54 protein-coding genes (2 of these 54 running past the window's edge) are annotated in these 56,187 nt (G+C 65.1%); 21 read left to right on the top strand and 33 right to left on the bottom strand.

Features of this window, described 5'->3' with window-relative positions:
* Positions 1 to 175, top strand: partial view of a TetR/AcrR family transcriptional regulator gene (locus NDK18_RS08365; protein WP_250624742.1) — the end only. 476 nt of this gene lie to the left of the window's left edge; 175 of the gene's 651 nt are visible here — the last part of the coding sequence; its start codon lies off the left edge, out of view; it ends in the stop codon at positions 173 to 175.
* Positions 176 to 244: 69 nt separating this feature from the next.
* Positions 245 to 1,273: a DUF2333 family protein gene (locus NDK18_RS08360; RefSeq protein ID WP_250624743.1), complete on the top strand. Its 1,029-nt coding sequence runs from the start codon at positions 245 to 247 to the stop codon at positions 1,271 to 1,273.
* A 69-nt stretch (positions 1,274 to 1,342) separates the two neighbouring features.
* On the opposite strand, the gene ppa is transcribed toward NDK18_RS08360, so the two are convergent.
* The 9 genes from ppa to NDK18_RS08315 form a co-directional block, all read right to left on the bottom strand.
* Complete coding sequence (ppa, locus tag NDK18_RS08355; protein ID WP_250624744.1) at positions 1,343 to 1,891, bottom strand: inorganic diphosphatase; 549 nt, start codon at positions 1,889 to 1,891, stop codon at positions 1,343 to 1,345.
* A 34-nt stretch (positions 1,892 to 1,925) separates the two neighbouring features.
* Positions 1,926 to 2,237, bottom strand: coding sequence for a hypothetical protein (locus NDK18_RS08350; RefSeq protein ID WP_250627518.1), 312 nt, complete (start codon positions 2,235 to 2,237; stop codon positions 1,926 to 1,928).
* The gene (locus NDK18_RS08345; protein WP_250627517.1) at positions 2,234 to 3,427 is read right to left on the bottom strand and encodes a molybdopterin-dependent oxidoreductase; all 1,194 of its coding nucleotides are present in this window, start codon (positions 3,425 to 3,427) and stop codon (positions 2,234 to 2,236) included. Before NDK18_RS08345 ends, NDK18_RS08350 begins: the two co-directional genes overlap by 4 nt.
* 123 nt (positions 3,428 to 3,550) lie before the next feature.
* Positions 3,551 to 5,635, bottom strand: a complete 2,085-nt coding sequence (locus NDK18_RS08340; RefSeq protein WP_250627662.1) for a prolyl oligopeptidase family serine peptidase — start codon at positions 5,633 to 5,635, stop codon at positions 3,551 to 3,553.
* Positions 5,636 to 5,790: 155 nt separating this feature from the next.
* Positions 5,791 to 7,377, bottom strand: coding sequence for a DUF389 domain-containing protein (locus NDK18_RS08335; RefSeq protein ID WP_250627516.1), 1,587 nt, complete (start codon positions 7,375 to 7,377; stop codon positions 5,791 to 5,793).
* 243 nt (positions 7,378 to 7,620) lie between these two features.
* Positions 7,621 to 8,394 (bottom strand): SDR family oxidoreductase, encoded by a 774-nt coding sequence (locus NDK18_RS08330; protein ID WP_250624748.1) that lies wholly within the window; start codon positions 8,392 to 8,394, stop codon positions 7,621 to 7,623.
* Positions 8,391 to 9,251 (bottom strand): alpha/beta fold hydrolase, encoded by an 861-nt coding sequence (locus tag NDK18_RS08325; protein ID WP_250627515.1) that lies wholly within the window; start codon positions 9,249 to 9,251, stop codon positions 8,391 to 8,393. Before NDK18_RS08325 ends, NDK18_RS08330 begins: the two co-directional genes overlap by 4 nt.
* Positions 9,252 to 9,295: 44 nt before the next feature.
* Positions 9,296 to 10,000, bottom strand: a complete 705-nt coding sequence (locus tag NDK18_RS08320) for an alpha/beta fold hydrolase (RefSeq protein WP_250627514.1) — start codon at positions 9,998 to 10,000, stop codon at positions 9,296 to 9,298.
* A gap of 88 nt (positions 10,001 to 10,088) precedes the next feature.
* Positions 10,089 to 10,700: a TMEM175 family protein gene (locus NDK18_RS08315; RefSeq protein ID WP_250627513.1), complete on the bottom strand. Its 612-nt coding sequence runs from the start codon at positions 10,698 to 10,700 to the stop codon at positions 10,089 to 10,091.
* A gap of 183 nt (positions 10,701 to 10,883) precedes the next feature.
* Here NDK18_RS08315 and NDK18_RS08310 point away from each other — a divergent pair, with 183 nt between their 5' ends.
* Positions 10,884 to 11,543 (top strand): CGNR zinc finger domain-containing protein, encoded by a 660-nt coding sequence (locus NDK18_RS08310; RefSeq protein ID WP_250627512.1) that lies wholly within the window; start codon positions 10,884 to 10,886, stop codon positions 11,541 to 11,543.
* Positions 11,544 to 11,700: 157 nt separating this feature from the next.
* On the opposite strand, the gene NDK18_RS08305 is transcribed toward NDK18_RS08310, so the two are convergent.
* From NDK18_RS08305 to NDK18_RS08290, 4 genes are all read right to left on the bottom strand, one after another.
* On the bottom strand, positions 11,701 to 13,749 hold the full coding sequence (locus NDK18_RS08305; protein ID WP_250627511.1) for a sodium-translocating pyrophosphatase: 2,049 nt from the start codon (positions 13,747 to 13,749) through the stop codon (positions 11,701 to 11,703).
* A 146-nt stretch (positions 13,750 to 13,895) separates the two neighbouring features.
* The gene (locus tag NDK18_RS08300; protein ID WP_250624754.1) at positions 13,896 to 14,258 is read right to left on the bottom strand and encodes an RcnB family protein; all 363 of its coding nucleotides are present in this window, start codon (positions 14,256 to 14,258) and stop codon (positions 13,896 to 13,898) included.
* A gap of 61 nt (positions 14,259 to 14,319) precedes the next feature.
* A complete protein-coding gene (locus NDK18_RS08295; protein ID WP_250624755.1) occupies positions 14,320 to 14,757 on the bottom strand; it encodes an RcnB family protein in 438 nt (145 codons plus the stop codon).
* A 123-nt stretch (positions 14,758 to 14,880) separates the two neighbouring features.
* Complete coding sequence (locus tag NDK18_RS08290; RefSeq protein ID WP_250624756.1) at positions 14,881 to 16,161, bottom strand: amidohydrolase family protein; 1,281 nt, start codon at positions 16,159 to 16,161, stop codon at positions 14,881 to 14,883.
* Positions 16,162 to 16,290: 129 nt separating this feature from the next.
* Here NDK18_RS08290 and NDK18_RS08285 point away from each other — a divergent pair, with 129 nt between their 5' ends.
* Positions 16,291 to 17,676, top strand: coding sequence for a serine hydrolase (locus NDK18_RS08285; protein ID WP_250627510.1), 1,386 nt, complete (start codon positions 16,291 to 16,293; stop codon positions 17,674 to 17,676).
* Between the two features lie 60 nt (positions 17,677 to 17,736).
* Here the strand turns inward: NDK18_RS08285 and NDK18_RS08280 are convergent, their stop codons facing one another.
* Genes NDK18_RS08280 through NDK18_RS08265 form a run of 4 tightly spaced genes read right to left on the bottom strand, consistent with a single transcriptional unit; the run spans position 17,737 to position 20,780 of the window.
* Positions 17,737 to 18,903, bottom strand: coding sequence for a class I SAM-dependent rRNA methyltransferase (locus tag NDK18_RS08280; RefSeq protein WP_250627509.1), 1,167 nt, complete (start codon positions 18,901 to 18,903; stop codon positions 17,737 to 17,739).
* A 21-nt stretch (positions 18,904 to 18,924) separates the two neighbouring features.
* Positions 18,925 to 19,362, bottom strand: a complete 438-nt coding sequence (locus tag NDK18_RS08275; protein WP_250624759.1) for a hypothetical protein — start codon at positions 19,360 to 19,362, stop codon at positions 18,925 to 18,927.
* A 21-nt stretch (positions 19,363 to 19,383) separates the two neighbouring features.
* On the bottom strand, positions 19,384 to 20,331 hold the full coding sequence (locus tag NDK18_RS08270) for a serine/threonine protein kinase (RefSeq protein ID WP_250624760.1): 948 nt from the start codon (positions 20,329 to 20,331) through the stop codon (positions 19,384 to 19,386).
* Complete coding sequence (locus NDK18_RS08265) at positions 20,328 to 20,780, bottom strand: hotdog fold thioesterase (RefSeq protein WP_250624761.1); 453 nt, start codon at positions 20,778 to 20,780, stop codon at positions 20,328 to 20,330. The genes NDK18_RS08270 and NDK18_RS08265 overlap by 4 nt, the downstream gene beginning before the upstream one ends.
* Before the next feature lie 63 nt (positions 20,781 to 20,843).
* Here NDK18_RS08265 and NDK18_RS08260 point away from each other — a divergent pair, with 63 nt between their 5' ends.
* A complete protein-coding gene (locus NDK18_RS08260; RefSeq protein WP_250624762.1) occupies positions 20,844 to 21,899 on the top strand; it encodes a 2Fe-2S iron-sulfur cluster-binding protein in 1,056 nt (351 codons plus the stop codon).
* 3 nt (positions 21,900 to 21,902) lie between these two features.
* Here the strand turns inward: NDK18_RS08260 and NDK18_RS08255 are convergent, their stop codons facing one another.
* Genes NDK18_RS08255 through NDK18_RS08245 form a run of 3 tightly spaced genes read right to left on the bottom strand, consistent with a single transcriptional unit; the run spans position 21,903 to position 23,329 of the window.
* Positions 21,903 to 22,346, bottom strand: a complete 444-nt coding sequence (locus tag NDK18_RS08255) for a rhodanese-like domain-containing protein (protein WP_250624763.1) — start codon at positions 22,344 to 22,346, stop codon at positions 21,903 to 21,905.
* Between the two features lie 49 nt (positions 22,347 to 22,395).
* Entirely contained in the window at positions 22,396 to 22,812 is a 417-nt protein-coding gene (locus tag NDK18_RS08250; RefSeq protein ID WP_250624764.1) for a hypothetical protein, read from the bottom strand.
* A 55-nt stretch (positions 22,813 to 22,867) separates the two neighbouring features.
* Complete coding sequence (locus tag NDK18_RS08245) at positions 22,868 to 23,329, bottom strand: YiiD C-terminal domain-containing protein (protein ID WP_250627508.1); 462 nt, start codon at positions 23,327 to 23,329, stop codon at positions 22,868 to 22,870.
* A gap of 99 nt (positions 23,330 to 23,428) precedes the next feature.
* Between NDK18_RS08245 and NDK18_RS08240 the strand changes: the two genes are divergently transcribed.
* Genes NDK18_RS08240 through NDK18_RS08230 form a run of 3 tightly spaced genes read left to right on the top strand, consistent with a single transcriptional unit; the run spans position 23,429 to position 26,573 of the window.
* Entirely contained in the window at positions 23,429 to 24,154 is a 726-nt protein-coding gene (locus tag NDK18_RS08240; RefSeq protein ID WP_250627507.1) for a uroporphyrinogen-III synthase, read from the top strand.
* 35 nt (positions 24,155 to 24,189) lie between these two features.
* Complete coding sequence (locus NDK18_RS08235; RefSeq protein WP_250624767.1) at positions 24,190 to 25,323, top strand: uroporphyrinogen-III C-methyltransferase; 1,134 nt, start codon at positions 24,190 to 24,192, stop codon at positions 25,321 to 25,323.
* Positions 25,320 to 26,573, top strand: a complete 1,254-nt coding sequence (locus tag NDK18_RS08230) for a heme biosynthesis HemY N-terminal domain-containing protein (protein ID WP_250627506.1) — start codon at positions 25,320 to 25,322, stop codon at positions 26,571 to 26,573. The genes NDK18_RS08235 and NDK18_RS08230 overlap by 4 nt, the downstream gene beginning before the upstream one ends.
* On the opposite strand, the gene uvrD is transcribed toward NDK18_RS08230, so the two are convergent.
* The 4 genes from uvrD to NDK18_RS08210 form a co-directional block, all read right to left on the bottom strand.
* Positions 26,574 to 28,778 carry a DNA helicase II gene (gene uvrD, locus NDK18_RS08225; RefSeq protein WP_250627505.1) on the bottom strand — a complete coding sequence of 735 codons (2,205 nt, stop codon included), beginning with the start codon at positions 28,776 to 28,778 and terminating at the stop codon, positions 26,574 to 26,576.
* Positions 28,779 to 29,176: 398 nt separating this feature from the next.
* The gene (locus tag NDK18_RS08220) at positions 29,177 to 29,395 is read right to left on the bottom strand and encodes a hypothetical protein (protein ID WP_250624770.1); all 219 of its coding nucleotides are present in this window, start codon (positions 29,393 to 29,395) and stop codon (positions 29,177 to 29,179) included.
* Positions 29,396 to 29,458: 63 nt separating this feature from the next.
* The gene (locus NDK18_RS08215; RefSeq protein WP_250624771.1) at positions 29,459 to 30,319 is read right to left on the bottom strand and encodes a UDP-2,3-diacylglucosamine diphosphatase; all 861 of its coding nucleotides are present in this window, start codon (positions 30,317 to 30,319) and stop codon (positions 29,459 to 29,461) included.
* An 86-nt stretch (positions 30,320 to 30,405) separates the two neighbouring features.
* Positions 30,406 to 31,656 (bottom strand): aminotransferase class I/II-fold pyridoxal phosphate-dependent enzyme, encoded by a 1,251-nt coding sequence (locus tag NDK18_RS08210; RefSeq protein WP_250627504.1) that lies wholly within the window; start codon positions 31,654 to 31,656, stop codon positions 30,406 to 30,408.
* Between the two features lie 92 nt (positions 31,657 to 31,748).
* Between NDK18_RS08210 and rsgA the strand changes: the two genes are divergently transcribed.
* From rsgA to NDK18_RS08180, 6 genes are all read left to right on the top strand, one after another.
* Positions 31,749 to 32,789: a ribosome small subunit-dependent GTPase A gene (rsgA, locus tag NDK18_RS08205; RefSeq protein WP_250624773.1), complete on the top strand. Its 1,041-nt coding sequence runs from the start codon at positions 31,749 to 31,751 to the stop codon at positions 32,787 to 32,789.
* An 11-nt stretch (positions 32,790 to 32,800) separates the two neighbouring features.
* Positions 32,801 to 34,078 (top strand): peptidase MATCAP family protein, encoded by a 1,278-nt coding sequence (locus NDK18_RS08200; RefSeq protein WP_250627503.1) that lies wholly within the window; start codon positions 32,801 to 32,803, stop codon positions 34,076 to 34,078.
* A gap of 117 nt (positions 34,079 to 34,195) precedes the next feature.
* On the top strand, positions 34,196 to 36,484 hold the full coding sequence (locus NDK18_RS08195; protein ID WP_284691491.1) for an NADP-dependent malic enzyme: 2,289 nt from the start codon (positions 34,196 to 34,198) through the stop codon (positions 36,482 to 36,484).
* 401 nt (positions 36,485 to 36,885) lie between these two features.
* Complete coding sequence (aceE, locus tag NDK18_RS08190; protein WP_250627502.1) at positions 36,886 to 39,579, top strand: pyruvate dehydrogenase (acetyl-transferring), homodimeric type; 2,694 nt, start codon at positions 36,886 to 36,888, stop codon at positions 39,577 to 39,579.
* A 150-nt stretch (positions 39,580 to 39,729) separates the two neighbouring features.
* Positions 39,730 to 41,124: a C40 family peptidase gene (locus NDK18_RS08185; protein WP_250627501.1), complete on the top strand. Its 1,395-nt coding sequence runs from the start codon at positions 39,730 to 39,732 to the stop codon at positions 41,122 to 41,124.
* Between the two features lie 99 nt (positions 41,125 to 41,223).
* Positions 41,224 to 42,171, top strand: a complete 948-nt coding sequence (locus NDK18_RS08180; RefSeq protein ID WP_250624777.1) for a LysR family transcriptional regulator — start codon at positions 41,224 to 41,226, stop codon at positions 42,169 to 42,171.
* A 65-nt stretch (positions 42,172 to 42,236) separates the two neighbouring features.
* Here the strand turns inward: NDK18_RS08180 and NDK18_RS08175 are convergent, their stop codons facing one another.
* The 4 genes from NDK18_RS08175 to NDK18_RS08160 all read right to left on the bottom strand — a co-directional run bounded on the left by NDK18_RS08175 (position 42,237) and on the right by NDK18_RS08160 (position 46,035).
* On the bottom strand, positions 42,237 to 42,587 hold the full coding sequence (locus NDK18_RS08175) for a hypothetical protein (protein ID WP_250624778.1): 351 nt from the start codon (positions 42,585 to 42,587) through the stop codon (positions 42,237 to 42,239).
* Positions 42,588 to 42,683: 96 nt separating this feature from the next.
* Positions 42,684 to 43,355: a glutathione S-transferase gene (locus NDK18_RS08170; protein WP_250627500.1), complete on the bottom strand. Its 672-nt coding sequence runs from the start codon at positions 43,353 to 43,355 to the stop codon at positions 42,684 to 42,686.
* Positions 43,356 to 43,400: 45 nt separating this feature from the next.
* Entirely contained in the window at positions 43,401 to 44,708 is a 1,308-nt protein-coding gene (locus tag NDK18_RS08165; protein ID WP_250627499.1) for a thioredoxin family protein, read from the bottom strand.
* Between the two features lie 64 nt (positions 44,709 to 44,772).
* Positions 44,773 to 46,035, bottom strand: a complete 1,263-nt coding sequence (locus NDK18_RS08160; protein ID WP_250624781.1) for an MFS transporter — start codon at positions 46,033 to 46,035, stop codon at positions 44,773 to 44,775.
* Between the two features lie 103 nt (positions 46,036 to 46,138).
* Here NDK18_RS08160 and NDK18_RS08155 point away from each other — a divergent pair, with 103 nt between their 5' ends.
* Complete coding sequence (locus NDK18_RS08155; RefSeq protein ID WP_250624782.1) at positions 46,139 to 46,843, top strand: hypothetical protein; 705 nt, start codon at positions 46,139 to 46,141, stop codon at positions 46,841 to 46,843.
* Between the two features lie 16 nt (positions 46,844 to 46,859).
* On the opposite strand, the gene NDK18_RS08150 is transcribed toward NDK18_RS08155, so the two are convergent.
* Positions 46,860 to 47,678: a ferritin-like domain-containing protein gene (locus NDK18_RS08150; RefSeq protein WP_250627498.1), complete on the bottom strand. Its 819-nt coding sequence runs from the start codon at positions 47,676 to 47,678 to the stop codon at positions 46,860 to 46,862.
* A 128-nt stretch (positions 47,679 to 47,806) separates the two neighbouring features.
* On the opposite strand from NDK18_RS08150, the gene NDK18_RS08145 reads away from it, so the two are divergent.
* On the top strand, positions 47,807 to 48,865 hold the full coding sequence (locus NDK18_RS08145) for an NAD(P)-dependent alcohol dehydrogenase (RefSeq protein WP_250624784.1): 1,059 nt from the start codon (positions 47,807 to 47,809) through the stop codon (positions 48,863 to 48,865).
* On the opposite strand, the gene NDK18_RS08140 is transcribed toward NDK18_RS08145, so the two are convergent.
* From NDK18_RS08140 to NDK18_RS08130, 3 genes are read right to left on the bottom strand one after another with little or no spacing between them, the layout of a single operon-like run.
* Positions 48,862 to 49,278, bottom strand: coding sequence for a universal stress protein (locus NDK18_RS08140; RefSeq protein ID WP_250624785.1), 417 nt, complete (start codon positions 49,276 to 49,278; stop codon positions 48,862 to 48,864). The genes NDK18_RS08145 and NDK18_RS08140 overlap by 4 nt on opposite strands.
* Positions 49,279 to 49,318: 40 nt before the next feature.
* Positions 49,319 to 49,630 carry a glycine zipper 2TM domain-containing protein gene (locus NDK18_RS08135; protein WP_250624786.1) on the bottom strand — a complete coding sequence of 104 codons (312 nt, stop codon included), beginning with the start codon at positions 49,628 to 49,630 and terminating at the stop codon, positions 49,319 to 49,321.
* Between the two features lie 59 nt (positions 49,631 to 49,689).
* Positions 49,690 to 50,583 (bottom strand): YihY/virulence factor BrkB family protein, encoded by an 894-nt coding sequence (locus tag NDK18_RS08130; protein WP_250627497.1) that lies wholly within the window; start codon positions 50,581 to 50,583, stop codon positions 49,690 to 49,692.
* A gap of 211 nt (positions 50,584 to 50,794) precedes the next feature.
* On the opposite strand from NDK18_RS08130, the gene NDK18_RS08125 reads away from it, so the two are divergent.
* From NDK18_RS08125 to NDK18_RS08105, 5 genes are all read left to right on the top strand, one after another.
* Complete coding sequence (locus NDK18_RS08125; RefSeq protein WP_250624788.1) at positions 50,795 to 51,247, top strand: hypothetical protein; 453 nt, start codon at positions 50,795 to 50,797, stop codon at positions 51,245 to 51,247.
* 117 nt (positions 51,248 to 51,364) lie between these two features.
* Entirely contained in the window at positions 51,365 to 51,910 is a 546-nt protein-coding gene (locus NDK18_RS08120; protein WP_250624789.1) for a peroxiredoxin, read from the top strand.
* Positions 51,910 to 52,410 carry a hypothetical protein gene (locus NDK18_RS08115; RefSeq protein ID WP_250627496.1) on the top strand — a complete coding sequence of 167 codons (501 nt, stop codon included), beginning with the start codon at positions 51,910 to 51,912 and terminating at the stop codon, positions 52,408 to 52,410. Before NDK18_RS08120 ends, NDK18_RS08115 begins: the two co-directional genes overlap by 1 nt.
* Before the next feature lie 84 nt (positions 52,411 to 52,494).
* Positions 52,495 to 53,241, top strand: a complete 747-nt coding sequence (locus tag NDK18_RS08110) for a DUF2884 family protein (protein WP_250624791.1) — start codon at positions 52,495 to 52,497, stop codon at positions 53,239 to 53,241.
* A gap of 75 nt (positions 53,242 to 53,316) precedes the next feature.
* A complete protein-coding gene (locus NDK18_RS08105) occupies positions 53,317 to 53,754 on the top strand; it encodes a PA2169 family four-helix-bundle protein (protein WP_250624792.1) in 438 nt (145 codons plus the stop codon).
* A gap of 14 nt (positions 53,755 to 53,768) precedes the next feature.
* Here the strand turns inward: NDK18_RS08105 and NDK18_RS08100 are convergent, their stop codons facing one another.
* Positions 53,769 to 56,187, bottom strand: the 3' portion of a protein-coding gene (locus NDK18_RS08100) for an ATP-binding protein (protein WP_250627495.1). Its footprint extends 722 nt past the window's final position; 2,419 of the gene's 3,141 nt are visible here — the last part of the coding sequence; the start codon falls outside the window, past its right edge; it ends in the stop codon at positions 53,769 to 53,771.

Raw genomic sequence — 56,187 nt, 5'->3', positions numbered from 1 at the left:
GCAGATCGAGAACGTATCGCGCGCGTCGGGCCAGTTCCTGGCCTTGCTCAAGGGCGACATGGTGCTCCGCCGCCTGTTCGGCTGCGAAGACTGCAAATACGAGTTCGCCGAAGAAGTCAGTGCCACGGCAGCGGCTGCCGTAGACATGTTCATTCGGGCCTACGGTCCCCGCTAGTCGTTTGGAATTCCCCGCGGCGCCTGCGTATTAGACTCAAGGTCCGAACCCGTTACCGGAGCGCCCGTCATGGATGCCACCACGCCCACGTCATCCCGTCCTCGCCGTACGGGGCTGATCCGTACCGTCCTGGCACTGATCATCGCGCTGGTGGTGGTGGACCTGGCCGTGATGTGGTGGTGGGACAAGGAGCCTGAATCCTTCGACCCGGTAAAAGCCGCGGCCGCCCGTGCCACGGAGCTCAAGCAGCCGGTCAACGCTGGCGCCACCACCACGGTGGCGCTGATCGATTCGGTCGATACGCTGATGGACAAGCGTGGCGGGTATCTCAGCAACGACAAGCTGCCTCCCGGCGTGTTCATGGACAACATGCCCAACTGGGAATTCGGCTCGCTCACCGCCTCGCGTGACCTCGTCCGCGCCCTGCGTAACGATTTCAGCCGTTCGCAGACGCAATCGACCGAAGATCCGGACCTGGCCGAGGCCGATCCGCTACTCAATTCCCCCAACGACCGCTGGCTGCTGCCAAGCACCGAAAGCCAGCTGCGCAAGGCCGTGGACCACCTGGAAGGCTACCTGCAACGCCTGGGCGACAAGGACGAAGGCAACGCGCATTTCTACGCTCGTGCCGACAACCTGGCCGATTACCTGCAAGTGGCTTCAGGCCGGCTCGGGTCGTTGTCGCAGCGGCTGTCGGCGAGCGTCGGGCAGATTCGCCTGGACACGGTGCCCAGCGCCGACCAGGCCGACAAGGTGGAAGTCACCACCGCGCCCGACGGCGGCAAGATGATCAAGACACCATGGTCGAAGATCGACGATAACTTCTACGAAGCGCGCGGTTATACCTGGACGCTGCTGGTGCAGCTGCGTGCCTTCCAGAAGGATTTCGGTCCGGTGTTGAAGGACAAGAACGCCGACGTCGGCCTGCAGCAGGTGATCCGTGAACTGGAGGAAGCGCAGAAGCCGGTCGCAAGCCCCATCATCTTGAATGGCTCGCCGTTCGGCTTCTTCGCCAATCACTCGCTGGTCATGGCCAACTACGTCTCGCGCGCCAACGCAGCGTTGATCGACCTGCGCGAACTGCTCAAGCGCGGGTAACCGGTCACTCACGCCGCAACAAAAAAGGGGCGCTTTCGCGCCCCTTTTTTCATGCAGCCATTGGCGTACTCAGACCGCCTTCGGGCCCTTGTCGTCCTGGTAGCGCTTGGCACCGGCGATGATCTCCGCCTTGGCCTCTTCGGCGCCGACCCAGCCATCGATCTTGACCCACTTGCCCTTCTCAAGATCCTTGTAATGCTCGAAGAAGTGGCCGATGCGCTCAAGCCAATGGCCCGACACGGCCTTGATGTCCTTGATGTGGGCGTAGCCGGCGAACACCTTGTCCACCGGAACCACCACCAGCTTCTCGTCGGCGCCGGCTTCGTCGGTCATCTTCAGCATGCCCACCGGGTGGCAGCGGATCACCGAGCCCGGTACCAGCGGCAACGGCAGGATCACCAGGGCGTCCAGCGGATCGCCGTCACCGCCCAGGGTGCCCGGCACGTAGCCGTAATTGCAGGGATAACGCATGGGCGTAGAAAGGATGCGGTCGACGAAGATCGCGCCGCTTTCCTTGTCCACCTCGTACTTGACGGGCTCGGCATCCTTGGGGATTTCGATGATGACGTTGATTTCGTCCGGCACGTTGCGTCCGGCGGCGACCAGGTGAAGGCCCATGGGATGTCCTTGGAAAGCGCGGAAAACGGCCAGTTTACGGCAATCGGCGCGACCCCGCAGCAGCCTGACCGGCGTTCACCTGGCGCGAGGCAAGCCAATTGGCGATGTCGTCGACGTCCTTGTCGGCCACCGGGGCGCCGTATGCGGTCTTCATCTTCAGTACCGTGGCGCGCCATTGGGCCAGGGTAAGGCGCGGCTGGTAGTCGATCATTTCCGATGAATGGCAGGCAACGCAGACGGCCGCGGCAGGCGGCGCGCCGGTCAACGGCAAGGGCGGTTCGGCGCCTTGCGCCGACACGGCGACAGGCGCGATGGCGAGTGCGAAGCCCAGCAAGGAGGCTTTCATGCGACCACCAGATTCAACGATTCCACGACATTGCGCATGAACCCGCCGGGGTTCCAGCCTGCTGTTGGCGGTTGCACGTTGCCGCCGGCATCGGTGGCGCGCACCAGCAATCGTTGCTGGCCGGCGGCCCCTACCGGCATTTGTGCGTGCCAGCGGCGGAATCCGTACTTGCCCCCTTCGCTATCGAGCTGGCAGCGGTGCCAGGCATGACCATCTGCAGACCACTCCACGCGGGCAATGGCGCCTTTGCCGCTGAAGGCGATGCCCCGGATCACTTGCGTGCTGTGGGCGCGCAGCCGGTCACCGTCATGCAGATTGGTGACGAACGAACGCGGCGGCATGGTACTGATCGGCGTGGTGGCACCTGCAGGCGCTCCGGGTGTGGTGCTGCCGTCGGGCGTGGTGGGTATGCGGTAGGCCTTGGCCATCCAGTAGTTGTCGTCCTCGGTGTCGAGAACTTCGATGTCGCTTAACGTCTTCACCCAATAGGTGGCGAACCAGCCCGGGACGACCAGGCGCAGCGGAAAGCCGTGGACCCATGGCAGCGGCTGGCCGTTCATGTGGGTGGCCAGCAGGACATCGTCGTTTCGCGCGACATCCACGGCAAGCGATTTCCCGAACTGAGGTGGCATGGCATCCAAACCACGGAAGCGGATCGCCACTGCGCCTGCTTTCACCCCGGCGCGGTCGAGCACCTGACGCAAGCTCACCCCGCGCCACACGGCGTTGCCCATCGCCCCGTTGCCCCATTGCGCGCCGGGTACGCGGGGATCGGAGAATCCCCGGGAATTGCCGGCGCACTGGCTTACCGCGGTGATTTCCCTGGCCGGCAGCGAGCTTATGTCCGCCAGGGTGAGTGACAGTTCGCGCTCGACATGGCCATGCACGTGCACGCGGAAGGCGGGGGTGTCGATCTGGCGTGGCGCACTGGCGGTGTGCCAGCGCACATAGAAGCGATCGACGGGCGTGATCAACCCTTGGTCATAAACCTCGAACGGTGTCTCGAGCAACGGTGCGCGGGTACGCTGCAAAATCATCTGCCCCTTGCCTTCGACACCTTCCACCAACCGCCGCTTGCCGTTGTCGAAAGGCAGCTGCAGATCCGTGGCCCGCAACGGGGCAAACGCCGCCGCCGCGGTGACGCCGAGCAGACCCATGAAGTGGCGGCGCGAGGGGATGAAGTGATCCATGGCTAGCCTTCAGGCAGGGCGGCAGATGGCAACCGTCGCACCACCGCGTGCCGCCTGTCCAGACGCGGTGCAAGAAAAAGCCGCCCGAAGGCGGCCTTTTCGATCGTCCGGTGAGTCTGCGAACTACTTCAGGTGATCCCACAGGAAGCTGTAGCCCAGGGCATTCATGAAGGCCGACTGCTTGTTGTCTGCCGCCGCGCCGTGGCCGCCCTCGATGTTTTCGTAGAAGCTGGCGTCGTAGCCGAAGTCCTGCATCTTGGCTGCCATCTTGCGGGCGTGCACCGGGCCCACGCGGTCGTCGCGGGTGGAGGTGGTGAACAGCACCGGCGGGTACTTCACCCCGGGTTTGACGTTCTGGTACGGCGAGAATTTCTGGATGAAGGCCCACTCCGCTGGTTTATCCGGATCGCCGTATTCGGCCATCCAGGAAGCGCCGGCGGAGAGGTGGGTGTAGCGCTTCATGTCCAGCAAGGCCACCTGGCTCACCACCGCGCCGTAGAGCTGCGGGTAGAGCGTGAGCATGTTGCCGGCCAGGAGGCCGCCGTTGCTGCCGCCCATCATGCCCATGTGCTTGGGCGAGGTGACCTTGCGGTCGATCAGGTCCTGGGAAACGGCGGCGAAATCTTCGTACGCACGCAGGCGGTTCGCCTTCAGCGCCGCCTGGTGCCAGCGCGGGCCGTACTCGCCGCCACCGCGGATGTTGGCGATCACGTAGATGCCGCCATGGCTAAGCCAGGCCCGGCCCATGCCGCCGGAGTACGCCGGCTCCAGTGAAATCTCAAAGCCGCCGTAGCCGTACACCAGCGTCGGATGGCTGCCATCGAGCTTCATCGATTTGGGCGCGATCTGGAAGTACGGCACCCGCGTGCCGTCCTTCGACTTCACGAAGTGCTGGCTCACCTGAAGACCCGAGGCATCGAAGAACACCGGGGCGTGCTTGATCGCCTCCTGCGTGCCGCCGACGGTGCCGTAGTAGAGCGTGGCCGGTTGCAGGAAGCCATTGGAGACCAGGAAGTAATCATCGCTGTCGTCGGCATCGATGCCCGAGGCGTCGATCGACGACAAGGCCGGCGCGCCGCCGAGCGGGGCATGAGTCCAGGCGCACTTGCCATCCTTGGGCGGCGTGTACACGGTGAGCTGGCTCACCACATCGTTCATCACGGTGACGATCAGGTGGTTCTTCGTCCACGAATGACTGGCCAGCGACTGATGCTCGTTAGGCGTGAAGAGCACGGTGATATCGCGCTTGCCCGCCATGTAGTCGTCAAGGTGCGTTGCCAGCAGCGAGCCGGAGGGGTAGGTCTTGCCACCGACCTTCCACGGCGTACGCGGCTGCACCAGCAGCCATTCGCGCTGGATGTCGGTGACCGCGTCGTCGGGCACGTCGACCTTGGCGAGCTTGCCGTCCTTGCCGCGCAGGTACAGCTCGTCGTCGTAGAAGGCCAGTGCACGCTGCACGAAGTCGCGTTCGAACCCCGGGGTCTGATCGCGAAACGCCGAGATCGACATGTCGGTGGATTTTCCCTCGTACACCAGGGCCGCCGAAGCCAGCGGCGTGCCGCGCTTCCACTCCTTGACGATGCGTGGGTAGCTTGATTCGGTCATCGAGCCCGGGCCGAAATCGGTGGCGACGTAGATGGTGTCCAGGTCGCGCCAGGCCACCTGGCTCTTGGCCTCGGGAAGGGTGAAGCCGTCCTTGATGAAACTCTTGGTGGTGAGATCGAACTCACGCACGACATCGGCATCGGCGCCACCGCGCGACAACGACACCAGGCAGCGCTTGTAGTCGGGCTTCAGGCATTGCGCGCCGTGCCACACCCAATTGGTGTTCTCTGACTTGCCCAGCGCATCGATGTCGATCACCGTTTCCCAGGCCGGTTTGTCCTTGCGGTATTCATCGAGCGTGGTACGTCGCCATACGCCGCGCGGGTTGGCCTTGTCTTTCCACAGGTTGTAGAAGTGGTCGCCGATCTTGGTGACCATCGGGATGCGTGCTTCGGAATCGAGCACCTCCAGCAACTGCGCCTGCATCACGGCGAACTCGGTGGAGCTTCCGTATTTCTTTACCGTGTCGGCGTCGCGCGCCTTGACCCAGTCCATGGACTTTGTCGCGTCGATGTCTTCAAGCCACAGATAGGCATCGTCGCTGGCACTTGCGGCGGCCTTGGCGGGCGCGGCCGGCTGGGCGGGAGGTTGGGCGTAGGTCATTCCGGTCATCGCAAGGCTGGCCCAGAGGGCGAGGTGGCTTCGTTTCACGTGGGTCCCCAGACAGGTGGTGGTGGCGGCGACGGCATTAAAGGCAGCCGCCCACATTGAACAGGTTGACCATAGCCTTGCACGGGGGCAAGGCCCCCTGCCGAAGGTCAGGGATCATGGGGCGGCGCGTCGAGGGGCTGGGCGTCGGTGACGTGGACGAAGACGCTGCGGAAAGCGTCCACGCCTTCGGCGTCCTCGCGCTGTTGCTGGTCGGGCAAGGGGTAGCTGGCACCCAGGGTGACCACGAAGCCTTGCTGTTCCAGCCAGCCGCGCACGGCTTCGGCGCGGGCCTGGGCGAGGTTGACCGGGCCGTGGCCATCGCTGCTGGCGCGGCCCTCCAGCAGCACGCCGCGGCTTTCCCAATGACGCATGGCCCAGGCCAGATCTTCCAGGGTACTGGTCTGCGCGACGCCCAGATCCGCCGAGCCGCGCGTGAACAATACCGGGGCCAACGGGCGTGGCGGCGGGATGATGGCTACCTGCCAACCGGGGGTTCCATCGGTAAGCGTGGCTTCCATCTGGCGAAGCGTGGCCAGCGATGCGCGCGCGGACGGTGACACCACCAGCTCGACACGCCGCTTCGCCGCGTCAACGTGCGAATCGAGCAAGGGCAGCGGAAAGTGCCGCACGATGTCCGCGGCCGTGGGATCTTCGGCCAGTGCGGTGCCGGCGACCGCCGTGCCGATGACGGCGCTACCCAGGCTGGAGCGGCTGCCTTCGGTGCCCGAGGGGTCGGCGACGATCACGGGCTGGAACCGCATGACGGTACCTGCGGCCAGCGCGGGCACCAGGGCCTTGCGCAGGCGATCGTCGTCTTCCCGGGTGAACGCCTGCACCGCGAAGGTAACGTCCAGCACCGGCGTGGCTCCGGCGTTGTCCAGTTTCAGATCCAGGATGCGCATCTGCTGGCTGCCCAGTGCGGTGGACATCGCGCTGCGCACGGTGTTTACCGTGCGGGTCTGCCGGGCGATATCCGTCAGGGCGTGGCTCAGCGGCAAGGCCAGCGGCAACAGCACAAGCATACCCACCACCAGTTGCCACGCCACTGCCTTGCGCGTGGATGCTCCACCGAAACCATAAAAGGTGCATACCAGTGTCACGCTGAGGGCGATGGCTGCGAGGTTCGTGGTGAACAGCAGCAGCGCGCCCTGGGCAAAAGCAAACTGGCCGGTGGCCAAGCCAAAGCCGACCACCGCCATCGGCGGCATCAGTGCGGTGGCGATGGCCACGCCGACGATGGTGCCGCCACGGTTGCGGATCATCGCGTAACCACCGGCAAGACCCGATAGCGTGGCCGCCACCATGTCGAAGATGTTCGGATTGGTTCGTGCCAGGATTTCCGGCGTCGCTACCTTGAGTGGCGAGATACACACGATCGTCACCGAAACCGCCAGCGCCACGGCCATGCCGCAGGCCAGCGTGCCCAGCGAACGCCACACGCGGGTGAGGCTGAGCGTGCCTATGCCCAGGCCCAGGCGCACGATCGGTCCCATCAGCGGCGATACCAGCATGGCGCCGATGATCACCGAGGCGGAATTGGACAGCAGGCCGATCATGGCGATACCCGCGGCCATCGCGCACATGAAAAGGTAACTGGCGGCCAGGCGGCCATCGTCGTCGATGGCCTGGCCGATACCCGGGTGATCCAGTTTCGCGTTCAAGCGCCGCCAGGCGCGGTAGGGGGATGCAAACATGACAGCCTCGCTAAGCATTCATAGGGTCGAAAGGACCCGACAGGTGCGTCGCTGACCACGCGCACTTTTCCAGTGCGCATGGCGAGGCTCGCGGCGTTCCCTGCCGGCCCCGCGCCCTCACCGGGCGCGGTCGTTCCTTCTCCCGCCAGCTTCGCCGGAGCGGGATCGGCGGCGATTATCGCGCGAATTTCCCTTACTTTCGATAAACGCTTAATTCTCCGCGAGTGACGTTTTGCCGCAGCGTCAGATCGACGTTACCTCCCCGCCGTCCATCCGGATCGACGAGCCGGTGAGCCAGCGTGCGTTGGGCGAAACGAGGAAGGCCATGAGGTCGGCCAACTCTTCGGGTTTGCCGTATCTGCTTATGCCCGACTGCGCCAGGAACGCGCCCGTGGCGTCATCGACTGTCATCTTATGGTCCGTGGCCCACTTCTTCAGATAGCTCTCGCGGCGGCCGGTCATCACCGGACCGGGCATCACGCTGTTCACCTGCACGCCGTCTTTTAGCCCGCGCTCGGCAAAGGCCTTGGCCAAGGCCACGATCGCCGCGTTGATGGTGCCGACGGCCGCATAGGGCGATTTGGGAAACTGTGCCGAATTGCCGGAGGTGAGCACCACCGCTCCGCGCGAGGCCTTGAGCGATTCCCAGGCGCGGATGGTGAGGCGGCGAGCGCCGTGGAGTTTCAGCTCCGTTCCGGCGTACCACTGCTCATCGGTCATGTCGAACAGATCGATCTGCGGCACGGCGCCGGCAATGTTCACCAGCGCGTCAATGCGCCCGAACCGGGCCAGCGTTTCCCGTACCACCTGGTCGGCGGCCGATACCTGGCTAAGGTCCGTGTCGATCACCAGGGGTTCGGCGCCGGCCAGCCTCACCGAATCCGCCGTGTTGTCCAGACGGGCGCGATCGCGCGCCACCAGTACGACTTGCGAGAAGTCCTGCGCCAGGCGAATGGCCGTTGCGCGACCGATGCCCTGGCTGGCGCCGGTGACGATGGCTACCGTTTCCGCGCTCACGACACATTCCCGAGGAAATCACGGATCACCTTGGCGATTTCACCGTGGTGGGTTTCCAGGGCGAAGTGCCCCGTGTCGAAGAACTCCACGCGGGCGCTTGGTACGTCGCGCTTGAAGGCTTCGGCGCCCGGCGGCAGGAAGAACGGATCGTTCTTGCCCCATACGGCCAGGATCGGCGGCTGGTGCTTCTTGAAGTAAGCGTGGAAATCCGGGTACATCGCCACATTGCTGGCGTAGTCGAGCAGAAGGTCCAGCTGGACCTCATGCGCACCGGGACGCGCCATGTAGAAATCGTCTAGCGAGTAACCGTCCGGCGACACCAGCGTGGGATCGGTCGTGCCGTGCGTGTATTGCCAATACGTGGTCTCGGGGGAAAGGAAACCACGAAGCGCGTCACGATTGGCGTCGCTTGGATCCTTCCAGTAACTGCGTATCGGGTTCCAGCCGTCGCTCAAGCCTTCCACATAGGCATTGCCATTCTGGCTGATGATGGCGCTGATGCGCTCGGGGTGTTTCACGGCAATGCGCAGACCAACCGGCGAGCCGTAGTCGAAGATATAGATGCCGAACTTCTTAAGACCCACCACTTCGGTAAAGCGGCTGATCACATCGGCCAGGTGGTCGAAGGTGTAGGCGAATTCGCTACGGCTGGGCATGGACGAGCGGCCAAAGCCCGGGAGGTCCGGTGCAACGATATGGAATTTATCCGCCAGTGCGGGAATAAGGTCGCGGAACATGTGGCTGGAGGAGGGGAAGCCATGCAGCAAGAGCAACGTCGGCGCGTTTGACGGGCCGGCTTCGCGGTAGGCGATGTCCAGGCCGTCAACCTTGGTGGTCTTGTAATGTACGGTGGTCATGGTGGGTGTCCTGTAGTTGGTAGAGAGTTGAATGCTGTGAAGGATCAGCGCGCTTGCGTGCCCAGTCGCGCGGCCTCGTCGACGATCGAGACCACTTCGTCCGGGGCGGTCACCATCGGGCAGTGGTCCACTGCCGCTTCGCGGGTGGTGGCCTTCATACGCTGGGCAAGGAAGCGCTGCGTTGGCGTGGGAATCATCCGGTCGTCCTGCGCCACCAGGTACCAGGACGGACGCTTGCTCCACAGCGTCGGACCCATCGGCTCGGTAATGCACGGGGCGGTGATCGGGCGCTGCACGGCCGCCAGCACCGCGAGCGTTTTTTCATCGGCGCTCTGCGCGAACGCCGTGCTGAAACTATCGTTAGGCAGCCAGAACCGGCCATCCGGTTCCGGTGCAAGGCTTGGCGCGTTCGGATGCTGGGTATCGCGGTAGAACACGTCCGCGACGGTTTCGGTCTGGGCAGGTGCAAGGCCTGCGATGAAGACCAGCGCGGATACGCGCTCGTCCTGGATGCCCGAAATGACGGCGCCCGCATACGCATGGCCCACCAACACTACGGGGCCTTGCGTGCGATCGATCACGGCCTGAAGTGAAGCAATGTCATTGCCCAACGAGGCCAGCGGAAGGGGCGCTGCAATCACTTTGTATCCGCGATCGCCCAGCGCCACGATCACGCGTGCCCAGCTGCTTCCATCCACCCACGCGCCGTGGACCAGGATGACGGTGGGGAGGTCGGTTGCATCAGTCATGTTCTTCTCCTAAGTGTTTTCAAGGGACGAATTCACCCTGCGGCGACGGCAAAGCCATCCCCCGATTCGGGCTACTGAAGTTGTCGGGTCAGGCGGTCGGCGTGGGTCGCCGCTTTGCGAAGTTGAGCTTGAAAGTGTCAGGGCGCAGGTAGAGCAGGAGGCATGCGCAAATCATCACCAGCCCCACGATCGGCTGGAACAGCGCCACGCATCCTGCCGAAGCAAAGAGAGCGAGGGTGAGAAACGACCGCAGGCGCATCGTCCGACACACCTGCAAGGGGATGATGGATGTGTCCTGGCGATCGACCGCTTCCGCGCACAGGATCATGTAGGTGGCGTTGACCAGCACGAATACCCCCGCGTAAAACGCAACGGGCACCGCGCCAAGGCGGCTATCGGCAATCCACGCGGTGGCGAAGGGCATCAACGACACGGAAAAGAGGTGGGCGAAGTTGCCCCAGATCAAACGGGGACTCGCCGTGGGGGCGAAACGCAGGACGTGATGATGGTTGGTCCACACGATCGCCAGGAAAAGGTAACTGACGGCATAGCTCAGCGCCGATGGCCACAACGAGCCCAATGCCTGCCAGCTGGCGCTATGCGGCGGCCGCAGCTCGAGCACGAGCAAAGTGATGATGATTGCGAACACCGCGTCGGAGAACAGGATCAATCGCTCTGGGTTGGGGTGCTTGGCTGTCATGGCATGTGTAGCCCGTCGTGATGATCCGTTGACGCTTTGATAACCTCTCTAACTCATTTAAGAAGGTTACTTGGCGTGTTGGGCTGGAGTGTTCTACGATCTACATAACTTGTCAAGACCTGTTATAGTGGTTACGTAAAGTTTCTTCGCCACCTGCCCAATCCCCGGATGCATTGAGTGCTTATGAACCAGGCAACCCCCCCAGCCCTCTTCATTGCCGACTCGCTTGGCCTGGATTTCCTCAACTCCATTGCCGTGCCCGTCGATACCACCGTGGAATTCATCGGCAACGGTGAGGACCTGCTTTCCTGGCTGGACCAGGCTCATCTGGTGCCCAAGGATGTGCTGGAACAATTCAGCACCGGCGCCGCGCCAGGTGAGCTCGATGCCGTGGCCACCCACGCCCGCGCCTTCAGGGAATGGTTTCGTGGGTTCGTAAGGGAGCGAATGGGCAAGCCGCTTTCGGATGAGGCGGTGGCGTCGCTTGATCCGCTCAACCGGATACTGGCGCGTGACGAGGCTTATGGGCAGATCGTCGTGCGGCCAGATAGCGACGGCGCCGGTCCCCCTTCTGGGCTGACATTCGAATCGCGTCGCCGCTGGCGCTCCTCCGACACACTATTGATACCGATTGCGAGAACCATCGCTGACCTGCTGACGACTGAGAACTTCAGCGACGTAAAGGCATGCCAGGGCCATGCCTGCACGCTGTTGTTTGTCGATCACACGCGTGGCCGCGCCAGGCGCTGGTGCAACATGGCCGTATGTGGGAATCGGGCCAAGCAGGCGGCGCATCGTGAGCGGACGGTGAAAGCTGCGGAGTCTGCGCAGCGTCGCGCGTGAAGTCCTGTGTCGTCGCGTTCCTAACCCTTTCTTGAGCTTCATGACTGTATCGGACAGAGCGACCAGGCCAGCCGCGGCAGCATGAGTCGCGCTGCCATGCGAGGCAAAAAAAACGCCCTGGTTTCCCAGGGCGTTTTTTGTAACCAAGCGCCGCAGCTTAAAGCAACGGCACCAACAACAACGCCACGATATTGATGATCTTGATCAACGGATTCACCGCGGGCCCCGCAGTGTCCTTGTACGGATCACCCACGGTATCGCCGGTCACCGCGGCCTTGTGCGCATCGGATCCCTTGCCGCCGAACTGGCCATCCTCGATATATTTCTTGGCGTTGTCCCAGGCGCCGCCACCTGTTGTCATCGAGATGGCCACGAACAGCCCCGTGACGATGGTGCCGATCAGCACGCCGCCCAATGCCTGCGCGCCGGCTTCGCTGCCGCCAAGCCACTTGAAGAGGAACAGCACCACCACGGGGACCAGCACCGGCAGCAAGGAGGGAATGAGCATTTCCTTGATAGCCGAGCGGGTGAGCATGTCCACGGCGCGGGAATAGTCCGGCTTGGTGGTGCCTTCCATGATGCCCTTGATCTCGCGGAACTGGCGGCGCACTTCCTCCACCACGGCACCGGCGGCGCGGCCCACCGCTTCCATCGCCATGGCGGCGAAGAGGTAGGGGATCAGGCCGCCGATCAGCAGGCCAATGATCACGTAGTGGTTGGACAGGTCGAAGGGCACCTGTGCCACGCCAAGGTGCTGGCTGAGGTTATGCGTGTAATCGGCAAACAGCACCAGCGCGGCCAGGCCCGCCGAGCCGATCGCGTAGCCCTTGGTCACTGCCTTCGTGGTGTTGCCCACCGCGTCCAGCGGATCGGTCACGCCACGCACTTCCGGCGGAAGCTCGGCCATCTCGGCGATGCCGCCAGCGTTGTCGGTGATCGGGCCGTAGGCATCCAGGGCCACGATCATGCCGGTCATGCTGAGCATGGCGGTGGCGGCGATGGCGATGCCGTACAGGCCGGCCAGCTCAAAGGCACCCCAGATCGCCGCGCATACGGCCAGCACCGGGAGCGCCGTGGACTTCATCGACACGCCCAAGCCCGCGATGATGTTGGTCGCATGGCCGGTGAGCGAGGCCCTGGCCACGTGACGCACGGGGCCGTATTCGGTGGCGGTGTAGTACTCGGTAATCACCACCATGGCGCCGGTGAGGGCCAGGCCGATCAGCTCGCAGCCGAACAGCTTGCCCACGCCGAAGCTCGAATCGCCCATCAGGCCCTGGGTGATCGGGTAGAAGGCGATGGCCGCAAGGATCGCCGACACCGCCACGCCCGCGTACAGGGCGTTCATGATCTTGCCCTTGCCGGCGCGTACGAAGAACGTACCGATGATCGAGGCCAGGATCGAGGCGCCGCCCAGTACCAGCGGGAACAGCGCGCCGTTGCTGCCGGTCTGTTCGGCCATCACGCCGCCCAGCAGCATGGTGGCGATCAGGGTGACGGCGTAGGTCTCGAAGAGGTCGGCGGCCATGCCGGCGCAGTCGCCGACGTTGTCACCCACGTTGTCGGCGATCACCGCCGGGTTGCGCGGGTCGTCCTCGGGGATGCCGGCCTCGACCTTGCCCACCAGGTCCGCGCCCACATCCGCGCCCTTGGTGAAGATGCCACCGCCCAGGCGGGCGAAGATGGAGATCAGCGAGGATCCGAAGGCTAGGCCCACCAGGGCGTGCAGGGCATCCATCTGGGGCAGGCCGTAGTGCAACAGCAGCCCGTAGTAGCCGGCCACGCCGAACAGGGCCAGGCCCACCACCAGCATGCCGGTGATGGCGCCGCCGCGGAAGGCGACCTTCAGCGCGCTGGCCAGGCCGTGGCGGGCGGCCTCGGCGGTGCGGACATTGGCCCGGACCGAGACATTCATGCCGATATAGCCGGTGGCGCCGGAGAGGATGGCGCCAATGGCAAAGCCGATGGCCGTGGGCCAGGCCAGGGCGAAGCCGACGATGACGAAAAGGACGATGCCGACCATGCCGATGGTGGCGTACTGCCGGTTCAAGTAGGCTCGCGCACCTTCCTGGATGGCGGCGGCGATTTCCTGCATCCGCTCGTTGCCGGGGGACTGCGCCAGGATCCATCGAACGGATAAAGCGCCGTAAAGAACTGCCAGGACCGCACAAGCCAGGGCGATCCACAAGCCGTACTGCTGCAGCATCGAAGCCTCCTCGTTGGTTGTCGAGCCGTTCCCCTGAAAGCAACGGACCGGCCGAGTATAGGCAGACGCGGGGCGATGCGGTGTTGTGCGGCGCACGAAAAAGGGCGGCCGCGAGGGGCCGCCCTTTCCATACAGGCCTGTGGGGACTACTGCGAGTTGGCGACGATGTCGGCGATCAACCCGGTGGTGATGGCGACCAATACGAAATCGTTGTCGGCGCGCACCCAGCGGTAACCATGGGGCGGCTCGCGCAGACGGTAGCTGCGGTAGTCGGTCACGTAGTGCCCGCGGTCGCGGTACTGCGGCGGCAGTGAGTGGCCACGCGCCCATCGACCATGACCGCCGTTGTCATGGTTGTCGCGATGGTCGTCGCGATGGTCATTGCGGTTATCGTGGCCGTGGTCGTCGTGGTCACGATCGCCGTCGCGGTCGTGCGGCGGCTGGGCCATGGCGATGCTCGTGACCGAGAGCAACAGGCCACCGAGCAACAGGCTTCGGATCGGTTTCATGTTAATTCCTCAGGTGGGGAAATAAGCATGGCGCAGCCCGCGTGCAGGCCGCGCCAAGGGATCAGCGGGTTGCCATGTCCAGGATGATGCCGGTGGCTACCGCAACCAGCAGGTAGTCGCTGCCGTCGTGCACCCAGTGGTAGCCGCGCGGCGGCGGACGCAGGCGGTAGTAACCGTAATTATTTACGACATACACCGGCCCGTTGTAACGATGGCCACGGACCCAATGGCCGCGATAGGGGCCGGGGTGGCCGCCGTAGTAATGCGGATGTCCGTAGTAGCGGGGCGGCGGTGGGCGATGGCCGTAGCCGCGGTCATAACCGCGATGATCGTAGCCACGGCGGTCGTTCCCGCGGTGGTCGTTGCCTCGGTGATCGTTACCCCGGCGCTCGTCATGACCATTGCGGCCGCGGTCGTTGTCGTGCCCTGGCTGGGCGAATGCCGACAGGCTCGCGCAGCCAAGGACGACAGCGGCGGCAATGCGGGTAAGTCGGTTCATGGCCAATCCTCCGGTAAAGCCCGATGCCTTTCCTGAAACTTTCGAAAGGGCGGGCGGCAGCTGCAATGTAGGGTGGCGAACCTGAACGACGGGGATGGAAAGCGAGGATGCCGTCGCTTTTGTTCAGCTGCCGGAAGGACGTTCGAAACGGAGTGCCGTGGGACGCCCAGGGAGGTCCAGGGCGACCACCCGTTCGGGGGCGTGTGCAATCACTTTGCCGTCACGGATCACCGCCAGACGCGCGGCCTTCAGGCGTATCGCTTCCACGGTATCTGCCGCCTGTAACAACACCATGTCCGCCCGCCTGCCCACCTCGATGCCATGGCCATCCAGGCCCATCACCCGGGCCGCATTGGAGGTCACCGCGTCAAAGCATGCGCGCGTGCCGTCGCGGCTGGTCATCTGCGCCACGTGCAGGCCCATGTGGGCAACCTCGAGCATGTCAGCCGAACCCATCGCATACCAGGGGTCCATCACGCAGTCGTGGCCGAACGCTACGTTGACACCCGCGGCCATCAGTTCGGGCACGCGGGTCATGCCGCGGCGCTTGGGGTAGGTATCGTGGCGCCCTTGCAGCGTGATGTTGATCAGCGGGTTGGCAATCGCGTGCACCTGGCTTTCCGCGATCAGCGGAATCAGTTTGGAAACGAAATAGTTGTCCATCGAATGCATGGACGTCAGGTGCGAGCCGGCGACGCGGCCCTGCAGGCCCGTGCGGATCGTCTGTGCCGCCAGCGTCTGGATATGCCGCGACATGGGGTCGTCCGTCTCGTCACAATGCATGTCCACCATCAGGCCACGTTCGGCGGCCAGTTCGCACAGCCAGCGAATCGACTCGGCGCCATCGGCATCCGTGCGTTCGAAGTGCGGGATGCCACCGACCACGTCCACGCCGCGATCGAGCGAACGCACAAGGTTTTCCTTCGCGTTCGGCGAGCGCAGCAGGCCATCCTGGGGGAAAGCCACCAGTTGCAGGTCGAGATAAGGCGCTACGCGCTTGCGGACCTCCAGCAAGGCATCGACGGCGAGCAGGCGGTCGTCGCAGATATCCACATGGCTGCGGATAGCGCCGATACCTTGCGCCACGGCCATGTCGCAATAGGCCATGGCGCGCTCGATGAGCGCATCGACGGTGAGGGTGGGCTTGAGTTCTCCCCACAAGGCGATGCCCTCCAGCAGCGTACCGGAGATATTCATCCGCGGCAGACCCAGGGACAGAGTGGCATCCATATGGAAATGCGCATCGACGAAGGGCGCACTCACCAGATGGCCATGCGCGTTGATTTCTTCGCTGGCCGAAGCCGCAAGCGCCGGCCCCAGGTGCGCGATCACGCCATCGCGGATGCCGATGTCGACGCCCGACCGCCCATCGGGAAGGTTGGCGCCGCGCAGGATGAGGTCCATGGGTTTCCGTGACTGATCTGGAATAAGGGCTTGATGATACGGCGATGCTTTGTCGTGCTGTAAATCGACAGTCCAAGGGACACCCCGTACCCTAGGCCCGGGGATTTAATCCGGAACGGCGGTGATCGGATGATCGGTCTGTCTAGAATTGCACGCTCCTTGGCCTTTGCGGCGATGGCGCTGCCGATAATCATGGCTCCCGTGACCAGCGCGGCGCTTCCGGTAGCGGACACAGTTTCCGTCGGACGCATGGAGGCCGTTGCCTCGTCCTTCGAGCGTGACGGCTTGTTCTGGGGCTCTGTGCTGATAGCGCGCGACGGAAAGCCGGTGCTTCAGCGCAGTTATGGTTTTGCCGACGCCGAGTGGCAAACGCGCAATACTGCCGATACCAAGTTCCGCATCGGATCCATCACCAAGCAATTCACCGCTGCCGCTATCCTGATATTGCAAGAGCACGGCCAGCTTTCGCTTCAGGACCCGGTCGGAAAGTATCTGCGCGACGCGCCCGCCAGCTGGGGTCGTATCACGATCTATAACCTGCTGACCCACACGTCCGGGCTGCCGAACATCAACGCGTTCGAGGACTACGGTTCGATCCGGAGGGTTGCGGCGGCGCCCGATCAGCTCATCGCGCGCTTTCGGGACAAACCGCTCGAATACGAGCCCGGCACGAAATACAGCTATGGAAACTCCGACTATATTGTGCTCGGCCGATTGATCGAAGTCGTCTCGGGAAAATCTTATGCTGCGTTTCTGCAGCAGCACATCTTCGACCCGCTAAAGATGACGTCCACCGGAGTAGACGACGAACGCGCCGTCGTACCTTTGCGCGCGGAAGGCTATGCGGTGACGCCGAACGGCATCCGCCACGCCGATGCCGTTAGCATGACCGTGCCGTTCTCGGCGGGAAATCTCTACTCAACCGTCGGCGACTTGTTCAAATGGGAAAGCGCGTTGTTCGCGGGGCGGGTTGTCAGTTTGACGTCGCTCAAGCTGATGACCACGCCTTTCCGTAAGGGCTATGGGCTTGGCCTGTTCATCGACGACAGGGATGGTCATCGTGTGATAAGCCATAGCGGCGATATCGACGGCTTCGGCGGCATGCTTGCCTATTATCCGGACGACAAGCTGACGGTCATCGTGTTATCGAACCTGTTCGGCGGCGCCTACGGCCTGGTGGCTAAAGACATGGCCAAGTCCGCGTTTGGCATACCTTTCGTGCTGCCGTCGGAGCGCAAGGTGGTGGCGGTGCCCGTGACCACGCTCGCAGAGTACGCGGGCACGTATAAGCTCACCCCAACCATTGCAAATGTCATCACGCTCACCAACGGGCATCTGACGTCGAGGATCGGCAACCAGGCGGAGCTGGAAATGGTGCCCGAATCGCCGACGATGTTCTTCTTTCGCTCGGGCGAGGCAGAAGTCGAGTTTGTTCGTGATCCGTCGACCGGCAAAGTCGCCCACCTGATCGTCCATCAGGACGGCGCTTCATTCGAAGGAGCCAAGGTCGACTAGACAAAAACCCGACCGCCGGTGGTTTGCGCTACGACCGGCCATCGCGCCGTTACCAGCAGATCAATCGACGCGGCAGAACACCGCCTTCAGATACCGACCTTCGGGCACCGTGGCGGCCACCGGATGGTCCGCGCCAGCGCCGGATATTTCCAGCACCTGGATACTGCGCCCGGCATTGAGCGCCACGCGGCGCAGCATCTCCAGGAAGTCGCCTTCCGAGACCAGCCCCGTGCACGAGCAGGTGAGCAGGATGCCGCCCGGTGCGATCACGTCCAGCGCGGTGCGGTTCATCGCGAAGTATTTCTTCAGCGCCGGGACCACCTGGTTGCGGTCGCGGGTGAGCTTGGGTGGATCCAGCACCACGGCGTCCCAGGTGCGGCCTTCCGCGATCGCCGCACGCAGCCACTCGAATACATCGCCTTGCTCGAACGTGGCCTGGACGTTGTTGAGCTCGGCGTTGCCGCGTGCGATGTCCAGGATGGCGGCGTCGGCATCCACGCCAACGGCATCGAGCGCACCGCCGGCCATCGCGTGCACGGCAAAGCCACCGGCGTTGCAGCACAGGTCCAGTACGCGCTTGCCACGGGCCAGGCGCGCGAACGTGGCGCGGTTGTCGCGCTGGTCGGCAAAGAAGCCGGTCTTGTGGCCCAGGCCGGGCGCCGAGCGAAAGCGCAGGCCGTGTTCGTGCACTTCCACCGGCTCGGGCGCTTCGCCGCTGCGGCAGTCGAAGGATTCCTGCTTCTGCACGTGCTGTTCGGCGAACCAGTACAGCGAGCATCCCGGGAAGCATTCGATGAGCGTGGCGTGGATGGCCTCGCGGAAGCGCCACATGCCGGCGGCGAAATATTCCACCACCAGGGAGTTGGCGTAGCGGTCCACCACCAATCCGGACAACCCGTCGCCCTCGCTATGCACCACCCGCCAGGCGTCGCTTGCGTCATCGAGTGACAGCAGCTCGCGCCGCAGCGCCACTGCCTTGCGGATGCGCGCTGCTACCCAGGCGTCGTCGATGGCGTCGTAGCCATTGCCCAGCACGCGCAGGGCGATCCGGGCATGCCCGTTCCAGAAACCCCGGCCTACGATGTTGCCGCGGCTGTCGGCGATATCCACCAGGGTGCCTGGCGGCAGGCGGGCGTCGGGTTTGTGTACCTGGGCCGACCACACCCAGGGATGGCCGGGGGCGCGGTCGGATTTAAGGCGGATCACGGGAAGTGCGGGATTATCCATCCGCCCATGATAACCGACCCTCTAGCGCAGCTTGAGGATCAGCCAGGACACCGCCGCCAGCAGGTTGATGCCTATGCGCGAGGTTCCACCCCCGCCAAGCCAGGCGCCCCAGCCATACGTGCCCACGTGGTAGTCGATACCGATGTGCGCGCCCTGTGCCAGGTGCACGATCAGGTAGAAGAACGCGCCGGCGTGCAATTCATAGTGGATCAGCGGCAGCGACAAAAGTGGCACCTGCAGCCCCTGCGCCCACATCGACAGACCCTGGCCGCGACCGTCATTGGCCACCAGCAGCACGCCAGCGACCAGGATGAAGGCGTAGAGCACGGCGCCCAGGACATCCACCAGGGCGTGCATGCCGCCGCCACCGGCCAGCAGGCGATAGGTCATCGACGACAGGCCGAAGAAGCCGCCGGCAATCTGTATCAGGCCGATCAGGCGGAAGAGGAAAAGCGTCATGCGGGGCTCCAGGAATAACGTCTACGACAGATCATCGGCGATTTCGCCAAGGTCCGCGATGTGTTGCTCCCACCACCGCGGTTCCGCGGCGAAGGGAAAGGCAGCAGGGAAGGCCGGATCGCCCCAGCGCTGGGCGATCCATCCGGCGTAGTGCACCTGCCGCATGGCGCGCAGCACGGGGACCAGCGCAAGTTCCGATTCGTCGAATTCGCGGAACTGGGTGTAGCCCTCCAGCAACGCGCGCATGGAGGCATCGTCGCCGGCAAGCATCCACAGGTCCTGCACGGCCGGGCCCATGCGGGCATCGTCAAGGTCGACGAAATGCGGGCCGCCGTCGGTCCACAGGACATTGCCGGGGTGGCAATCCCCATGCAGGCGCAGGGCGCGCCACGGTCCGTAGGCGTCCAGGCGATCGTCGATCGCTTCGCCCACGCGTGCGGCGGCAAGCCGGTAAGACTCGCGAACCGACACCGGGATCAACGGTGAGGCGAGTACCGCATTGCAGGGTTCGCTGATCATCGTCTTGCGGTCGAGGCGCCCACGCGCCTGGAAAGGTTCCTTCGCGCCCACCAGGTGGATGCGCGCGATCAGCCGGCCCAGCCATTCGAGTTGGTCGGTGGATTCCAGCGATGGCGCGCGGCCGCCGCGGCGCGGATAAAGCGCATAGCGGAAGCCGTGATGGTGCAGCAGCGTGTCGTGGCCGAAGCGCAGCGGCGCCACCATGGGAATTTCAGCGTCCGCCAGTTCCCCCGCGAAGTGGTGTTCCTCGGCGATGGCGGCATCGCTCCACCGGCCGGGACGGTAGAACTTGCCCACCAGGAACCCACCATCTTCCAGTCCTACCTGGAACACGCGGTTCTCGTAGCTGTTGAGGGTGAGCAGGCGCCCGTCGGTCCACAGGCCCGTGGCCTCCACCGCCTGTAGCACCACGTCGGGCGACAGGGCGGCGTAGGGCGCGTCGTGGCTCACTTGCCGAAGCCGGCCGGCGCCACTTTGCGGGTGGGCACCACGGCCATGGTCAGCCGCGACAGGCACACGAGGGAATCTTCTTCGTTGGTGATACGGATTTCCCACACCTGCGTGCTGCGGCCAAGGTGCACGACTTTCGCGGTGCCGGTGACCAGCCCCGAGCGCACGCCGCGGATGTGGTTGGCATTGATGTCCAGGCCCACGGCCACCTCGACGGCGGGATCAAGCGCAAGCATCGCCGCGGTGCTGCCCACGGTCTCGGCCAGTACCACGGAAGCCCCACCATGGAGCAGGCCGAATGGCTGGTGGGTGCGGTGGTCCACCGGCATGGTGGCCGAAAGCCAGTCATCGCCCACCGCGGTGAAGGTGATGCCGAGCGTGGCCATCATCGTGTTCGTGCTCCAGCCATTGATGCGGGCCAGGTCGGTGGATTGCTTCCAGATGGACATGCTTGATCTCCTGCGCGTTGGGCCGCATTGTCGTGGTTCTTCCCGCTTGGCGACAATGCGCAGGTGCACACCGTAACCCTGAAAGCCTCCGGCCACCGTTTCGACGTGGCGCCGGGTGAAACCGTGCTGGAGGCGGCGCAACGGGCGGGCATCGCCCTGCCATATTCCTGCCAGGGCGGCGTGTGCGGCAGCTGCAAGGCCACGTTGTTGCAGGGCGCCTGCGACTATCCGCGCAATCCCCCGGTGGCCCTGTCGGCGGCCGAGCAGGTGCGCCATTCGATCCTTACCTGCCAGGCGGTGCCCCTGGGCGACATCACCATTGCCTCGCGCGAGGTGGCCTCGGTCGAGGATATTCCCAAGGTAAGGATCAACGTGCGCGTGGCGCGCAAGGAGCGCCTGGCAGGCGACGTGATCGGCCTGCGCCTGGTGCCGGTGCACGACACGCCGCTGCGCTGGCTGCCGGGACAGTACCTGGACATCGTGCTCGACGACGGCAAGCGCCGGCCGTTTTCCATCGCCAGCAGCCCGGCGGACGACCACGGCATCGAATTGCACGTGCGTCATGTGGCCGGCGGTGGCTTCACCGCGTATGTCGACACCACCCTGGCGGTGGGCGATACGCTGGAGATCGAGGGGCCCAAGGGCACCTTCGTACCCCGCGAGGACACCGAGCGTCCGATGGTGTTCATGGCCGGCGGCACGGGCTTCGCGCCGATCAAGGCCATCGTGGAGCACTTCCTGGCCCTGGGGACACAGCGGGAGGTCACCGTGTACTGGGGCGCCCGCGTGGAACCGGACCTCTACGACCGCGAGCGCGCCGAAGGATGGGCCGCGCGGCACCCGGGCCTGCGTTTCATCCCGGTGTTGAGCGATGCCGACGAGGCCCGCCAGGTGGGCATGCGTGCGGGCCTGGTCCACGAAGCGGTGCTCGAAGACTGGCCCGACCTCTCCGGCGTGGACCTATACATGAGCGGACCGCCAGCGATGATCGCGGCCAGCCGCGAGCGCTTCGTGGCCGCCGGTTTACCCGAAGACCACCTCTACTTCGATTCGTTCGAGTACGCGCCCGACGTGCTGGCCAGCATCCTGGCCGCCCGGGCCGGGATCCACGGGCTCTAGCGGTTAGTTCTTGCCCTTGGCCAGCGGCAGCTGGGCCTGGCGCCAGGCCTCGACGCCGCCGCCGAGGGTGTGCACCTTGGTGAAGCCGGCCTTGACCAAGCGCGAAGCGGCCTTGTCCATGCCGCGGCCGTCCTTGTCCACGATCACCACCGGCAATTCGCGAACCTTGGCCAGATCCTTGTTTTCAGGATCGAACTGGCTGGGCGGGACGTGCCGTGACCCGGGGATATGGGCTTTTTCGTAGTCGGCGTAGGCGGAAATATCCACCACCAGCGGGCTTTCGCGGTTGATCAGCAGGGTAAGCGAGGCCGGGGTCAATTCCTTCCACTTGCGGGTAAGCCGCAGGAGTTCGGTGACGATCAGGGCCAGCACCAGCGCCACGAACAGGGCAAGCAGGAAAGGGTGGTTGCCCAGGAACTGGGGCAGTTTGTGCAGCACGTCGTTCATCGATGCATCCAGGCAGTCAGCCTTCGATTATAGCCTTTCACGTGCCTGGTCATTTCGGCGGCGCGATATTCGGGATGCCGCTCATCAGCCACCACTTGTGCTTTTCCGGGTCGTAACGCCATACCTGGTGATCCACCACGCTGCGCTCGGCCTGGGTGTTGTTGTTGATCAGGTTGATCTGCACCACCTGGCGCACCTCGTTGGGGTTGTCGCCGGGCATGGGGCCGACGCCTTCGTCGTAGCCGCTTACGCGCACCTGCGCCCAGCGCGACATCTCCATCGATGAGGGCGGGTTTGCCTCGGCCACCTTCGGATCGACGAAGGACAGCGCACTACGGGCATCGCCCCAGCGCACCACCGAGCCATAGCGGGTGAGTGTCTCGGTCATGGAATCGGAACGGCGGTCGCTGGCGCAACCGGCAAGCGCGGTTGCCATCACGGCCAGGATCAGGATAAGTCGGCGCATCGGTGCATTTCCCCTTGGTGATCTCAAGCCCATCCGAAGGGTCAATTGTGCCGCATCATGATGCCTTGCGGCGCTTGGCCACGAAGCGTGCCTCAAGGGTGGCGGCCGGTTTGTCGCCGGGTCCGGGCACGGTGACAAGAACCTGTGCACGGGCATGCCCGTGGCGGGTCCAGTCGGCGAAGAAGGCCTCCCAGTCGGCGCCTTCGTCCAGCGTGGCGACGGCCTGGAAGTCATCCCATACCGGCTGCAGGTAGCTCACCGTGGATTTGCCCACGAAGATGTCCGCATCCTGGCCGCGGGCGTGCATGGCCAGTTCCACCAGGCCCCAGCCGGCCAGCGTCATTACGCTTGCGAGGCTGCCGCCGAACGCGCAGCCCTTGTCGTTCACGTTGGGTGCCAGGGGTGCGCTCATCACCAGCTGGCTCAAGTCCCATGCATGCACCCGAAGCTGCATGGCCTGCACCAGCGGGATGCGCGCAAGGAGCGCTGAAAGGTGTTGCAAGGGTTCGGTCGACATGGCGCGGCAGTCTGCCGCCTGAGGGCCGGCAGGGGCAAGCAAGGTAAACTCCCATGCCTTATGGCGGACACGTCGATTCATTCACTTAAGGGCCGCCGCGTGGCGATCACGCGGCCTGCCGGCACCGCTGCGACGCTGGTCGCGGCGGTACGTGCCCGCGGCGGGATACCCGTGTTGCTGCCTGGCCTTTCGCTGCGCACGGCGCAGGACACTCAGGCCGCCGCCACCGCGCTCGATCACGCCCTGGCCGCCGATGTGATCGTGTTCACCAGCCCGGCGGCCGTGGCACATGCCCGGCAGTTGCGTCCGCTGGTCACCCTGGCGAAGGTCTGCGCGCTGGGTGTCGGCACGGCGAAGGCGCTTGACCGCGCGGGCATCAAGGATGCGCGCTTTCCCGAGCGCGAAGATAGCGAAGGATTGCTGGCCATGGACATCATGTCGCAGCTTGGCCATGCACGCGTGGCCCTGGTGGGCGCAGCCGGTGGGCGCGGCGTCTTGCGTTCGGTGTTGCGCGAACGTTCGGCGCGGTTCGACGAGGTACACGTGTACCGGCGCGGGCCCGCGCGGCTGGATGCACGCCATCGCGATGCGGCCAGCGCCTTCACGCGGCGCGACCGTGTGCTGTTGTCGAGCGCCGAGGCCCTGGCGAACCTTCATCAGGCACTGGCCGGGGAGCCATGGCAGGCCTTGCTCGAGGCGACCTGGATCGTCAGTAGCGAGCGCCTGGCCGCGATGGCCCGCGATGCGGGCATGGCCACGGTCCACGTGGCTTCATCGGCCCAAGGCCCGGCGCTGCTGGATATGGCGGCGCGCGTTCGCGATTGACGACCCCGTTACGCGCTCCTGTTAGCATGCAGCGCATGAGCGAAACGACTCCCGACCAGCCCGAGCCTGTCGCGTCCAGCACGCCGGCATCGCCCCGCATCTCCTCGCCGGCACCCATCGGTCGCGCCGCGCCGCGCCGAGGCGGCACCATCGCCCTGGCCCTGCTGGTAGCCCTGATTGCCCTCGCCGGCACCGCCTACGTCGCCTGGCGCGGCTGGCAGCTGGAGCAGACCAATGCCGCCGGTGGACGTGCGGTGGATGACCTCCGCCAGCAGGTTGGCAGCCTGGGGCAGCAGGTGAACAACCTGCGTGACGAGCGCGCCGGCCTTCGCCAGCGCCTGGCCGATGCCGATGGCGTGAATCGCTCGCTGCGCGAAGACGTGCTGGGCAATGCCGAGCGCACGCGCAACCTGGAAGACGCCGTGGCCCGGTTGTCCGAGCGCAGCGTCAGCGGCCACGACACCATGTTGCTGGACGAGGCCGAGTCGCTGCTGCGCATGGGTCGCGAGCGCTTCGTGCTGTTCAACGACGCCGGTGGCGCCATCGCCGCTTACACCTCGGCTGATCAAGCCTTGGCCGCGGTGAACGACGGCGCCTATTCCGGCGTGCGGCAAAGCCTCAACGCCGAACGCGAGGCGCTGTCGAAGGTGAAGGTGCCCGCGGTGACGCACGATCTTTCCCTGATCTCGGCCATGCGCACCGACCTTGCAAAGATGCCTTATCGCCCAGTGGACATGCCCGCGGCCGATACAGAAGGCCAGGGGTTCTTCGCTCGTGCCGGCCGTGCCCTGGCCGGCGTGATCAGCATCCAGCGCGACGACGGCACGCCGCTGGCAATGGCCGATGGCCGCCTGGCACGTGAACTGGCGCTGCTCGACCTCGCCCAGGCCCAGGCTGCCTTGCTCGCCTTCGACGACAAGGGTCGCACCGACGCCCTGCGTCGCGTCGATACGACGCTGGAAAAGAACTTTGATCCGAACGACGCCAGCGTACGCCAGGCGCGTGCGCAGATCGCCGACATGCTGCTGGAGACATCCGGCAACGTTGCCCCGCCGCAGTTGGGCGCAGCGCTGGCGGAATTGTCCAATACGCGTTCGGTACATGCCTTGCACGGCGCACCGGCCGCGCCCGCCGCGGCTTCGTCGGCACCGGCCCAGGGCAAGCCATGAAGCCCTGGCGCTGGCTGCTGCTGTTGATTTTCGTGGCGGCGGTGGCCGCCTTCGGCTGGCACTGGATCGCAGCGGACCCGGGCCTGGTGTTCGTGCGTATCCGTGGCGTGCGCATCACCACCACGGTGGTCTTCGCCATCGTCGCCCTGCTGGTGATCTGGTTCCTGCTCGGCGCGCTGTGGTTCTTGCTGCGCTGGCCATTCGATGCCACCACCCGCCGCCACCGGCGGCAAAGCCGGCGCCGTTTCAGCGACGGCATCGTGGCCCTGTTCGAAGGCCGTAACGCCGACGCCGAACGGGATCTGGCCCGCGCCTCGCGCTACGAACCGCTGCGCGCAGCGTCGCTGCTCGGTGCCGCGGAAGCCGCCAGCCGGCGAGGCGAGAAAGTCCGCGCCATCGAGTCGCTTGACCAGGCCGCCCAGATCACCCCGGCTGCCGCGCGCATCGTGCGTGCGCGACTGTTGCGCCTGGATGGCCGTCCGCAGGAATCGGTGGCGCTGCTCGCGGCCGATGCCGATACCCGTAGCTTGCCGCCCGCGGGCTGGGCGGAACTGGCCGAATCCGCCGTGCTGGCCGGCGATACGCGCCGCGCCCGTGACTCCCTGGAGCCGCTGCAAAAGAGTGGCGTGCTGTCCACGAAACAGCTGGCGGATCTGGAAAACCGCATCCTGCTGATGGCCATTGCCCGCGCGCCTGACGGCGCGGCCCTGACCGAGTTCTGGTCGACGTTGCCCAAGACCCAGCGCCGTTCCGCGGCCGTGGTCGATGCCTACGCGCGCCGCGCCGCAGGCTTCGGCCAGAACCTGGCAGCGATGGACGAAGTGGAATCGTCGCTGCGCCGCGAGTGGTCCTCGTCCCTGGCGGCGACGTATGGCGCGCTTGGCGTGGACGACATCGAAACACGCATGCGCCGGGCCGAGGGCTGGCTCGATGCGCATCCGAACGACGCCTCGCTGCTCACGGCGCTGGGCCGCATGTGCGTTCGCCTGAAATTGTGGGGCAAGGCACGGGCGTACCTGGAGCGCGCGCTGGCGCTGGCACCGGATCCGCTCGCCTGGGAAGCACTGGGTGACACCTGCGTGGGGCAGGGTGAAACCAGCCTCGCCCACCGCTGCTATCGCAATGCCCTGGCGATCGCCCGTGGCGAAGCCGCCGAGCCGCTGCCTGCGGTGTATGCCAGCCGCATCGATACCCGGCCGGTGGCCGTGGAAGAACGCGATGTGCACGGCGTGCCGCGCCTGCCGAAGTAACTACAGCGGTGTGAGGTTGGCGTAGGCCAGCACCAGCCACTTGGAACCGGCGTCGGTGAAATTTACCTGGATGCGGGTGTGGGCGCCCCCGCCTTCGGCACTCACCACCACGCCTTCGCCGAAGCTCGGGTGCGACACGCGCGAGCCCAGCGCCACCGGCAAAGTGTCGGCCACCGGGGCGGCGTAGGCGCTGCCCGCGCCGCCGTAGACAGGCCGCGACACCTGCACGCGCGGCCGCACTTCGTCTACGAGTTCGGCGGGGATTTCGCCTAAGAATCGCGATGGTCGCGCCAGCATCTCGGTGCCGTGCATGCGGCGCGATTCGGCATGGGTGACGAACAGGCGGTCGCGGGCGCGGGTGATGCCCACGTATGCCAGGCGCCGTTCTTCTTCCAGGCGGTCTTCTTCCACCGTGCGCTGGCTGGGGAACAGGCCTTCTTCCATGCCCACCAGGAACACCACGGGGAATTCCAGGCCCTTGGCCGAATGCAGGCTCATCAGCTGCACGCAATCGTCCCAGGCCTCGCCCTGGCCTTCGCCGGCTTCGAGCGACGCATGCGACAGGAAGGCGGTGAGTTCGGTAAGGCCGGCGTCGATATCGTCGGCCGTGGGCTCGAAGCGGCTGGCCACGTTGACCAGTTCGTCCAGGTTCTCCACGCGGGATTCGGCATTGCCGCGGCTGTCGCGCTCGTAATAATCGCGAAGGCCGGTATGCATGATGGCGTGTTCGATCTGCTCGGCGAGGTTCAGCGCCGAAGGCGAATCGGCCCCGTCCAGCGGCAGGCCGCCGAAGCTGCGCGCCATCTCCTCGATCATGGAGAGGAATGCTTTCACGGCATTTTTTGAACGTGCCGCCAGCGAGCCGGTGGAGAGCTCCGACAGCGCCGCCTCCCACATCGAAGTCGCCTCGCCACGCGCACGGCGACGCAATTCTTCAAGCGTGCGATCGCCAATGCCGCGGGGCGGGGTGTTAACCGCACGCTCGAAGGCAGCGTCGTCGTGGCGGTTGGCGGTAAGCCGCAAATAAGCCAGGGCGTCCTTGATTTCCGCGCGTTCGAAGAAGCGCAAACCGCCATACACGCGGTAGGGAATGTCGCGCTGGATCAGCTGTTCTTCGAAGTTTCGCGACTGTGCATTGGAGCGATAAAGGATGGCGCAGTCACGGGCGCGGCCCTTCTCGGCGATGTGCTCGCGAATTCGCTCGATGACGAAACGCGCTTCGTCCTGCTCGTTATAGGCGGCATACAGCGCGATGCGTTCGCCTTCGTCGCCCGCCGTCCACAGCTGCTTGCCCAGACGGCCACCGTTGCGCGCGATCACACTGTTGGCGGCTTTCAGGATGATGGCGGTGGAGCGGTAGTTCTGTTCCAGGCGGATCGTCCGCGCGCCGGGGAAATCGCGCAGGAACTGCTGCACGTTCTCCACCCGCGCACCGCGCCAGCCGTAGATGGCCTGGTCGTCGTCGCCCACCACGAACACCTTGCCAGTGTCGCCGGCCAGCATGCGGATCCAGGCGTACTGCAGCGTGTTGGTGTCCTGGAATTCGTCGACCAACAGGTGCCGCCAGCGATTGCGATAGTGGTCCAGTACCTGCGGATCCTTCAGCCACAACTCGTGCGCGCGCAGCAGCAGCTCGGCGAAATCCACCAGACCCGCGCGCTGGCAGGCGTCTTCATAGGCCTTGTAGATTTCAACGAAAGTACGGGTGACCGGATGGTCGCGGTGTTCGACATCCTTGGCGCGCTTGCCTTCATCCTTCCAGCTGTTGATCTGCCAGCTGGCCTGGCGCGGTGGAAAACGCGCCTCGTCCAGCCCCATGCCCGCCACCACGCGCTTGACCAGCCGCTGCTGGTCGTCCGAATCGAGAATCTGGAACCCTTCCACCAGCCCTGCTTCGCGCCAGTGCCGGCGCAGCAGGCGATGGGCAATACCGTGAAAGGTGCCAACGGTAAGGCCTTGCGCGCCGCCTGGAATCAGTCCTTCCAGACGCGACCGCATCTCGCCAGCGGCTTTATTGGTAAAGGTAACGGCCAGCACCGCCCAAGGCGGCACCCCCAGCACCTGCGTAAGCCAGCCAATGCGATGCGTCAGTACCCGGGTCTTCCCCGACCCCGCACCAGCCAACACCAGGTAATGCCCCGGCTCAGCACTAACCGCCTCACGCTGCGCATCATTAAGCGAATCAAGCAAATGAGAAACATCCATCCGGTAATTCTATCGCGTGGTGGGGAGGGAGCGGTGGGGGGGGGGGGTTGGGGGGGCCGGAGAGGGGGGGGGGGCCCCGGCGGGGGCGGCCGGCGCGAAAATCACCCCCCCCCCCCCCCCCCCCGCTCCCCCACACGCAACAGTGGGGTGTGGGGAGAGCAGGGTGTCGATGCCTGCAGTCCGCGATCACGGGCAGCGTTTTCCTTGCAGGTCGCCTCAGGGGTCGAGGGGAGGGGTTGGGTGACACCCTGAGAGCGCTTCCGCAGGAAGGCGAAGCCGACGAGGACTTAGCGACCAGGGTGACACCCAACCCCTCCCCGCTCCGGCTCTAACGCCCGAAGCAAGGCGAAAAAAAAGGCCGCTGGAGCGGCCTTGTGGATCCACCCCTGCAGTGTTTTTCAGCGTTTGCGGGCTATGCCGCCTACGGTGAGGAGGCCGCCGATGACGATGCCGGCGATGCCGATCCATTGGGGTATTGCGCGGTCGTGTGTGGCGGTGAGCTTGGCTGGGCCGATTTGGGCCACGGTGTCGGTATCGCGGTAGCTGGCGTTGCCCGCTACTACCCAGATTCCTGCGGCCAGCAGGATGATGCCGATGACGATCAGACCTGCGCGCATGCCGATTCCTCGTAGTGTTCGTCGGGAATATGGGCAGGTGTGTGTGTAGGAATGGTGGAGGCCTTAAGGCTGGGTGGTCCTTAAGGACAACAGGGCCGCCGGCAGGGAGGTGAGCGGGCGCAGGCCGAAGGCTTCTGCGGGCGAGGGCAGGATGGTTTCGCGGCTGGCGCGTCCCAGCCGGGCGCGATGGCCACTCCAGTGGATCAGCTCCATGGCCCCGCAGGTGTCTTCGACGATCGCCGTGCAGTGCTCCACCCAGTCGCCGTCGTTGAGATACAGCACGCCGTCGATCTCGCGCACGTGGCCGAAGTGGATGTGGCCGCAGATATGACCATCCAGTCCGCGCTCGCGCGCGTCGTTGGCCACGCGCTCTTCGAAGTCGCGGATATAGGCCAGCGCCTTGCCCACGTGTGACTTGATGATGATTGACAGTGGCAGGTAGGGCTGGTCCAGCCAGCTCCTCAAGGTGTGCACGCGGCGGTTGGTCCAGCAGATCGCCCGATGCAGCACTTCACCGGCCCAGAGCATCCAGGTGCGTCCGATCGATTCGCCGTCGAACTCATCGCCATGGCTTACGCGGTAACGCCGTCCGTCGGCGCCTTCGTGGATGGCGTCGAGCTCCACGCGGATACCGCCGATCGCCTGGCCGGCCAGGCCGCGCAGCGGGGCGTCATGGTTGCCCGGGATATAGGTGACCTTCACCCCGCGCTCGGCCATGGCCAGCAGCTGGCCGACCACGGCGCCGTGGTCGGCATGCCACCAGTGGCGGCGGGCGAGAGCCTCCAGGTCGATGATGTCGCCGACCAGGTACAGGTGCTCGCAATCCAGGTGGGTAAGGAAATCCAGCAGGTAGCCTGCCTTGCAATCGGGCGTACCCAGATGGACATCTGATATGAAGGCGCTGCGGCAGCGTAAACGGCCCATGGCGTCGATCCCCGGTGAGTCTTCCCGGGACGACAGTATCGGCGTGTAGTGTCGCCGCCCGATGGCAGCGAGGTTACCGCCGTGCGTCAGGCCACGGCGGCGGCCGTGGCTTTTGGATGGGCGTTTGCCACCATGGCGCCAAGCACACGATCGATGCGCACGAACACCTCGCGCAGTTGCGTCGGCTCCGGCAGCAGGGTGAGCCGCAGGTGCCGGCTGGCGGCCAGGTTGAAACTCGATCCGGGCACGATGAGCACGGCTTCGTCTTCCAGCAGGCGCAGGGCAAAGGCCGCATCGTCGAACACCGGCAGGGCCGTTGCCTTGACCTGCGGGAAGCCGTACAGGGCGCCGCCGGGGGTGACCATGTCCAGGAATTGACTGGCAGCGACGCCTTCGATCACGGCCCGCCTTGCCTCGTGCAGGCGGCCACCGGGGCGGGTGAGTTCGCCGATGGTGGCGGCGCCTTCAATGGCCGGCCGCACGGCCCATTGGGCGGTGACATTGGCGCAAAGACGCAGGGCCGCCAGCAATTGCAGCGCGTCGCGGTAGTCCGCGGTGAGGCGCGGATGGCCCGACAGGCTCATCCAGCCCACGCGGTACCCGCAGGCGCGATACACCTTCGACAGCCCGCCGAAGCTCACGCAAGGGTGGTCGGCGGCGAGCCTGGCCAGCGGCTGGAAAGGAGTGTCGTCGTAGAGGATCTCGTCGTAGATCTCGTCGCACAGCAACAGCAGGCCGTGTCGCCGTGCCACCGCCACGATGGCCTGGAGTAGTGCTTCCGGGTAGACGGCGCCCGTCGGATTATTCGGGTTGATCAGCACGATGGCGCGCGTGTGCGGCGTGACCAGGGCCTCGATTTCCTCAGGATCGGGCAGATGCCCGTTTTCGGCGGGGCAGCGGTAGTAGCGGGGCTTGCCATCGTTAAGGATGGTAGCCGCGCTCCACAGCGGGTAATCCGGGCTCGGCAGCAGCACTTCGTCGCCCGGCTGCAGCAGCGCGCGCAAGGCCAGGTCGATGAGTTCGCTCACGCCGTTGCCGATGAAGATCCGCTCGACGTCCGCTCCTTCCGCGCCGTGGGCGCGCTGCTGGGCGAGCACGGCTTCACGGGCCTCTTCCAGGCCTTGTTCGTGCCCGTAGGGTTCGCTATCGGTCAGGTGGTCGGCAATGGCCTGGCGCAGGTGGTCGGGCGTGCGGAAACCGTAGCGGCCCGGGTTGCCGATATTGAGCTTGATGATGGGGTGGCCGGCGGCTTCCATCTCGCGTGCCCGGCGGGTGAGGGCTCCGCGGATCTCATAGCGGACGTCGGCCAGGTGGGCGCTGGGTCGGATCAATGCCATCGAAAGTTCACGTGCCGGGAATTCGTCTTGTTTGGCACTGTATCAGCGTCGATGGCCTGCCGCGAGGCGAACCAATGGCATAATCAGGGCCTATGACGGACCCCGTGGACATCGAGCGGCTGCGCCGGATCGGCTGGCGTGGCGACGCTGACGCGGGTCCGGGCCGGCTTGCCCGTGTGGTTGCACAGCATCGGGCAGGCTACGAGCTGCACGACGGCGACCAGCTCTTCAACGCCCAGCCGGCCGGCACGTTCCTGAAACGCGGCCTGGATCCCTCGCTGCGGCCCGCCGTGGGTGACTTCGTGCTTCTCTCCGGCGACACCCATCCGGTGATCGAAACGGTGTTGCCGCGGCGCACCCTGTTGGTGCGTGCCGCCGCCGGCGAGCGCTACGAGCGCCAGGTGATCGCCGCCAACATCGACTACGTGCTGGTGTTGATGGGCCTGGACGGCGACTTCAACCCCACCCGCATCGAGCGCTACCTGTCGCTGGTGGAAGGTTCCGGTGCGCAACCTGTGGTGCTGCTGTCAAAGGCCGACAGCGCGCCGGATCCGCAGGCATCGGTGGCAGCCGTGCACGAACGGCTGGGCCATGCCACGCCAGTGATCGCACTCAACAGCAAGGATGTAGCCTCCGTAGCGCCGGTGCTGGCTTTCCTGCAACCAGGCGATAGCGCGGTGCTGGTGGGTTCGTCCGGCGCGGGCAAATCCACCATTACCAACACGCTGCTGGGCGAGGAGCGCATGGCCACCGGCGCCGTGCGCGCACACGACAGCCGCGGCCGGCACACCACCACCCACCGCGCGCTGTTGCAGCTGCCCTCCGGCGGCTGCCTGATCGACACCCCGGGCATGCGCGAGCTCAAGCTCACGGGTGAGGAAAACCTCGATCTCTTCGCCGATATCGAGGCCCTGGCGGCCGACTGCCGCTTCGCTGATTGCGGGCACACCAACGAGCCCGGATGCGCGGTGCAGGCGGCGCTTGGCACGGGCGAGCTCTCCCTGCAGCGCTGGCGCAGCTTCCTGAAACTGCACGAAGAGCGTGAACAGCAGGCCGCCACGCTCGAGGCGCGGCTGCGACGCAGTCCACGGATTCCGGGTAAACACTCGTCGCGACGCGACCGGGACAGGTAAGATCGGCTGTCATGGACGTTCCCGCCATGGTTTCTTCGCCGGAACTCGAACGCTTCGCCATGCTCGACCGGCGTTTGCTCGAGGCCGTTCGCCCCATCCGCATCCTGCCCACGGTCGGTTGGCCGGCCTCGCTCGAGGAGCGGATGATCACCGCCTACCGCGTCGGCAGGTTCTCGCTGCCGGAGATCGAATACCTGCGGCCGGACCTCTCCGCCGCGCGCGGCGAGCTTGAGCGCATCGAGCTGGAAGCGGGTGAAGACCACCCCATCGCCGAGTACCTGCGCCGTACCGCGCAATCGTGGCGCGTGGCGGCCACCATGCTCGAGGCCGTGGGTACCCACGCGGTGACCGAGCCTTCGATCCAGCTTTATGGCCGCCCGGGTGATGGCATTCCCGGTAGCCGCAAGCGCAGCAATCTTGATGCCGCGAAATACTTCGTGGAGCTGGCCGACGAACTGGGCGCGGACCTGGACACCGAGGACGCCGAGGGACATATCGCCGCGGCGGACCTCCGCCAGGACATGGCCGCGCAACTGGATGCGTTCTTCGGTGCCGACCGCATCGCCGTGGTGGTCGATCCGGAACTCACCGCCAAGGCCGCGGCCGGCGCCACCCGCATCCGCCTGCGCGGCGGTGCCAGCTTCACCGAATACGACCGCCACCAGCTGATGGCCCACGAGGCGTTCGTGCATTCGCTCACCGCGCTGAACGGCCGCGAGCAGCCGGTACTGGCCTCGCTGGCGCGCACCTCGCCGCGCGTTACCGCCACCCAGGAAGGCCTGGCTGTTTTCGCCGAACTCATGTCTGGCGCCATCGACATCTCGCGCCTGAAGCGAATTAGCCTGCGCATCCTTGCCATCGACATGGCGTTGAATGGCGCGGACTTCGTCGAGGTGTACCAGTACTTCCGCAGCTGCGGCCAGAACGTGCCGGACAGTTTCCATTCGGCGCAGCGCGTGTTCCGTGGCGTGCCATTGACCGGTGGTTCGGCGTTCGCCAAGGACAACGTGTACCTGTCTGGTTTGCTTGCGGTGCATACCTTCTTCCGCTGGTCGCTGCGCCAGCGGCGGCTGGATCACTTGCGGCACCTGTTCGCCGGCAAGCTCGCCCTGCACGACGTGATCAGCCTGGAGCCGTTCTTCGCCAGCGGCGCCATCGCCCCGCCGCGCTACCTGCCGCCGTGGATGCAACACGTGCATGGCCTGGCCGGGAAGCTCGCATTTTCCTTGTTCGTCAACCACATCCACATGGCGGGCGTACAGGCTGAGGAAATCTCGCTCGGCCTCTAGGTCGGATCAGCCTGGTGGCAATGCGTCAAGGCTTGGCAGCGTGTCGGTGCTAACATCGCTCCCCTGAGCGCAGGTGACGCGCACCCCCTATTTCTTTAGTTCTTGCGCAGGATACCGATGGCTATTTCCGAGGATTTCAAGCAGGCAGCACTCGAATACCACCGCCTTCCACGCCCGGGCAAAATCAGGGTCACTGCCACCAAACCCATGGTCACCCAGCGTGACTTGTCGTTGGCCTATTCACCTGGTGTGGCATATGCCTGCGAGGCGATCGTGGCAGACCCGCAGCAGGCCAGCGAGCTCACCGCGCGCGGCAATCTGGTTGCGGTGATCACCAACGGTACCGCGGTGCTTGGCCTGGGCAATATCGGCCCGCTCGCCGGGAAGCCGGTGATGGAAGGCAAGGGCGTGCTGTTCCAGAAGTTCGCCGGCATCGATGTGTTCGACATCGAGATCGCTGAAAACGACCCGGACAAGCTGGTCGACATCATCGCCAGCCTGGAGCCGACCTTCGGCGGCATCAACCTGGAAGACATCAAGGCACCGGAGTGCTTCATCGTCGAGCGCAAGCTGCGCGAACGCATGAAGATCCCTGTATTCCACGACGACCAGCACGGCACGGCGATCATCGTCGGCGCGGCGGTGGTCAATGCGCTGGAAGTAGTCGGCAAGAAGATCGGCGACGTAAAGCTTGCCACCACCGGCGTCGGCGCCGCCGGTATCGCCTGCCTGGACATGCTGGTGGCGCTGGGCCTGAAGCCTGAGAACATCCTCGGTTTCGATCGCGACGGCGTGCTGTACACCGGCCGCGACAACATGGATCCGGACAAGCAGCGCTACGCGCGCGACACCGACAAGCGCACGCTGGCTGAGATCGTCGTAGGCGCGGATATTTTCCTGGGCCTGTCCGCCGGCGGCATCTTGAAGCCCGAGATGGTCGCCAGCATGGTTGAGCGCCCGATCATCCTGGCCCTCGCCAACCCCTCGCCGGAAATCCTCCCTGAGGATGCCAAGAAAGTGCGACCGGATTGCATCATCGCCACGGGCCGTTCGGATTACCCGAACCAGGTCAACAACGCGCTGTGCTTCCCCTATCTGTTCCGCGGCGCGCTCGATGTCGGCGCCACGGTGATCAACGAAGCCATGAAGCTGGCGTGCGTGCGCGCCATCGCCGAGCTTGCCCGCATGGAGGCCGGCGACCTGGCCAGTGCCTACGGCGGCGACGTGCCGACCTTCGGTGCGGATTACCTGATCCCACGTCCGTTCGACCCGCGCCTGCTGGTGATGCTGGCGCCGGCGATCGCCCGCGCGGCGATGGATTCGGGTGTGGCCATGCGTCCGATCGTGGACATGGAAAGCTACATCGAAAAGCTCGACCAGTTCATCTACCGCACTGGCCTGATCATGAAGCCGGTCTACGAGCGCGCGCGTGCCGACCGCAAGCGCGTGGTCTACGCCGAGGGCGAGGAAGAAACCGTGCTGCGCGCCGTGCAGACGGTGATCGACGAGAAACTCGCTTTCCCGATCCTGATCGGCCGCCCGGACGTCATCGATACCCGCATCCAGCGCCTGGGTCTGCGCATGCGCGAGGGCGTGGATTTCGAGCTGACCAATATCAACGACGACCCGCGCTTCAACGACTACTGGCAGCAGTACCACGCCCTGACCGAACGCCGTGGCGTGTCGCCGGCGGCGGCGAAGAACCTGGTGCGTTCGCGGCCGGCGTTGATCGCTTCGATCATGGTCCAGCGCGGCGAAGCCGACGCGATGATTTGCGGACTGGTCGGTCGCTATCACAAGAAGCTGGGCTATATGCGCAGTGTGTTCGGGCTGGATCCGGGCGTCAGCTGCACGTCGGCGATGACCGGCGTGATCAACGACAAGGGCGCCTGGTTCTTCCTCGATACGCATGTGCAGATCGATCCGACCGCCGAGCAGATCGCCGAGGCCACGCTGCAGGCGACCTTTCGTCTGAAGCTCTTCGGCATCGAGCCGAAGGTCGCGCTGCTTTCTCACTCGAACTACGGCAGCCACGACAACCCCAGCGCCGCCAAGATGCGCAAGGTCTACCAGATCCTGCGCCAGCGCGTGCCCAAGCTGGAGGTCGACGGCGAAATGCAGGCCGACACCGCCTGGGACCAGAACGTGCGCAGCCTGGTCTTCCCCAACAGCACGCTCAGCGGGCGCGCCAACCTGTTCGTGATGCCTAATCTGGATTCCGCCAACATCTCCTACAACATGGTCCGGGTAATGACCGACGGCGTGGCCATCGGCCCGATCCTGATGGGCGTGGACAAGGCCGCCCACATCCTCACGCCCGCCTCGACCCCGCGCCGCGTGGTGAACATGACGGCGATCGCGGCCGTCGACGCCCAGATACGCAGCGCGCAAGCCCATCGGGGCTAGGGCTCGAGTGGGGAGCGGCTGGGCGTCACCCTGGTCGCTAAGTCCTCAGTCGGCTTCGCCTCCCTGCGGAAGCGCTCTCAGGGTGACGCCCCGCCGCTCCCCCAACTCCTGAGGCAACCCCGCAGAGAAAGCCCCGCTTTCCCCACAACCCACCGTTGCGTCCGGGGAGCGGTCGGGTGGCGCTTTCGTCGCGCTTCCGCAGGGAGGCGAAGCCGACTGAGGACTTAGCGACGAAAGCGCCACCCGACTGCTCCCATACGGCGCCGTATGTGGTTGATTCATGGCAGCTACGGCGGGCAGGACGGTCCGGGATGGCGCGGGTTTGCTAAACTCGGGGGTGGACCGATTTAATTCCCCGCCACCCCCACGCCAGGCGCGCCCCACGCGCTGCGGAGAGCACCATGGACCAGATCACCGACATCCTGCACCAGGATCTCGACCCCACCGAGACCCAGGAATGGGTCGAATCGCTCAATGCCGTCATCAACCACGACGGCACCGAGCGTGCGCATTACCTGCTCGAGCGCATGGTGGACTCCACCCGCCGCGCCGGCGGCTACCTGCCGTTCGATCCCACCACCGAATACGTCAACACCATCGCGCCGCAGAATGAAGCGCGCAGCCCGGGCGACGCGGCGCTGGAGTGGCGCATCCGCTCGATCATCCGCTGGAACGCGCTGGCCATGGTGGTGCGTACCAACCGTCGTCCCGGCGACCTGGGCGGCCATATCTCCAGCTTTGCCTCGTCGGCGACGCTCTACGATGTGGGCTTCAACCACTTCTGGCGCGCCCCCAGCGTCGACCATCCGGGCGACCTGGTGTTCCACCAGGGCCATTCCAGCCCGGGCGTGTATGCGCGCTCCTTCCTTGAAGGCCGCATCAGCGCAGAGCAGATGGACCTCTTCCGCATGGATGTCGCCGGCAAGGGCAAGGGGCTTACCTCCTACCCCCACCCCTGGCTGATGCCCGACTACTGGCAGGTGCCGACGGTATCGATGGGCCTTGGGCCCATCCAGGCCATCTACCAGGCACAGTTCTGGAAGTACCTCGAACACCGCGGCCTGATGCCCAAGACCGACCGCAAGGTCTGGTGCTTCATGGGCGATGGCGAGTCCGACGAGCCGGAAAGCCTGGGCGCCATTTCACTGGCGGGCCGCGAAGGCCTGGACAACCTGATCTTCGTCGTCAACTGCAACCTGCAGCGCCTGGACGGCCCGGTGCGCGGCAACGGCAAGATCATCCAGGAACTGGAAGGCGTGTTCCGCGGCGCTGGCTGGAATGCCATCAAGGTGGTCTGGGGCAGCTACTGGGATCCGCTCCTGGCGCGCGATACCTCCGGCAAGCTGCGCCAGCTGATGATGGAAACCGTCGACGGTGAATACCAGGCCTGCAAGGCCTTCGGCGGCGCCTATACCCGCGAGCACTTCTTCGGCAAGTACCCGGAAACCGCGGCGCTGGTGGCCAACATGTCCGACGACGACATCTGGCGCCTGAATCGTGGCGGCCACGACCCGCACAAGGTGTATGCGGCCTACCACGCGGCGGTGAACACCCAGGGCATGCCCACGGTGGTCCTGGCCAAGACAGTCAAGGGCTACGGCATGGGCGCGGCGGGCGAATCGCAGAACCCGGCCCATCAGCAGAAGAAGATGGACACCGACGCCATCCGCGCTTTCCGTGACCGCTTCAATATCCCGGTGACCGACGCCCAGCTCGAAGAGGTGCCGTTCTACCACCCGGGCAAGGATTCCCCCGAGGTGCAGTACCTGCTCGAGCGCCGCAAGGCCCTGGGCGGTGCGCTGCCGCAGCGTCGCCGCAAGGCGGAGGAATCGTTCAAGGCGCCGGGGCTTGAGGCCTTCGAGCAGATCACCAAGAGCTCCGGCGACCGCGAGATCAGCACCACCATGGCGCTGGTGCGTGGCATGAACCTGCTGCTGCGCGACAAGGCGATCGGCCCGCGCGTGGTGCCGATCGTGGCCGACGAGGCCCGCACCTTCGGCATGGAAGGCATGTTCCGGCAGATCGGCATCTACGCCCCGTTCGGCCAGAAGTACCGCCCGCAGGATGCCGACCAGCTGCTGTACTACCGTGAAGACCAGAAGGGCCAAGTGTTGCAGCAGGGCATCAGCGAGGCGGGCGGCATGGCCTCGTGGATGGCCGCGGCCACCAGCTACAGCATCTCCAACGTGGCGACGCTGCCGTTCTTCATCTACTACTCGATGTTCGGCTTCCAGCGTATCGGCGACCTGTGCTGGGCCGCCGGCGACATGCGCGCGCGCGGCTTCCTGATCGGTGGCACCGCCGGCCGCACCACGCTCAACGGCGAAGGCCTGCAGCACGAGGACGGCCATTCGCACCTGCTGTCCGGCGCCATCCCCAATGTGGTGTCCTACGATCCGACGTTCTCGTATGAAGTGGCGGTGATCCTGCAGGACGGCACGCGCCGCATGATGCAAGAGCAGGAAGACGTCTACTACTACCTCACGGTGATGAACGAGAACTACAGCCATCCGGACCTGCCCAAGGGCAGCGAGGAAGGCATCATCAAGGGCATGTACCTGTTCAAGGATGCCGGCAAGCCGAAGAAGAACGAGCCACGCGTGCAGCTGATGGGCGCCGGCACCATCCTGCGTGAGGTGATCGCCGCGGCCGAATTGCTCGAGAAGGATTTCGGCGTGTCGGCCGATATCTGGTCGTGCCCGAGCTTCTCGGAACTCCGTCGCGACGGTTTCGACGCCGAGCGCTGGAACCGCCTGCATCCGGAAGACGAAGCTCGCGTGCCTTATGTCACGGGCCTGCTGAAGGATCGCCAGGGCCCGGCCATCGCCGCCACCGACTACGTGCGCGAGTACGCCGACCAGATCCGTGCCTTCATGCCCGATGGCATGCGCTACACGGTGCTCGGTACCGACGGCTTCGGCCGCAGCGATACGCGTGACAACCTGCGTGCCTTTTTCGAGGTCGATCGCTATTACATCGCTCACGCCGCCCTGGCGGCGCTGGCGAAAGACGGCAAGGTCAACGCCAAGGATGTCACCCGCGCGCTCAAGCAGTACAAGCTCGATCAGGACAAGCCGAACCCGATGACGGTGTAACCCAGCTCGTCCGGACTTCTGTCCGGCATCGGCAGGCAATACGTCCGCGGACAACGCCCTCCTTCATGGAGGGCTTTGTTTTTCAGGCGGTTATGGTTGGCACGGGTGTTGCCATGGATACCTTGATCCCTTCGTTATTGGAGTGCGTACGTGCCCAACCTTTCCCGCATCGTCTTAGGTGTTGCCCTTGCCCTCGGCAGCGCCCATGCATTGGCTGCTGCACCGACCTTGCCCGTGCCCGCATCCGGAGTGATCGGTACCCAGGACGCGATGTTCTCGCCCGATTACTGGATCGCCCGCGCACCGGCGCCGGACAAGGTGATTTTCAGCCGAGAGGAATTGAAGGCGCTCAACGCGCGCACGTTCGCCAACGATCCGTCGATGTACGTCCTGGCCAACATTCCCGCGCAAATCAGCGCCGGGCAGGTCAAGGCATGGATCGCCAAGGTATCGAAGATGCCGGCCAAGCCGCTACTGGACGTACACAACCAGCCGCTGCCGAAGTCCGTGGTCGATCCGATCGTGGCCAGCATCGCGCTGGAGAAGATTCCCGAACACGTGACGGCGCGCTATGGCATCTCCGTGGCCCGGCAGTCGTTGCGCACCTTCCCCACGGATCTGAAAGCTTTCACCGTGCCCGACCAGCCGGATTTTGAAAGCCTCCAGGAGAGCATGCTGTTTCCCGGCGACCCGGTGGTGATCGTGCATGAAAGCGAGGACGGGCAGTGGTACTTCGTGGTGAGCCCGCGCTACGCGGCGTGGGTGAACAAGTCGGCCATCGCCGTTGGCAGCCGGGATGAAGTGCTCAACTACGCTGATAAAACGCCCTATCGGGTGGTGACGGGCGCCAAGGTGCGCACCGTGTTCACGCCGGAGGCGCCAGCGGTGTCGGAACTGCAACTGGATATGGGAGCGCGCGTGCCGTTGGCGGACCTGCCGCCGGATGAGCCGGTGAACGGCCAGGGGCCGTACGTATCCTGGACCTTGCAACTGCCCGTGCGTGCCCAGGATGGCTCGCTGCATTTCCAGCCGGCGCTCTTGCAGCGTAATGCCGACAGTGAGCCTGACTACGTGCCGCTGACGCAGGCCAATGTCATCCGCCAGGCGTTCAAGTTCCTCGGCGAGCGCTACGGCTGGGGGCATCTCTACAACGGCCGCGACTGCAGTGGTTTCGTCTCCGACGTCTACCGTAGCCTGGGTGTGCAGATGCCGCGCAATACCGGTGACCAGGCCAAGAGCCCGGAGCTTGCACACCAGTTGTTCACCGCCGCCGATAGCCACGAGGCGCGGATGAAGGCGATCGCGCAGGCCCAGGTGGGCGACCTGATCTACATCCCCGGCCACGTGATGATGTTCCTGGGACGCGTGAATGGGGAGCCGTACGTCATCCAGGACGTTGGCGGCGTGATCTATCTCGACGCCCAGGGCCACAAGCACTGGACGCGTACGAACGAGGTATCGGTAACCCCGCTGCTTCCCCTGCTGATCGACGAGAAGCTTTCCTACGTCGATGCCATGACCAGCCTGGTACGCATCCGGCCGTAGCCATCACGCAGGATTCGTCCACGAAAATGGACGAATCCTGCAATGATTTTTTGTTGGCATGCGTATGCTCGCAAGGCAATCAACAGCCCAGGGCATTCCATGCAGCGCACGCTTTCGCGGGACATCCAGGTTCCCGCCAGTTATCGTCTGGAGAAACCCCTCCCGGCATTGATCGACACCGCCTACCTGCGATCATTCGTCGTGGTTCACGAGGCCGGCTCCATCGCCGCGGGTGCGGCATGCCTGCATCGGGTGCCGTCGGCGGTAAGCCAGCAGATCCAGCGGCTGGAAAGCCAGATGGGTGGGGCGCTGTTCCTGCGGGGCAGGCGTGGGCTCGTGCTTACCGAGCGTGGACGCAAGCTGCTGCCGCTGGCGATGGACATGCTCGCTTTCAACGACACCGCGCTTTCGACGATGCAGGGCGAGACCTCCGGTGCGCGGATCGTCGTGGGCATGTCCGATACCTATGCTGCCAGCTTCCTGCCGCCCATCCTTGCCGCGTGCAATCACGCGTTGCCCGGTGTGACGGTAGAACTGCGCACCGGATATAGCCCAGGGCTTTGGGCAAGCTATGAACGGGGAGAAATCGACGTCCTGCTTGCCCAGGCATGCCCAGCCTCGATCATTGCCGAAGTGGTGCACGTGGAGACTTTGCGCTGGATCGGCGCCCTTGAAGATCCTTCGGAAGACAGCGACATCGACCTTGTTGTCTTTGGCGAGGGTTGTCCTGACCGCGAACTGGCGATCGACGCCCTTGTGCGGGAGGGTCGTGGCTACCGCCTTCGTTTCGAAGGACACTCGCACGCCTCCGTGGTTGCCGCGGTCCGTTCAGGCCTGGGTGTCACGCCCATGCTTGCCAACACCGTACCTTCGCCCATCCGCACCTTCGTACCCCGGATCGAGCTTCCTCGGCTTGGCGCGATCGAACTCTCGCTCGCCTGCGCTGATAAATCCGATGGTGCCGTCCCGGCGGCATTCGCATACATCGTGCGCCAGTGCTTTCGGCGCGTGCGCGAATCACCCGGCTCGCATCGCGACACGCTTTAGCAGGCCTATACGAAAAGACCGGCGCGTGGCCGGTCTTTTCTTTCAGACGGTGCGGAACAAAGGAGCTATTCGTCGCGGTTGTTCCAGATATGTCGAAGCAGCAGGAAAGTCCCCACGGCTACGGCGGCAATGCCTACGGCGGTGGCTGGATGACGCTTCACCTGGCGACGCAGTCGGCGGTACTGGTAATTCGCCTCGTCGGCGAAATCCTCCGCAAGGTAGGCAATCGGGCGCGTCTGTCGGGCCCGCTTGCTCCATTTCAGGCCCAGTTTGCGGCCCTGCTCGGCAAGATCCGAAGCCGTATCGCGTCCGCGGTCTGCAAGATCCGACGCACGATCGGCCGCATCGCTCGCATAACCACGCACTCGGCCGGATACACCGTTGACGGCACTTTCAAGATCCCGGTACTTGCTCATCGGCCACTCCCTCTCATGCGTATCGACTTTTCATCGAGGTTGCCGCCGACGTCGTGAGCCTGGCGTAAAAAGCCCGGCGTGGCCCCGTCGATGCGTTCAGCTAAGCAGGTCGTAGGCACCGCCGCGGTCCAGCGCCTGCTGATAGGCCGGGCGGGCGTGAATGCGCTGCAGGAAGGCCGCAAGGCGTGGATAGGTGCCCTCCAGGCCGATGCGCGAGGCCGCGGCCTCCAGCGGGAAACTCATCTGGATGTCCGCCGCGGTGAACTCATCGCCGGCGAACCAGCCGTTCGGGCCCAATTGACCTTCCAGGTAGTCCAGATGCAGCTGGATCTGCGGATCGATGAATGTTTTCTGGCCCGTCCGGGCAATCTTCTTGGCGACAGGCTTGGCGAAAAACGGCATCGGCGCGGACTCGATGCGGCTGAAGACCAGTTTCAGCAGCAGCGGCGGCATGGCCGAGCCTTCGGCATAGTGAAGCCAGTAGGTGTAGCGGAGCTTGTCGTCGGTGCCCGGCGCGGGCACCAGGCGGCCGCGACCGTGGCGTTCAAGCAGGTATTCGATGATCGCACCGGATTCGGCGATCGTGCGGTCGTCCTCGGTGATGACTGGCGACTTGCCCAGGGGGTGCACGCGCTTGAGTTCCGGCGGTGCGAGCATCGTGTGCGCATCACGCTGGTAGCGCTTCACCTCGTAGGGCAGGCCAAGCTCCTCCAGCAGCCAAAGCACCCGCTGTGACCGCGAATTATTCAAATGATGAACGGTAATCAATGGGGCATTCCGCTGCGACGGGGGAGGACGAGTGTAGCGGGCCTCCTAGCCGATGGTCTGCCGTAGCCGCGCAGCAGCCTCGGGGAAGGTCTTGCCTTCCTGCGCCACCACGGTATCGACCACTTTCTTCGCTTCATCCTTGCGGCCCAGGGCGATCAGCGCCTTGGCGCGGTAGGTCGCCACCTGCAGTTTGTTCGCGCCATAGGCCTTGGTCGCGGCTTTTTCCAGGAAGGGCAAGCCTTCCTGCGCGTGGCCGTTCTCCACCAGGTTGCGGCCATGGCGGTAGGCGTAGACGTAGTCGTTCGGATAGGCGGCGATCAGCTTCAGTTCGAGCGCATCCACTTCGTCGGTGCGCTTGGCGCGCAGCAGGTACACGCGCAGGTTGTCGGCGAGGTTGCGATCGCTGGCAACGTTATCGCCAAGCTTGCCGCGCGTCATGTCGATGGCGCGGTCCAGGATGGCTTTCTCGCCGGCGGCATCGCCTGCCGCGGCGTCGACGTCGGCAAGCGACAGCACGCCACTGCGGATGTCGGCACACGGCGGGTTGGCCACCAGTACCTGGGTGTCGACGTACGACTGCATGGCTTCTTTCTGTTCGGCCGCCGCCGCACGTTTCTGCTCCAGCGGTAACGACTTGGTGGCGGCAAGGAGGTCATCGAGCACGTAGGGGCGCTGGCAGTCGATGCGGCCGGCGAGTACGTGTTTGGCGGCATCGGCGGTCGCGGCGTCGTCCTTGTCTGCCTTGGCCTTGAGCAGCAGTAGTTGCTGCCGGCTTAGGGCGACGTCCCGGTCCTTGTCGGCGACGTTCTTCACCACCGGTGGCAGCGTGTCGAACCAGGCCAGTCCCTCAGGTCCCGCGTAGTGTTTCTGGTAGTCGTCCAGCACCGCGGCTACGGCGGCCAGCGAACCCTTCTGGGCGTCACCCTTGAGCTTGTCCAGGCGCTGGTTGCCCGAGAGGATGGCTGCAACCTCGGGATAGAACTTGTCACGCGGGCGCTCGGCGAGGATGCGGCCAAGCTCGTTGCCGTGTTCGTCCAGTGCCACATAAGTAGGCAGGAAATGCACGTTGAGCTTTTTCATCCAGGCCTGGCCGTCCGGGGCGTCGGCATCGGCCTCGACGAACACCACCTTGCTTTCCAGGGCCTTGAACTCATCACCGGTAAGCACGTGCGAGGCCATGAAATAGCACGAGTAGCACCACACAGCCTGGAAATCGATCAGCACCGGCTTGTGCTGGCGGGCAGCTTGCTCGAGCGCGGCGGCGATGGTGGCCGGGCCCTTGCCGGAGGCGGCCGTGGCCGGGAGGGCGGCGGCGAGCGCCAGGGGCAGCAGCAGTGCGGCAAGACGCTTCATGGGTGTGCCTTTGGCGGTATAGACGTCCATCCTATGACCAAACCCACGCGCTTTGCAAAGACCCCTAAAGCGAGGCGCTGGCGCCTTCGGGCTTGCCGGGTGCCTCACGCAGCCCCTGGCGCTGCCTCAGCGAGGGGAACCACCACATCCACAGGCCCACCACCAGCAGCGTGCCGACCCCGCCGATAAGAGTGGCGTTGACGGCCCCCACGGCCGCCGCCAGCAGTCCCGATTCAAATTCCCCCAGCTGGTTGGAAGTATTGATGAAAATGGCGTTGACCGCGCTCACGCGGCCGCGCATGTCGTCGGGCGTATCCAGTTGTACCAGGGCGCCGCGGATCACCATGCTGACCATGTCGAATGCGCCAAGGGCGAACAGGGCGGCCAGGGACAACCACAGCGTGGTGGACACCGCGAAGACCATGGTAGCCACGCCGAATGCCGCGACACAGGCGAACATGATCGGTCCCACCCGGCGCTCAAGCGAATGCCGGGCCAGCCAGAATGACATCAGCAGCGCACCTACGGCCGGTGCGGCACGCAGCAAGCCCAAGCCCCACGGGCCTGTGTGCAGGATGTCGCGGGCAAACACGGGAAGCAGCGCCGTGGCTCCGCCAAGCAGCACCGCGAAGAGGTCGAGTGAAATCACGCCCAGCACGGCAGGGCGGTGGCGGATGAAGTGCACGCCGGCGAATAGGACCTTCAGGGTTGCCGGTTCCCGCCGTGGCGGTATGTGCTCGTAACGCAGGCGCCACAGCAAGCCCACGGCTGCCAGGTACAGCAGTGCCGACACTCCGTACACCACCTCGGGCCCGAGGATATACAACAAGCCGCCCAGCGCCGGCCCCATGATCATCGCTGCCTGGCCGCCGGAGCCGTTCGCCGCCATGGCCCGCGTCAACAGTGAGGGCGGCACCAGTCCCGGAAGCATCGACTGCATCGCTGGCCACTCGAAAGCCTTGGTCACGCCCAGCCCGAATACCAGCAGCAGGATCGTCGTTTCGCTTAACGCGCCCAGCACGGTCCCCAGTGCCAGCAGGCCAATGCAACAGAACTCCAGGATGTCCGCCCCCAGCACGATGCGCCGCCGTTCGAACTGGTCCGCCACGTGGCCCGCGGGCAGCGCCAGCAGCAGCGAAGGGATGAACTGCACCAGGCCGATCAGGCCCAGGTCGAAGGCGCGATGGGTGATGGCATACACCTGCCAGCCCACTGCCACCGAAACCATCTGGAAGCCGAAGCTCGAGGCGGTTCGCGCCAGCCAGAATTGCGTGAACGCCCGGTGGGCGAAGAGCGACTCGCCGGTCGCGGCAGTGGGAGCGGGCATGCGGCTTGTTCGCTGGGAAAGGCGCCAATGGTAGCGCCGCTTGCAGCGGCGGGGCGCTGCGGTCCAAGCTAGATACCCCGCAATTCAAACCGGATGCCCCGCCATGCCCGTTCTCCGCCCCGCGCTCCTGTCGATGCTGCTCCTGGGTACGGTTGCCTGTTCGGGTCACGATGACGCCCAGCAGGCGGCGGCGCCCGCGCCGCAGGTGGATGAATCGGCAGGCAAGCTTGAAACCTACCGCAAGCTCCTGTCGATCCATAACGAGGCGATGGCGGTGCAGATGGGTGAGGACATCCTCAAGCGCTATCCCGACACACCCGCAGCCGCCGAGGTCAACAAGACCCTTCCGGATCTGAAGGTGAAGGTGGAGAAAGATGCCGAGGAAGCGCGCCTGAAGAACCTCTGGCAGTACCAGACAGCGCCCATGGCCGGCGGTACCCAGGTGACCGCCACGATCTATTCCAGCCGCCCCTCCGGTGACGATCGCGTGCGCCTGGTGCTGCGCCGGCACACCGCCTGGGGCCAGAGCGTGTTCCTCTTCGGCAGCGGCAAGGGTTTTTCCTGCGCGGGCAACTGCAAGATCACCGCCACCTACGACGGCAAGCCGCACCCGCTGGTGGGTTACCGGCCCACCACGGGCGAGCCTGCAATGTTCATCAAGAACGACCAGGCGTTCATCACCGAACTTCCGAAGGTGAAGAAAATCCAGATGGACATCGTGTCGGCCGATCGAGGCAAGCAGACGGTGGTGTTCGAGACAGCCGGCTACGATGCGTCGAAATTCCCGGCATTGCCGAAAAAGAAGTGACCGGATCGGTCGCGTCCTAGTGCAGGAACAGCCGCTCGGTGATCTTCGTCAGCGGCTTTTCCAGCGCATTGTGCAGCCGCGTCGGAAGGTCCAGCGGCTTCAATAACATTTTCACGGTCATCTCCGCCGGCAGGTGGCGCTTGAGCAGCCCCTGCGCGCGGCTGGTGACGCGGCGGAACTCCGCGAGGTTGCCGGCGAGCGCCGGATAGCGTCGGTCGAACACATGGCGCATGGCGATGTCGCTATCTTCGCTCTTGATCTCGTTCACGCGCTTCAACACCGCTCGGAAGATGCGGTAGCGGCCAATCCGTTCGCGGTCGCGGTATACGCGGAAGTGCTGGTAGAAATGTTTGTAGTGGCGCACTTCATCGCTCTTGATGAAGTTGGTGAGCGTCTTCAACACCGGTTCGTCGGTCACGTCGTTGAGCGCGCGGTAGAGGCTGGCCGTGCCCGTTTCCACCACGCAGCGCGCGGCCAGTTCCAGGCCGCGGCTGGATTCGAGTTCGTCGGCGGTGCACACCGCGCCGTACTCGTCGAAGAACCCCTTGAAGGCCGCTTCCCAATCGAACTCCGGCCATACGTGCCGCACATAAGCCGACAGTGCGCGGCCGTGCTGCATTTCCTCATGTTCCCAGTGATCGCGCAGCCAGGCCTGCAGCTCGTCGTCGCCGGCGAAGTGATCGATCAGGTTGTGCGTGTACAGGTCCGAACCGCTCTCGACGAACGAGGCGCTGCACAACAGCAGGAAGAGGTCTTCGTTGTCGCGGACGCGCGCCAGGTCGATGCCGTCGAGGTCGATGTTTTCAAGCGACCAGGGAAGGGAGGGAGAGCTCACTGCTACGACGTCCTCGAGGAAAAGCGGGGAATAAGGTGACCGGATTGTTACAAAGCTTGGCCCCGAAGGCGACAGGGGGGTCATCCGGTGGCATACCATCGGGGTTTTCCCCTTCCCCGGAGCTTTCAATGATCCCCGCCTCCAGCTATGCCGCCCCGGATGCCAGGGCTCCCCTGGGCCCCTACCATTTCCAGCGCCGGGACCCCCGGCCTTCGGATGTGGTCATTCAGATCCTCTGGTGTGGGGTCTGTCATTCGGACATCCACCAGGTACGGGATGAATGGGGAAGGGGTGAGTTCCCGATGGTCCCGGGCCATGAAATCGTCGGCCGGGTGATCGACGCCGGTCACGACGTGAAGAAATTTTCCCCCGGCCAGCTGGTCGGCGTCGGCTGCATGGTGGATTCCTGCCGGGAGTGCCCGTCCTGCCGGGAGGGGCTCGAGCAGTTCTGCGAAAAAGGCTTCACCGGAACCTACGCTTCGAAGGACCGGCAGGACGGCACGCCCACCCAGGGCGGCTATTCGAGCGTGATCGTGGTGGACGAAGCGTTCGTCCTGCGTATTCCCGACAACCTCGAGCCTGCCGCCGTGGCACCCCTGCTTTGCGCCGGCATCACCACCTATTCCCCGCTCAGGCACTGGAAGATCGGCCCGGGCAGCAAGGTGGGTGTGGTAGGCCTGGGTGGGCTGGGCCACATGGCGCTGAAGCTTGCCCACGCCTTCGGAGCGCAGGTGGTGCAGTTCACCACGTCGCCTTCGAAGAAGGACGACGCCATGCGCCTGGGCGCCGATATCGTGGTGATGTCCAACGACAAGGCCGCGATGAAGGAGCATGCCTCCACCTTCGATTTCATCCTGGACACCGTCTCGGCCCCGCACGACCTCAACGCTTACCTGCAGCTCCTTAAACGCGACGGCACCATGACGCTCCTCGGCCTGCCCGATACGCCACCTACCGTGCATGGCGGTGCGCTGCTCTTCGGCCGCCGCCAGCTTGCCGGCTCGCTGATCGGGGGTATTGCCGAAACCCAGGAAATGCTCGATTTCTGCGCCGACCATGGCATCGTCTCGGACATCGAGGTGATCGCCATCCAGGATATCAACCAGGCTTACGAGCGCATGCTGCGCTCGGACGTGAAATACCGCTTCGTGATCGACATGGCGAGCCTTTCGAAGGACACGCGCTAGCGGATCACCGTCACCGGCACGTGTGCCTTGGACAGGATGTCGGTGGATACCGAGCCGAGCAGCCAGCGCGCCAGTGCCCCGCGCTCGGTGTGGCCGATCACCACATGGTCCACGCCATGTTGGCGCACCTGGGTCAGCAGGGCGTCGCCTGGGCTGCCGTGGACGATGTCGACATCGATCAGCGCCTGGGCATCGGGCACCAGGCTGGTGAGCTCCGCCAGCAGCGCGGCACTACGCTCGCTGCTGCAGTCGGCCATCATCAATACCGAGGCATCGGGTCCGCCTTCGGCGACCTGCAGCACATTGACCACGCGAACCCTGCCACCGGCCAGCCGCGCCAGTTCAACGGCGAAGGCAAAGGCGCGACGGGCCGTGTCCGACCCGTCATAGCCCACCAGTGTGTACTTGACCATGTGCTTTGTCCGCTCCCATGCGTGTGCTGCCGATCATCCCTCATTCTTCGTGGCAACGGCGCTCGGTGGTGTAGTAGGTGTGCTTGCGCTGGTTGTTCTGCTGGATCTTGTTGCCCGCATAACCACCGCCGACGGCGCCGGCCACGGTGGCGAGGGTCTTGCCCTTGCCGCCGCCGACCTGGTTGCCGATCAGGCCACCGGCCACGGCGCCGATGGCGGTGCCGGCGATGCGGTGGGTATCGCTCGATTCCTTGTGCGCCACGCGTACGTTATGGCAAACCTCGTGCGCGCCCACGGTCAGGCTGGCCATGGCAAGGCTCGCGGCAGCTACATGGATGATGATCTTGTGCATGATGGGTCTCCTCCACGGTGGACACCATCCATGCTGGTTGCCGCGCTGTGACGCGGGCATCAAAAATCGCTGTCTGGCGGCTGACCGGGCCGCGTGACATGCACGCGCCTGGCGTGGGGCCGCGGCTGGATCGCCACGCCGCGTTCCTCGGCCACCGCCTCGGTGAGCTCGGCCCCCAGCAGCAGGATCAGCGAGGAGTAGTAAACCCACACCAGCAGCACCACCACGCTCCCGGCAGGGCCGTAAGGCCCGCCGACGTTGGAGTGGTCCAGGTACAGGCCGATGCAGAACTTGCCCGCGGCGAAGAGCACCGCGGTGAGCGCCGCGCCCACCAGGGCGTCGCGCCAGGCAATCACGGCATCGGGCAGTACCTTGAAGATGGCCGCGAAGACGAAGACGAACACCGCCATCGCCACGATCGCTTCGAGCGCCGTCCAGGCTACGGTGCCACCCTGGACGAACATCGCGATCAAGGCGCTCACGGAGAACGAGACGACCAGCAGGAAAGCAAGGGCGAGGATCAACCCCACTGCATGCATGCGCGACCGGATCCACCCCATCACTGCTTTTCCCGGCTTCGGCTGCAGGCTCCAGACCCGGTTGATCGCGCCCTGCAGCTGGGCGAACACGGCCGACGCGCCCACCAGGGTGACGATCAGGCCGATGATCCCGGCCATGCTGCCCACGCCCGGCCGCTGGCGGGCATTGTCCAGCACCAGGCGGGTGGTTTCGGCCGCGCGGGGGCCTACCATCTGGTTCAGGCCGTCGACCATCTGCTGCTGCCATTCCGGCCGCAGCGACGATGCAATCCATATCAGCAGCACCAGCAACGGGGCGAAGGAAAGCGCCGAGTAGAACGCCAGCGCGGCGGCGCGGGTCATCAGTTCATCGTCGCCAAACCCCTGGGCGGTGTTGCGAACGATGCGCCAGCCCCGTTGTGCCATGGGATGCATCGGGTTCTCCCCTGGAATGCCTTCAGTGGCCTTTGATCGTGCAAACCTGGCCGCGAACGCCCCGTCATGGTGGTGGGTGTGAAAGGGAGTTCACGCTACCTTGCCGTTGCTGAACAAGCTATGGCGATATCGCAAAATCTTCATGTTTGTGATCGGAGACTGCGCTCCAGCCCGGGCCATGCCCGTCCGCCGCACCTTCCAGGAGAAAAAAATGATCAAGCGCATGACAGGTCTTGCCGTACTCGCCCTCGTTGCCGCCGGTTCCTTCGCTGCCCCCGCCGCCCATGCGGACGACGCTGGCCTCCGCTGCCATATGCGTTTCAACCTCAAAGGCTGGTCGGTCATCTACAAGCACGCCGAAGGTTCCGGCACCCTCCGCTGTGACGACGGGCGCACGGCCACGGTAAAGCTGGAGATCACCGGTGGCGGCCTGACCGCGGGCAAATGGCGCATCAACGACGGCAAGGGCGAGATCAGCAACGTCCATAGCATCACCGACGTGTTTGGCGACTACGTCACGGCCAATGCCGACGCCGGTGTGGTCAAGAGCGCCGGGGCCCAGGTCCTGTCCAAGGGCACTGTCTCGCTGGCGCTCAGCGGCACGGGCGAGGGCGTCAACCTTGGCGTGGACGTAGGCAAGCTGACCATTTCCCGGGTCAAGTAATTTTTTCTGTAAGGCTAGGCCGGTTACCCCGGTCAATGCCCTCGGGAGGCGCCCCATGCGGGCGCCTTTCTTTTTCCCGGCGTACACTCACGCCGCTAACTAACCCGAGGGCTCCCCATGCGTCGCTTCCGCCTCTCCACCGTTTCCCTATCGGCGATCTGCCTGTTCCTGCTCGCCGCCGTCATGCCCGCATTCGCCGCGCCCACCGTCGGCTCCCAGGCGCCGGACTTCCACCTACAGGACCAGAAGGGCGACTGGCATACGCTTGAAACCCACAAGGGTCAGTGGCTGGTGCTTTATTTCTACCCGAAGGATTTCACCTCCGGCTGCACCACTGAGGTCTGCACCTTCCGCGATGACATCGCCAAGCTGCACAAGGCCGGCGCCACCGTGCTCGGCGTGAGCGTGGACGATGTCAAATCCCACCAGGAGTTCGCCGCCAAGTACCACGTGCCGTTCCCGCTGCTGGCCGATTCGGACAAGAAGACGGCCACCAGCTACGACGTACTGGCCAACCACCTGGGCATGCAGTACGCCCGCCGCGAAACCTTCCTGATCGACCCGACCGGCAAGATCGTGAAGATCTACAAGGACGTCGATCCTGAGAAGAACTCAGGCCAGGTCCTGGCCGATCTGGATGCCATGAAGGCTGGCAAGGCCTGATGGCAAGGGTCGTCGGCTGGCGGATCGCCGCCTGGCTGATCGTCCTGGTCGCTGGCGTCGGCGCGTTCTTCTACGCGCGCGACGCCATCGGCATTTCGCTCGCCTTGCGCGACGGCAGAACAGGTGTCGGTACGCCGGCAGCGCAGGCCCAGCTTGGCTGGGATATCGCCTATTTCATCGCCGCCACGTTGTTGGCCGCACTGGCGGCGTTGGTGTTGCGTGGCAAGCGCCGCGCCGTGCTGCCGCTACGCCTGGTATGCCTGCTGGTGGCGGTCTGGGCGGCCACCGGTGTGTTTTCGATGTGGCGTGCGCTTGCCCAGGTGCGCGAGGGGCTTGCCGTGGCCATGGCCTCGCCCGATGCCTCGGGCGACCTGGCCAACGTCGTGGGGCCGATCCTCACTTACATGTATCTATCGCTGGGTCTTCGGATCCTGATCATCCCGGTACTTGGCTGGGTGGCCTGGCGCTTGGGCAAGGCGGACGTCACCCCGGCCGCCTGAGGGCCATGTCCAGGCGCCGGTTCAGCCGCCATGCGGCCGGCGCCCCCGACGATACGCGACATCATCGTCCTGGCTTAAGGCTCCATGCGCATTCTCCTTTCGGTCGCCTTGCTGTTTGCTTCTTCCGCCGTCGCGGCCCAGGACTTGGGCACGGCCTGCCACGCCAGCAGCAGCTACGACCTTACCGTGCGCTCGCGCGGCATCCTGTTCGATCGCCCCCAACCCGCGCCACGCCAGGTCGGCCTGGACGATGGTTCGGTGGTGGTCGACGGCCGTACGGTAGCGCTGCGTCCCGACGCCCAGGACCAGGCGGCGCTGTTCGAGCGGCAGCTTCGCGCACTACTGCCGCGCTTGCGTGCGGTGGCCGATGCCGGTGTGGACACCGCCGCGCGCGCCGTGCGCGAAGAAGTGGCACGCAGTGCACCGGCGGCCCTGCAGGATGGTGAGTTCGATCAAAAGCTCAGCGGCCATGTCGCGGAGTTGCACGCCCGCATCGCCCGCAGCAACAGCACCCACGACTGGCAGGGCGATGCCTTTGAAAGCTACGCGAACGGCATGGTTGCCGATTTGGGTCCCCTGGTGGCCGCGAGCCTGACCTCCGATGCCGTGGATCTGGCCATGAACGGCGACCTGGCCGGCGCCGCGGCGCTTCGCGATCGGGCCTCGTCCCTGAGCACGGGCCTTCAGGCTCGGGTCCAGGCGCGGGTAAACCGTGAACTGCGACCCAGGGTGCAGGCCTTGTGTCCTGACATCCGCCGCCTGGCGGAGCTTTCCGAAGGCCTGACCGACGACCATGGCCGCCCCCTGAATCTGCTCCAGATCGCGCCTTAAAAGGAACGCCAAGTAAACGCAGCCGGGGCTGGTTTAGGCACGGGTAAGGGCGGCGACGCTAGCTTGTGCCCCGTCATGGACCGCACCGTCATCCGATCGTTGTCTCAACTCCTGCGCCGCGCCAGCGACGACCGCGAGCTGTACCTGAAAGCGGCATCGATGGTTTCCGAGCCTGGCCTTCAGGCGGTGCTTGCTGAAATGGCCGCCACCCTGGCCGTCACCGTGAACGAGTTGCGCCGCGAGGTCGAGGCCCGGGGCGGCAGCATCACGACGCAGGTGAGCCTGGCCGGTCGTCAACGGGTGCAGCTGGCCGCATGGCGCATGCGCCTGGCCGCCAACCCCGACAATGCCGGGATTGCATTGCTGGAACGGGCTGAAAATCGCCTGTTGCGGCATTTCGAAGCGGTTGCCGAAAACGATCCCACGCTTGCGGCGCTGGCCTGCCGTCTCCTGCCAAGGTTGCGGGCCGTCCACCTGGACATGGCCACGCTCGTCCATGGCCTGCGTGGGTGACTTTACCGTTCGGCTCAGGCCGCTTCGATACCTTCCGCCCATCCGTCGATTTCATCCAGCAGTGCAACCAGGCTTACACCGAAGATTGCGAAAGCTTCACGTGCCGCGGCGGGTTCCAGTTCATCGATGACTTGCTCCAGTACGTCGCCGCGGTCGGTGAGGGCCGTACTGCCGAACACGTGCATGCCGCCGACCGTCCTGTGCAGCCATAGGCGGAGTTCGGCCGGGGTCGACGTATCGAGCGTATCGGTCACGGCGGCCAGTTCCGAACGAGTCACCCGGGAGAACTCCCGGACAATCCGCGCAGCGACGGCATGGGAGCCGAAGTTCTCCCGAAGCAATTCGTAGTCAAGTATCGTTGGCGGCGGCAGCGCGGCCGTCGGCAGCCATGTATCGAGCATCCCGCGCAGGTCCGCGAGGGTTGCAGGTTTCGCGATGAAGCCGTCCATCCCCGCCGAGCGGCACCGCACAACTTCATCGGGTTGGGCGTTGGCCGTCATCGCCACGATGGGCAGGTGTCCGCCGGTGAGGGCCTCCCGTTCACGCCATTGCCGGGCGACCGTGTAACCATCGAACACCGGCATGTGCACGTCCAGGATGGCCAGGTCCCAGGGTCGGGTTGCCAGGGCGTCCAGTGCCTGGCCGCCGTCGTCGACGACCGTGCAGGTTCGACCCAGGCGCGCCAGCTGCGCCTGGATCAGTGCCTGGTTGGTGGGATTGTCGTCGGCCACCAGGATCCGGGTAGGCAAGAATGGCACCGGTATATCGGGCTCATCGGGTAGGGACACCGAGGCCTCGCCCAATCCCAGGGCCAGCTCGCACACGCGTGCCAACAGCGAACTTCTGATTGGGCAGGCGCTCATGACCAGCACGCCCTCTCGCTGGGAAAAACCGCGCGGATCGGCCTGGCCGGACACCAGCACGACATTCGCCCGTGGCGAGCCCTGGCTGCGGGTGGTGAATACGATGTCCGCGTGCGCCGCCGAACCGGGTTCGGCCAGGATCATGCCCAACGCGCCCAGGCCCTGTGCCAGCGCCTGGGCGGCGAAGGTGTCGTCCACGTCGATGCTGGCAGTCCTTCCCGACAACAGCCCGTTGTCCCGATGAAGCAGGTTGATTTCAAGGGCGAGCTCCACGCGGACACGCGTCCCGGAACCAGGCGTGCTTTGTATCTGGATCGTGCCGCCCATCAACTGCACCAGCTGATGGCAAATGGAAAGGCCCAGGCCGCTGCCGCCGAAACGTCGTCGCGTGGAGCCCTCGCCCTGGGTGAACGGCGCGAACAAGGTGGGCAGCACCTCCGCGGCGATGCCGACGCCGGTGTCGGTGACATCGATGCCGATGCGCTGGCGTTCGTCCGTGACACCCTCGGGGACGAGGGTGGCCTCGACGGTCACCGAGCCTGCGGAGGTGAACTTGATCGCGTTGCCGATGAGGTTCAACAGCACCTGCCTGACGCGCACGTCGTCGGCCATGACCATCGCCGCGATACCGGCGTCCACCTTGACGCGCAGGTCGATGCCGCGGCCATGTGCCTGGGCGGCAAGCATGCCCACGGTGCGGTCGATGAGCTCTCGCATGTCCACCGGCACGAGTTCGAGGCTGAGGCGCCCCGCCTCGATCATGGAAAAATCCAGGACGTCGTCGAGCACTTGCAGCAGCAGGGTGGCCGAATCGCCTGCCGTGCCAAGCAGGCTTCGCTGCTCCTCGTCCAGCCGGGTGCCGCCCAGCAGTTCCAGCGTGCCCAGCACGCCGTACATCGGCGTACGTATCTCGTGGCTCATCGTGGCCAGGAATACCGTTTTCGCCTGCGTCGCGGATTCGGCCTCGTCTCGTGCGGTGGCCAGTGCCAGGCCTTGCTCGTGCGTGACCGTCACGTCCACCCAGTAGCCGTCGAACTGCACGGTGCCGCCGGGAAGTTCGCGCGGCAACGCATGGGTGGTGACCCAACGGTCGCCATCGACGCGCACGGTGGCGTGCAAAGGCTTGCCTGACTCCGCCGCCTCGTGCACGCGTTCGAGCAGCATCTGGCGGTGCTCGGGCGATATCGTGCGGAATGCGGCAGGTTCGTCACGCAGGAAGGTAGGGGGATCTACGCCAAAGATAGCCAGGGTGTCGCCATCGACATACTCGAAATTGATCTGGCGTTGCCGGTCGATGACGAAGCGGAACACCACGGCGGGCAGGTTGCTGGTGACATCCTGCAGCTGTTGTTCGGTATGGCGTCGCCGGCGTACCTCGCGGCGAAGGCGTACCAAGGCGAAGCTCACCATGGCCAGCGCGATGGCGAATATCAATACGATCGGCCAGGTCTTTTGCCATACGGCGGACCATGAACCGCCCCAGGTGTAGTTCACCGATAACCATGTATTGCGGATGCGGGCGGCCTCGCGTGCATCCACACGGGCAAGCGATCGATTGACCAGCGGAACC

This window comes from Pinirhizobacter soli (assembly GCF_015905305.1).
GTDB classification, from domain to species: Bacteria; Pseudomonadota; Gammaproteobacteria; order Xanthomonadales; family Rhodanobacteraceae; genus Pinirhizobacter; species Pinirhizobacter soli.
The sequence above is the reverse complement of the archived record's forward strand: the minus strand, read 5'-3'. Positions and strand labels throughout refer to the sequence as shown.

Bases quoted from the DNA above. Each gene is read 5' to 3' on its own strand.
- NDK18_RS08360 (WP_250624743.1), top strand. From the start codon at position 245: ATGGATGCCACCACGCCCACGTCATCCCGTCCTCGCCGTACGGGGCTG.
- ppa (WP_250624744.1), bottom strand. From the start codon at position 1,891: ATGGGCCTTCACCTGGTCGCCGCCGGACGCAACGTGCCGGACGAAATC.
- NDK18_RS08350 (WP_250627518.1), bottom strand. From the start codon at position 2,237: ATGAAAGCCTCCTTGCTGGGCTTCGCACTCGCCATCGCGCCTGTCGCC.
- NDK18_RS08345 (WP_250627517.1), bottom strand. From the start codon at position 3,427: ATGGATCACTTCATCCCCTCGCGCCGCCACTTCATGGGTCTGCTCGGC.
- NDK18_RS08340 (WP_250627662.1), bottom strand. From the start codon at position 5,635: ATGACCTACGCCCAACCTCCCGCCCAGCCGGCCGCGCCCGCCAAGGCC.
- NDK18_RS08335 (WP_250627516.1), bottom strand. From the start codon at position 7,377: ATGTTTGCATCCCCCTACCGCGCCTGGCGGCGCTTGAACGCGAAACTG.
- NDK18_RS08325 (WP_250627515.1), bottom strand. From the start codon at position 9,251: ATGACCACCGTACATTACAAGACCACCAAGGTTGACGGCCTGGACATC.
- NDK18_RS08320 (WP_250627514.1), bottom strand. From the start codon at position 10,000: ATGACTGATGCAACCGACCTCCCCACCGTCATCCTGGTCCACGGCGCG.
- NDK18_RS08315 (WP_250627513.1), bottom strand. From the start codon at position 10,700: ATGACAGCCAAGCACCCCAACCCAGAGCGATTGATCCTGTTCTCCGAC.
- NDK18_RS08310 (WP_250627512.1), top strand. From the start codon at position 10,884: ATGAACCAGGCAACCCCCCCAGCCCTCTTCATTGCCGACTCGCTTGGC.
- NDK18_RS08305 (WP_250627511.1), bottom strand. From the start codon at position 13,749: ATGCTGCAGCAGTACGGCTTGTGGATCGCCCTGGCTTGTGCGGTCCTG.
- NDK18_RS08300 (WP_250624754.1), bottom strand. From the start codon at position 14,258: ATGAAACCGATCCGAAGCCTGTTGCTCGGTGGCCTGTTGCTCTCGGTC.
- NDK18_RS08295 (WP_250624755.1), bottom strand. From the start codon at position 14,757: ATGAACCGACTTACCCGCATTGCCGCCGCTGTCGTCCTTGGCTGCGCG.
- NDK18_RS08290 (WP_250624756.1), bottom strand. From the start codon at position 16,161: ATGGACCTCATCCTGCGCGGCGCCAACCTTCCCGATGGGCGGTCGGGC.
- NDK18_RS08285 (WP_250627510.1), top strand. From the start codon at position 16,291: ATGATCGGTCTGTCTAGAATTGCACGCTCCTTGGCCTTTGCGGCGATG.
- NDK18_RS08280 (WP_250627509.1), bottom strand. From the start codon at position 18,903: ATGGATAATCCCGCACTTCCCGTGATCCGCCTTAAATCCGACCGCGCC.
- NDK18_RS08275 (WP_250624759.1), bottom strand. From the start codon at position 19,362: ATGACGCTTTTCCTCTTCCGCCTGATCGGCCTGATACAGATTGCCGGC.
- NDK18_RS08265 (WP_250624761.1), bottom strand. From the start codon at position 20,780: ATGTCCATCTGGAAGCAATCCACCGACCTGGCCCGCATCAATGGCTGG.
- NDK18_RS08255 (WP_250624763.1), bottom strand. From the start codon at position 22,346: ATGAACGACGTGCTGCACAAACTGCCCCAGTTCCTGGGCAACCACCCT.
- NDK18_RS08250 (WP_250624764.1), bottom strand. From the start codon at position 22,812: ATGCGCCGACTTATCCTGATCCTGGCCGTGATGGCAACCGCGCTTGCC.
- NDK18_RS08245 (WP_250627508.1), bottom strand. From the start codon at position 23,329: ATGTCGACCGAACCCTTGCAACACCTTTCAGCGCTCCTTGCGCGCATC.
- NDK18_RS08235 (WP_250624767.1), top strand. From the start codon at position 24,190: ATGAGCGAAACGACTCCCGACCAGCCCGAGCCTGTCGCGTCCAGCACG.
- NDK18_RS08230 (WP_250627506.1), top strand. From the start codon at position 25,320: ATGAAGCCCTGGCGCTGGCTGCTGCTGTTGATTTTCGTGGCGGCGGTG.
- uvrD (WP_250627505.1), bottom strand. From the start codon at position 28,778: ATGGATGTTTCTCATTTGCTTGATTCGCTTAATGATGCGCAGCGTGAG.
- NDK18_RS08220 (WP_250624770.1), bottom strand. From the start codon at position 29,395: ATGCGCGCAGGTCTGATCGTCATCGGCATCATCCTGCTGGCCGCAGGA.
- NDK18_RS08215 (WP_250624771.1), bottom strand. From the start codon at position 30,319: ATGGGCCGTTTACGCTGCCGCAGCGCCTTCATATCAGATGTCCATCTG.
- NDK18_RS08210 (WP_250627504.1), bottom strand. From the start codon at position 31,656: ATGGCATTGATCCGACCCAGCGCCCACCTGGCCGACGTCCGCTATGAG.
- rsgA (WP_250624773.1), top strand. From the start codon at position 31,749: ATGACGGACCCCGTGGACATCGAGCGGCTGCGCCGGATCGGCTGGCGT.
- NDK18_RS08200 (WP_250627503.1), top strand. From the start codon at position 32,801: ATGGACGTTCCCGCCATGGTTTCTTCGCCGGAACTCGAACGCTTCGCC.
- NDK18_RS08195 (WP_284691491.1), top strand. From the start codon at position 34,196: ATGGCTATTTCCGAGGATTTCAAGCAGGCAGCACTCGAATACCACCGC.
- aceE (WP_250627502.1), top strand. From the start codon at position 36,886: ATGGACCAGATCACCGACATCCTGCACCAGGATCTCGACCCCACCGAG.
- NDK18_RS08180 (WP_250624777.1), top strand. From the start codon at position 41,224: ATGCAGCGCACGCTTTCGCGGGACATCCAGGTTCCCGCCAGTTATCGT.
- NDK18_RS08175 (WP_250624778.1), bottom strand. From the start codon at position 42,587: ATGAGCAAGTACCGGGATCTTGAAAGTGCCGTCAACGGTGTATCCGGC.
- NDK18_RS08165 (WP_250627499.1), bottom strand. From the start codon at position 44,708: ATGAAGCGTCTTGCCGCACTGCTGCTGCCCCTGGCGCTCGCCGCCGCC.
- NDK18_RS08160 (WP_250624781.1), bottom strand. From the start codon at position 46,035: ATGCCCGCTCCCACTGCCGCGACCGGCGAGTCGCTCTTCGCCCACCGG.
- NDK18_RS08155 (WP_250624782.1), top strand. From the start codon at position 46,139: ATGCCCGTTCTCCGCCCCGCGCTCCTGTCGATGCTGCTCCTGGGTACG.
- NDK18_RS08145 (WP_250624784.1), top strand. From the start codon at position 47,807: ATGATCCCCGCCTCCAGCTATGCCGCCCCGGATGCCAGGGCTCCCCTG.
- NDK18_RS08140 (WP_250624785.1), bottom strand. From the start codon at position 49,278: ATGGTCAAGTACACACTGGTGGGCTATGACGGGTCGGACACGGCCCGT.
- NDK18_RS08135 (WP_250624786.1), bottom strand. From the start codon at position 49,630: ATGCACAAGATCATCATCCATGTAGCTGCCGCGAGCCTTGCCATGGCC.
- NDK18_RS08130 (WP_250627497.1), bottom strand. From the start codon at position 50,583: ATGCATCCCATGGCACAACGGGGCTGGCGCATCGTTCGCAACACCGCC.
- NDK18_RS08125 (WP_250624788.1), top strand. From the start codon at position 50,795: ATGATCAAGCGCATGACAGGTCTTGCCGTACTCGCCCTCGTTGCCGCC.
- NDK18_RS08120 (WP_250624789.1), top strand. From the start codon at position 51,365: ATGCGTCGCTTCCGCCTCTCCACCGTTTCCCTATCGGCGATCTGCCTG.
- NDK18_RS08115 (WP_250627496.1), top strand. From the start codon at position 51,910: ATGGCAAGGGTCGTCGGCTGGCGGATCGCCGCCTGGCTGATCGTCCTG.
- NDK18_RS08110 (WP_250624791.1), top strand. From the start codon at position 52,495: ATGCGCATTCTCCTTTCGGTCGCCTTGCTGTTTGCTTCTTCCGCCGTC.
- NDK18_RS08105 (WP_250624792.1), top strand. From the start codon at position 53,317: ATGGACCGCACCGTCATCCGATCGTTGTCTCAACTCCTGCGCCGCGCC.